Source organism: Gardnerella greenwoodii 00703Dmash (assembly GCF_000263635.1).
GTDB classification, from domain to species: domain Bacteria; phylum Actinomycetota; class Actinomycetes; order Actinomycetales; family Bifidobacteriaceae; genus Bifidobacterium; species Bifidobacterium greenwoodii.
The window spans coordinates 1-57671 of the sequence record NZ_ADEV01000011.1; the positions used below are offsets into that span (position 1 = coordinate 1).

At 45.5% G+C, this 57671-nt stretch carries 40 protein-coding genes, 3 tRNA genes and 1 pseudogene (1 of these 44 running past the window's edge); 37 read left to right on the forward strand and 7 right to left on the reverse strand.

Translation table 11 applies throughout. From position 1 onward, the window contains the following. Nucleotides 1-3237 (forward strand): annotated as a pseudogene (locus NG78_RS00460) (GA module-containing protein); the annotation flags it as partial. 418 nt (nt 3238-3655) lie between these two features. Further along, a complete protein-coding gene (locus NG78_RS00455) occupies nt 3656-5371 on the forward strand; it encodes a DEAD/DEAH box helicase (protein WP_004135415.1) in 1716 nt (571 codons plus the stop codon). A gap of 168 nt (nt 5372-5539) precedes the next feature. Here the strand turns inward: NG78_RS00455 and NG78_RS00450 are convergent, their stop codons facing one another. Further along, nucleotides 5540-5962: a DUF3052 domain-containing protein gene (locus tag NG78_RS00450; protein WP_004127651.1), complete on the reverse strand. Its 423-nt coding sequence runs from the start codon at nt 5960-5962 to the stop codon at nt 5540-5542. 1039 nt (nt 5963-7001) lie between these two features. Between NG78_RS00450 and nrdD the strand changes: the two genes are divergently transcribed. The 6 genes from nrdD (at nt 7002) to NG78_RS00420 (ending at nt 14469) form a co-directional block, all read left to right on the forward strand. Beyond that, the gene (gene nrdD / locus NG78_RS00440; RefSeq protein ID WP_230454158.1) at nt 7002-9377 is read left to right on the forward strand and encodes an anaerobic ribonucleoside-triphosphate reductase; all 2376 of its coding nucleotides are present in this window, start codon (nt 7002-7004) and stop codon (nt 9375-9377) included. Between the two features lie 75 nt (nt 9378-9452). After that, entirely contained in the window at nt 9453-10160 is a 708-nt protein-coding gene (nrdG, locus tag NG78_RS0105910) for an anaerobic ribonucleoside-triphosphate reductase activating protein (protein ID WP_004135422.1), read from the forward strand. Nucleotides 10161-10226: 66 nt separating this feature from the next. Then, nucleotides 10227-12149, forward strand: a complete 1923-nt coding sequence (locus NG78_RS00435) for an ABC transporter ATP-binding protein (protein ID WP_004135424.1) — start codon at nt 10227-10229, stop codon at nt 12147-12149. Further along, the gene (locus NG78_RS00430; protein WP_004135431.1) at nt 12149-14182 is read left to right on the forward strand and encodes an ABC transporter ATP-binding protein; all 2034 of its coding nucleotides are present in this window, start codon (nt 12149-12151) and stop codon (nt 14180-14182) included. The genes NG78_RS00435 and NG78_RS00430 overlap by 1 nt, the downstream gene beginning before the upstream one ends. 98 nt (nt 14183-14280) lie before the next feature. Next, nucleotides 14281-14354, forward strand: a tRNA-Asp gene (locus tag NG78_RS00425). A gap of 42 nt (nt 14355-14396) precedes the next feature. Beyond that, a tRNA-Phe gene (locus NG78_RS00420) sits at nt 14397-14469 on the forward strand. Nucleotides 14470-14525: 56 nt separating this feature from the next. On the opposite strand, the gene galE is transcribed toward NG78_RS00420, so the two are convergent. Next, entirely contained in the window at nt 14526-15536 is a 1011-nt protein-coding gene (galE, locus tag NG78_RS00415; RefSeq protein WP_004135434.1) for a UDP-glucose 4-epimerase GalE, read from the reverse strand. Nucleotides 15537-15757: 221 nt separating this feature from the next. Between galE and NG78_RS00410 the strand changes: the two genes are divergently transcribed. The 22 genes from NG78_RS00410 to tuf all read left to right on the forward strand — a co-directional run bounded on the left by NG78_RS00410 (nt 15758) and on the right by tuf (nt 44899). After that, nucleotides 15758-17086, forward strand: a complete 1329-nt coding sequence (locus NG78_RS00410; protein ID WP_004135439.1) for a DivIVA domain-containing protein — start codon at nt 15758-15760, stop codon at nt 17084-17086. Between the two features lie 101 nt (nt 17087-17187). Beyond that, entirely contained in the window at nt 17188-17799 is a 612-nt protein-coding gene (locus NG78_RS00405) for a signal peptidase II (RefSeq protein ID WP_004135440.1), read from the forward strand. 2 nt (nt 17800-17801) lie between these two features. Further along, nucleotides 17802-18797, forward strand: coding sequence for an RluA family pseudouridine synthase (locus NG78_RS00400; RefSeq protein WP_004135442.1), 996 nt, complete (start codon nt 17802-17804; stop codon nt 18795-18797). A 45-nt stretch (nt 18798-18842) separates the two neighbouring features. Next, nucleotides 18843-22409 carry a DNA polymerase III subunit alpha gene (dnaE, locus tag NG78_RS00395; RefSeq protein ID WP_004135444.1) on the forward strand — a complete coding sequence of 1189 codons (3567 nt, stop codon included), beginning with the start codon at nt 18843-18845 and terminating at the stop codon, nt 22407-22409. 81 nt (nt 22410-22490) lie between these two features. Beyond that, on the forward strand, nt 22491-23195 hold the full coding sequence (locus NG78_RS00390) for a hypothetical protein (protein WP_004135446.1): 705 nt from the start codon (nt 22491-22493) through the stop codon (nt 23193-23195). 204 nt (nt 23196-23399) lie between these two features. Continuing rightward, nucleotides 23400-24737 (forward strand): type I glutamate--ammonia ligase, encoded by a 1338-nt coding sequence (glnA, locus tag NG78_RS00385; RefSeq protein ID WP_004127624.1) that lies wholly within the window; start codon nt 23400-23402, stop codon nt 24735-24737. Nucleotides 24738-25256: 519 nt separating this feature from the next. Next, nucleotides 25257-26108 carry a division/cell wall cluster transcriptional repressor MraZ gene (gene mraZ / locus NG78_RS06140; RefSeq protein ID WP_004135450.1) on the forward strand — a complete coding sequence of 284 codons (852 nt, stop codon included), beginning with the start codon at nt 25257-25259 and terminating at the stop codon, nt 26106-26108. Further along, the gene (gene rsmH / locus NG78_RS00375; protein WP_004135452.1) at nt 26108-27133 is read left to right on the forward strand and encodes a 16S rRNA (cytosine(1402)-N(4))-methyltransferase RsmH; all 1026 of its coding nucleotides are present in this window, start codon (nt 26108-26110) and stop codon (nt 27131-27133) included. The genes mraZ and rsmH overlap by 1 nt, the downstream gene beginning before the upstream one ends. A gap of 2 nt (nt 27134-27135) precedes the next feature. Continuing rightward, complete coding sequence (locus NG78_RS00370; RefSeq protein ID WP_004135454.1) at nt 27136-27786, forward strand: hypothetical protein; 651 nt, start codon at nt 27136-27138, stop codon at nt 27784-27786. Beyond that, nucleotides 27786-29627: a peptidoglycan D,D-transpeptidase FtsI family protein gene (locus NG78_RS00365; RefSeq protein WP_004135456.1), complete on the forward strand. Its 1842-nt coding sequence runs from the start codon at nt 27786-27788 to the stop codon at nt 29625-29627. The genes NG78_RS00370 and NG78_RS00365 overlap by 1 nt, the downstream gene beginning before the upstream one ends. A gap of 42 nt (nt 29628-29669) precedes the next feature. After that, nucleotides 29670-30605 (forward strand): hypothetical protein, encoded by a 936-nt coding sequence (locus tag NG78_RS00360; RefSeq protein WP_004135457.1) that lies wholly within the window; start codon nt 29670-29672, stop codon nt 30603-30605. A 126-nt stretch (nt 30606-30731) separates the two neighbouring features. Next, on the forward strand, nt 30732-32366 hold the full coding sequence (locus tag NG78_RS00355) for a UDP-N-acetylmuramoyl-tripeptide--D-alanyl-D-alanine ligase (protein ID WP_004135458.1): 1635 nt from the start codon (nt 30732-30734) through the stop codon (nt 32364-32366). A gap of 31 nt (nt 32367-32397) precedes the next feature. Beyond that, a complete protein-coding gene (mraY, locus tag NG78_RS00350) occupies nt 32398-33501 on the forward strand; it encodes a phospho-N-acetylmuramoyl-pentapeptide-transferase (RefSeq protein ID WP_004135460.1) in 1104 nt (367 codons plus the stop codon). A gap of 23 nt (nt 33502-33524) precedes the next feature. Further along, the gene (gene murD / locus NG78_RS00345) at nt 33525-35117 is read left to right on the forward strand and encodes a UDP-N-acetylmuramoyl-L-alanine--D-glutamate ligase (protein WP_004135462.1); all 1593 of its coding nucleotides are present in this window, start codon (nt 33525-33527) and stop codon (nt 35115-35117) included. Further along, nucleotides 35098-36333, forward strand: a complete 1236-nt coding sequence (locus NG78_RS00340) for a peptidoglycan glycosyltransferase FtsW (RefSeq protein WP_004135463.1) — start codon at nt 35098-35100, stop codon at nt 36331-36333. Before murD ends, NG78_RS00340 begins: the two co-directional genes overlap by 20 nt. A 27-nt stretch (nt 36334-36360) precedes the next feature. Beyond that, nucleotides 36361-37560, forward strand: coding sequence for a UDP-N-acetylglucosamine--N-acetylmuramyl-(pentapeptide) pyrophosphoryl-undecaprenol N-acetylglucosamine transferase (locus NG78_RS00335; RefSeq protein WP_004135464.1), 1200 nt, complete (start codon nt 36361-36363; stop codon nt 37558-37560). After that, nucleotides 37560-39164, forward strand: a complete 1605-nt coding sequence (murC, locus tag NG78_RS00330; protein WP_004135465.1) for a UDP-N-acetylmuramate--L-alanine ligase — start codon at nt 37560-37562, stop codon at nt 39162-39164. Before NG78_RS00335 ends, murC begins: the two co-directional genes overlap by 1 nt. Before the next feature lie 72 nt (nt 39165-39236). After that, nucleotides 39237-40208 carry a cell division protein FtsQ/DivIB gene (locus NG78_RS00325; RefSeq protein ID WP_004135466.1) on the forward strand — a complete coding sequence of 324 codons (972 nt, stop codon included), beginning with the start codon at nt 39237-39239 and terminating at the stop codon, nt 40206-40208. A gap of 305 nt (nt 40209-40513) precedes the next feature. Then, on the forward strand, nt 40514-40885 hold the full coding sequence (rpsL, locus tag NG78_RS00320; protein ID WP_003813881.1) for a 30S ribosomal protein S12: 372 nt from the start codon (nt 40514-40516) through the stop codon (nt 40883-40885). Nucleotides 40886-40888: 3 nt separating this feature from the next. Next, nucleotides 40889-41359, forward strand: a complete 471-nt coding sequence (gene rpsG / locus NG78_RS00315; RefSeq protein ID WP_004127577.1) for a 30S ribosomal protein S7 — start codon at nt 40889-40891, stop codon at nt 41357-41359. Between the two features lie 42 nt (nt 41360-41401). Continuing rightward, nucleotides 41402-43531, forward strand: coding sequence for an elongation factor G (gene fusA, locus NG78_RS00310; protein ID WP_004135467.1), 2130 nt, complete (start codon nt 41402-41404; stop codon nt 43529-43531). Nucleotides 43532-43699: 168 nt separating this feature from the next. Continuing rightward, nucleotides 43700-44899: an elongation factor Tu gene (tuf, locus tag NG78_RS00305; RefSeq protein ID WP_004135469.1), complete on the forward strand. Its 1200-nt coding sequence runs from the start codon at nt 43700-43702 to the stop codon at nt 44897-44899. A 642-nt stretch (nt 44900-45541) separates the two neighbouring features. Here tuf and NG78_RS00300 read toward each other — a convergent pair. Beyond that, nucleotides 45542-46288: a Bax inhibitor-1/YccA family protein gene (locus NG78_RS00300; protein WP_004135471.1), complete on the reverse strand. Its 747-nt coding sequence runs from the start codon at nt 46286-46288 to the stop codon at nt 45542-45544. Between the two features lie 171 nt (nt 46289-46459). On the opposite strand from NG78_RS00300, the gene NG78_RS00295 reads away from it, so the two are divergent. Next, nucleotides 46460-47290, forward strand: a complete 831-nt coding sequence (locus NG78_RS00295; RefSeq protein ID WP_004135473.1) for a GTP pyrophosphokinase — start codon at nt 46460-46462, stop codon at nt 47288-47290. A 77-nt stretch (nt 47291-47367) separates the two neighbouring features. Continuing rightward, the gene (miaA, locus tag NG78_RS00290) at nt 47368-48363 is read left to right on the forward strand and encodes a tRNA (adenosine(37)-N6)-dimethylallyltransferase MiaA (RefSeq protein ID WP_004135474.1); all 996 of its coding nucleotides are present in this window, start codon (nt 47368-47370) and stop codon (nt 48361-48363) included. Nucleotides 48364-48448: 85 nt separating this feature from the next. Here miaA and NG78_RS00285 read toward each other — a convergent pair whose 3' ends face one another. The 3 genes from NG78_RS00285 to trxA form a co-directional block, all read right to left on the reverse strand. Next, a complete protein-coding gene (locus NG78_RS00285) occupies nt 48449-50053 on the reverse strand; it encodes an MDR family MFS transporter (protein ID WP_004135475.1) in 1605 nt (534 codons plus the stop codon). Nucleotides 50054-50260: 207 nt separating this feature from the next. After that, nucleotides 50261-51250 (reverse strand): aggregation-promoting factor C-terminal-like domain-containing protein, encoded by a 990-nt coding sequence (locus NG78_RS00280; protein WP_004135478.1) that lies wholly within the window; start codon nt 51248-51250, stop codon nt 50261-50263. Nucleotides 51251-51395: 145 nt separating this feature from the next. Continuing rightward, a complete protein-coding gene (gene trxA / locus NG78_RS00275) occupies nt 51396-51740 on the reverse strand; it encodes a thioredoxin (protein WP_004135480.1) in 345 nt (114 codons plus the stop codon). A 140-nt stretch (nt 51741-51880) separates the two neighbouring features. Between trxA and serS the strand changes: the two genes are divergently transcribed. The 5 genes from serS to rsmD all read left to right on the forward strand — a co-directional run bounded on the left by serS (nt 51881) and on the right by rsmD (nt 57305). Then, a complete protein-coding gene (gene serS, locus NG78_RS00270) occupies nt 51881-53167 on the forward strand; it encodes a serine--tRNA ligase (protein WP_004135481.1) in 1287 nt (428 codons plus the stop codon). A gap of 76 nt (nt 53168-53243) precedes the next feature. After that, a tRNA-Ser gene (locus NG78_RS00265) sits at nt 53244-53328 on the forward strand. 219 nt (nt 53329-53547) lie between these two features. Continuing rightward, nucleotides 53548-54486 carry a uridine-preferring nucleoside hydrolase UriH gene (uriH, locus tag NG78_RS00260; RefSeq protein ID WP_004135482.1) on the forward strand — a complete coding sequence of 313 codons (939 nt, stop codon included), beginning with the start codon at nt 53548-53550 and terminating at the stop codon, nt 54484-54486. Nucleotides 54487-54546: 60 nt separating this feature from the next. Next, nucleotides 54547-55971, forward strand: a complete 1425-nt coding sequence (gene uriT / locus NG78_RS00255; RefSeq protein WP_004135483.1) for a uridine transporter UriT — start codon at nt 54547-54549, stop codon at nt 55969-55971. A 749-nt stretch (nt 55972-56720) separates the two neighbouring features. After that, nucleotides 56721-57305 (forward strand): 16S rRNA (guanine(966)-N(2))-methyltransferase RsmD, encoded by a 585-nt coding sequence (gene rsmD, locus NG78_RS00250; RefSeq protein WP_004135484.1) that lies wholly within the window; start codon nt 56721-56723, stop codon nt 57303-57305. A 9-nt stretch (nt 57306-57314) separates the two neighbouring features. On the opposite strand, the gene trmD is transcribed toward rsmD, so the two are convergent. Then, nucleotides 57315-57671, reverse strand: partial view of a tRNA (guanosine(37)-N1)-methyltransferase TrmD gene (gene trmD, locus NG78_RS00245; protein ID WP_004135485.1) — the 3' portion only. It continues 465 nt past the right edge of the window; the window shows 357 of its 822 coding nt (coding positions 466-822); the start codon falls outside the window, past its right edge; its stop codon occupies nt 57315-57317.

Here is a 57671-nt window from a genome sequence, read left to right on the forward strand (position 1 = left end):
AAGTCCGATTCTACAACGTATGGCATTACTACTGTGAGCGTAAATAATAATGACTACGTGAGTGCCGAGTTTAAGAATGGTGATACTGTTCTGTTCACTGTGCCTGCAGATAAGCTTTACAAGAAGAAGGCTACGCCAGAGCCTGCTCCAAAGCCAGGTGAGAAGAGCAAGCTGGATAAGATGAAGGAAAAGGCGAAGGAGATGATTGAGCGCAATCCAAACCTTACGCCTGAACAGAAGAAGGAATTTGAGAGTAAGATTGATCAAGCTCAAACTCCCGATGTGATTAAGACAATTCTCAAGAATGCTGCTGATAAGGGCAAAGAGAATCAAAACGATCCGTCAAAGAAGCAAACTATAACCGACAACAAGAATGGTGGTAACGCCAAGAAAGAGAAGGAAAAGGAGCAGAAAAAAGAGGAAGATAAAAAGCAGAAGGAACAGAAGAATAAAGAGCTAGAGGATAAGAAGAAGAAAGCTTCTTATGAGATTGACAATCTCAATAACCTTACCACTGATGAAAAGAAGAAACTTAAAGAGCAGATAAACGGTAAGGGTACGACCGAAGATCCAAATGGAGCAACAACTCCTGAAGAAGTGCAGAAGATTCTGGACGATGCCAAGAATCTTAACGAAGCGCACGAGATGGTTAAGGTTGGGGAGCTTCCGTTCCTTGATCACGGCACTGGTAAGGATGAAGATAAAGCTCTCAATGACATTCTTGGTTCTAAATCTGCTAAAGATTCCGTTCTTACAACTTTGGAAGAAAAGATAAAGGATGGCTCAACTGCTACTGCAGAAGAGATTAAGAATGCTCTTGATGCAGCCAAGCGCCAGAACAAAATCAACAAGACTAATGCAAAGGCTGCGGCTAACGCCAAGCTGAATGCACTTGAGCAGGAGATTACAAGCGCTGAGTCTGCATTAACGGACGCTCAAAAAACGGACGACGTCAAAGCAAAGATTTCAGCTGCTAAGGAAGCTATTACTAAGGCGAAAAACACTGTTAATTCGGCTACAAAGCCATCTCAGATTAAAGACGCCCTTAATATTGACGCAACCATCAAGGATGCAAAAGATGCAATCAACACTCAAGTGAGCAACGCGCAGAAGAATAATGTTAAGGATCCAAGTCAAACACAAAATGGACAACTTGACGATGAAAAGAAAAAGCAGATTGAACGCATCAACAATAGCAATCTTTCAAAAGATGAAAAAGAGAAGGCTATTGAGGACATCAAGGCTGCAACTAAGTCTGGTGACCCAACTGCTATTGCGGATCGCGCGCTGAAGGCCCAGAAGATTAAGGATGCGCTTGAAGCGATTGGCAAGCTTGAGCATTTGAACGATGCGCAAAAGAAAGCGTATGAAGACATCATCAACACCACTGATGCGCACAACATCAAGGATGACGATGGCAAGGATACTGGCAAGGACGACATCGACAATGCGCTTGCCAATGCTACTGCAACCGATACCGCAATGGCTCGCCTTGAAGAGTTGAAGAAGAAAGCCAATGAGTTTAAAGATAAGGCAGATGGCAAGTATTCTAAGCTCACTAATTCTGACGATGATCAAAATAAGAAGAAAGCTTTCGATGGTTATCTTAAGGATGCAACAAAGCTAACTACAGCTGATCAAGGCGATGCTAAGAATGCGGATCAGGTTAATGATCTGTACAAGGATCTTCTTAATGCAATGCAGGCGATTGATGACAAAGTTAAGGGTGCGGGCGTTAGTACTGATGCACTTCAGGCTGAAGTAGATAAGGATTCTAAGCTTAAGCCAACGCCAGCTGATCCTAACGATTCCACTAAGCTGGCTACACCTGGTGACCCTCTGTACACGACCGCTTCTAAGGAGAAGAAAGAAGCATTTGACAAGGCACTCTCTGACGCGGAAGCGGCATTGAAGACGGCTAACGACGATAATGCAAATGATAAGAAGCCTGGTACTACTCCACGAACTCCAGAGCAAGAGGCTAAGGCGCAAAAAGCAGTAGACGACGCACTTCAGAAGCTTGAAGAAGCACGTAAAGCCCTCGATGGTGTTAACACCAAGCTGCTTGAGCAGCAAATCGCTAAAGATGCAGATATTAAGGCTAATGTAAAGTACACCAATGCTGATACTGATAAGAAGCAGACGTACGACGATGCTCTTGCAGCTGCTAAGAAGCTCATAACTGATTTGACTACTCCTAGCGCTGCTGGTGCCTCTACACCTCAGTATGGTGATATCACATTGAACACCAAGGAGAATAAGCAGAAGGCTTTGGATGCGGCTTTGAAGAAGTTGCAAGACGCTGCTGAGGCTCTCAACGGCCGTGCTCCAGAACCAACGCCAACCCCAACTCCTGCTGATGTTGATAAGACGGATTTGGCAGCTGAGATTGCTTTGGATAGTAATATCGGCCGTCGCATGTCTTACACTGTTTCGCCTTCGGATAAGCAGCTCGCTTATGATAGGGCTCTTTCTAAGGCTCGCGCAGTGTATGCTGACCCATCTGCCACGCAGGATGATGTTAATGCTGCTGTTGAGGCTTTGCGTGCTGCGGCTCGAGCTTTGAGTGGTTATGGTTCTGTTGATAATGATGTGAACCCACTTCCAAGCCCGCTTCCAACTCCTGTTCCTGGTGGTCATGAGGGTGATTCTTCGCACGGCTTTGGTGTGAATGATAATGCGCCTACTACTGTGGATAAGGGCGAGTTGAACGTTCAGATTGATAGTGCTGAATCTGATTCTCAGCCTGGAAACGCTGGAAACGGTAACGCTGGTAATGCTGGTAACGCAAACGCTGGTAATACAAACTCTGGTAACACCAACGATGCTAACGCTAATAATGCTAATGGTGCAAATTCTGCTGCTGTGAATGCTGCGGTTGAAAATTCGCCGGCTGTGAAGCAGGCTGATGCTCAAGTTTCTAAGGCTCAGGCGGCTTTGGATGCTGCTTTGGCTGAGGCTAAGAAGGTTGCGGCTGATCCTAACGCAACTCAGGCTCAGGTTGATGCTGCGGCTCAGAAGCTTTCTGCTGCTCGTAAGGCTTTGGCGTCTGCTAAGGCTCATGCGGCTGAGGTTCGTGCTTCTGTGCGTGCTCAGGTGTTGAAGAGTGGTGTTTCTAAGCTGAGTAAGACTGGTAGCAACGTGTCTGTGTTTGGTTTGCTTGCTGCGGTTGCTGCGGCTGGTGCTGCGTTCTTCGTGGCCAAGCGTCGCGGTACTTCTCGCCATAGCAACAACTAAGCGAGCGGCTTAAAAGCCAGTAAAGCTTTAGAAAGCTACGAAAATCGCGCGAATTTCGTAAGCTGTCGTGCGTTTAGCCGGCTTACTTAATCGCATAAGTAAATATAAAGCCTCACCTGTGATTCTTCACGGTGGGGCTTTTGCTTTCCTTCATTGCTGGAAACATTTTCCGTGTTTTCACTCGGCGTTTGTTTTCGCTTCTGCCGAATTTGACCACATTTGCCGTGTTTTTTCTCTGGCGTTTGTTTTCGCTTTGGCTGCATTTGACCACATTTGCCGTGTTTTTTCTCTGGCGTTTGTTGTCGTTTTTGCCGAATTTGACCACATTTGCCGTGATTGTGCGGCGCGTGTGCTAGGCTCAGTTAGTTCACGGTTTGAAATTTAAGTTTTGAATACACATTTTTTACGAAAGGCTATTGTGCCGCATACTCATAATGCTGCGTATCGTCAAAAGCGAGGCGCGAAGAATAATCATCACGAATTTAATGCGCGTAGAGAGCGCAATCGTAAGGCAGAAAAGGCTCGTGAAAAGGCGCGTCAGAAAGCTTTGCGCTACGAGGAGACTGCAATTCGCGAGGCTGAGCAGGATTTCACTAAGAAAGATTTTGCTAAAAAAGGTTTTGCTAAGAAAGATTTCGCTAAAAAAGAAAATAATAAGAAAGATTTCGCTAAAAACAATAAATCTTCTCAAAATTCAGTAATTATTCCGGATTCCGCAATCGAATCGCGCGAAAATTATAGCGACGACGTAACTTTTACGCAGCTTGGCGTGCCAGATCCTCTTGTAGAAGTCTTGCGCGCAGATGGCAAAACCACAGCCTTCCCAATCCAGCAGGCCACGCTTCCGGATTCTTTGCAAGGCGCGAATATTCTAGGCCGCGGTCGCACAGGAAGCGGCAAAACCTTAGCATTTTCGATTCCGTTGGTTTCGCGATTGGCAGAAAATTTCGTTGATTTAATCAACCACGGAAAAAATAGTCGTAAAAACGAAGGTGGCGATATTCCAGCTCCTCGCGCAATGATTTTGGCGCCAACTCGCGAACTTGTGCATCAAATTGACGATGTAATCGCTCCTCTTGCAGCGGCTTACGGCATGCGCACAGTGACGGTGTACGGCGGAGTTAGATACCAGCGTCAGGTATCGCAGCTTAAGAAGGGCGCGCAAATCGTGCTCGCTTGCCCGGGTCGTTTGGAAGATTTGATTAGGCAAGGTGCGTTAACTCTTGAAAAAGTGATGGTTAGCGTGCTTGACGAGGCTGATGAAATGGCTGATATGGGCTTTTTGCCGGCTGTTACGCGACTTCTTGAGCAGGTGGATCCTAACGGTCAGCGCATGCTGTTTTCTGCCACGCTAGACAAGCAAGTCTCTACTCTTGTGAATCGATTCCTTCCTAACGCTGTGATTCATGCGGTTGACGATGCTGATTCGCAGGTTGACACTATGACGCATCATATTTTTGCTGTGTCTTCGGGAGATAAGTACGAGGTTTTGCGCAAGCTTGCTTCCGGATGCAAGCGTTCCATATTCTTTACGCGCACGAAGTATCAGGCGAAGAATATGGCGAAAAAGTTCGTGCAGCAGGGTATTCCTGCTGTTGATTTGCAGGGTAATTTGTCGCAAAATCAGCGAGATCGTCATTTAGCTGTGTTTTCGGAAGGCTTGGTGCGTGTGCTGGTTGCGACGGACGTTGCGGCGCGAGGCATTGATATTAGTGACGTTGCGTTGGTTGTGCAAACTGAACCGCCGGAAGACCCGAAGTCGTTCTTGCATCGTTCGGGCCGTACCGCTCGTGCAGGCGAGGAAGGCGATGTTGTTACTCTTGTGCTGCCTAATCAGAAGCGCGCGGCGCACACTATGCTTCGTCGAGCCGGAATTAACGCTAAGGCTGAAGACGTAAATCCTGCATCGCCTGTTTTAGATGAGATTGTGGGAGATGTGGCTGAGCTTCAGGAAGGCTGGAGCATGCCGGAGCCTGAGCAGCAGAAGCGCAAAGGTCGCGGGCGAGGGCGCGGACATGGTGGAAGAGGTCGAGATCGTGGCAATCGCGGCGAGCGCGGCAATCGTGAAGGAAGAGATCGCGGGCGCGGCAATCGTGGCGAGCGCGGCGGAAGAGAACGGGCGGCGAGGAAGTAGCTACATTTGCCGGGAATTTTCCGTCATTTGTTTCATAAAAGCGCAAAAGTGACAATTACTTTACGTGCTTGTATAAAAAATAACGCAATCTCGCCAAATATCGACAATTGCCCTACGTGAGTGTAAAGAAACTGTCGTCGCTTTACTTGCTGACTGCTTACTGCTTGCTTACTTGCTTTGACCTTTGCCGAAGGCGCGCAACTGAATTCCGTTCCAATCTGCGCTTACAGTTAAAGGCGTTGCGGCGTTCATTCCGGCCGTCTTTGCTGCAGATTGCACGGTGCTAGAACTTGGGGAACCTTCGCGACCAGGCTTAGGTGTTAGAACCCACATAGGGGCGTCGTCGTCAAGCATATTTGTGGCATCCATAATGGTGTCTGCAAGCTCGTCCTCATCGTCGCCGTCGCGCCACCAAATAATTACGCCATCAACAGCAGCATCGTAATCTTCGTCTACCAATTCTTCGCCGGTAAGCTGTTCGATACTTTCGCAAATTGTTTCGTCAACATCGTCGTCCCAAAGCCATTGTTGCACAATGTCTCCTGGTTGGAATCCGAATTCCTGTGCATGCTGAAAAGCTATCTGTTCCACGTGACTCAATATATCAAAGCGTCACGAAGTGCGCGCCCATAACGGCGTGTATTGCACCTACATCATTGCTGCTGCACACTCCACGCCAGGCACTCATACCTACACACTCACCCGCAGCTTAATTGCGATACTTTAGTTGTAGGAATATTCGTGTGGTGAGATTTGAGATTTTTCGCACTGAGCGAGGTGAACGTCAGAGCCGAAGGCTGCTGATTCGCCGAGCGAAGAAGAAAAATCGAAAAATCTCTGCGATTGGCACGGTTATTAACGAATTAGCATGCAGAGTTTGGGGGATTTCTTTACGAGCACTAAAAGAGGACTGGGCGCATTGACTTGCCGGAGCGCTTAAAGCGTAGCGCGCGGAGGCACTTCAATGCGGAAACTCGCTTAAGTTGGAAGTCCAGTGGACTTCCAACGCGAGTTTCGCAAGCGAGCGTAGTAAAACGCGAGCGTATCGTTAAGAAACGTTTAAGAATAAAGCGCCCGAAGGAACGCTCGCGCGGTCTAGGCGCGCTCGCTACTGAGCTTGCGTTGAAAGCACACCGTGCTTTCAACTTGAGCAAGCTCACGCTCCGAGTTGCTTTCGCGCGCACAATGCTGCGCTCAAGCAGGTCGTCGCGCATGCGAGGAGAGAAATCCTCCAAAACTCGCGCAACGTCAAGCAGGGACGCACACAAACGCAAATTTTCTAGCCTCGTCAAAACCAAAAAACTAGATCAGTTACAAAACTCATAGACGATACTCAAGAACGTCTAAAACAAAAAATCAACACTAAATAAACTTAACACGCCAGCAATCAAGCCTACCTCCTCCTCGACACGCCTCAAAAATCGCGAATGTGAAATAAATCACTATATATAGTTTGTTATCTTTGCGTTTCTCCCTAGATATTGGGCATGAGTTGAGTTATAGTAGAGCAAGTCGTTGCGAAAATAATGCTTTTCGCAACGAGAGAACAGTTAGAAGAACAGTGTTATGAGAAAGGTCTGTACCGATGCAGGTTTTGGAAGAAACTGACGCCAAGAGCGCAGCAATTCGCATGGATGATGACTTAGCTGCAGCTCCAGTTTCCCGCGTGCAGGTCGAAAAGCGCGATGGTCGCGTAGTTGATTTCGATTCGATGAATATCATTATGGCTATTAAGGCTGCTTTTAAGGATTTAGGCAAGGAAGTCGGTCCTCAGGAAGAGCAGATGATTCGCGGTATTTCGGATCGTATTGAGGCTGAAATTCAAGATCGTTACAATGGTCCTGCAAAAATCGAGGATATTCAGACCTTGGTTGAGCACAGTCTTATTGAAAATCATCTTTACGAGGTTGCTCGCTGCTACACGAGCTACCGTTTGAACCGAGATATCGATCGCGCAAAGGCTACCGATATTAACGAAGCTGTTAATCGTCTTGTGAATCGTGACGAAACTCTTGTGCGCGAAAACGCAAATAAGGATTCCAACGTTTACGCCACTCAGCGCGATCTTCTTGCGGGCGCTGTTTCTAAGGCTTCCGCGTTCTCTATGCTTCCTCACGCTGTTTCTAACGCGCATATGAAAGGCGATATTCACTTCCACGATGCTGATTATTCTCCATTTACTTGCATGAGCAACTGCTCTCTTCCTGATTTTGGCGATATGCTTGCTAAGGGTTTTGCGCTTGGTAACGCAATGATGGATAGCCCAAAATCTATTGGCACTGCCGCAACTCAGGTTACGCAGATTATTAAGGATATTGCGGGCGCGCAGTATGGCGGACAGACGGTGAATCGTGCCGACGAAATGCTTGAGCCTTACGCTAAGTGCGATTATGAGAAGAACTTGGCAATGGCTCACGCTATGATCCCGGATTCTACGCCGATTGAAGTTGCGAAGGATATGATTGACGGTTTGAAGGCGCAGGAGCCTAAGAATCTTCACTGCTCCGACAGGGATCCGCTTCCTGCTGACACTCCTTTTGATGAGAGCTTGAGCGAGCTTGACCAGCTTCGTGAAGTTTACGCAAAGATTATGACGCGTAAAGCTATTTACGATGCTATGCAAACAATGGAATATCAGATTAATTCCAACCGTGTTTCTAACGGCCAGACTCCGTTCGTAACTGTTGGTTTTGGCTTGGGTACTTCTTGGTTTGCTCGCGAAATTCAGCGCGCTATTTTGCTTAACCGTATTCGCGGCCTCGGCAAGGATCGTCACACTGCTATCTTCCCTAAGCTTGTGTTTACTATTAAGCACGGTGTAAATGCGGATGCAGGCGACCCGAACTACGATTTGAAGCAGCTTGCTCTCGAGTGCTCTACTAAGCGCATGTATCCGGATGTTGTGTTCTACGAGAACATTGTTAAGATTACCGGCTCGTTCAAAGCTCCTATGGGCTGCCGTTCCTTCCTTCAGGGTTGGATTGATCCAAAGACTGGCAAGGATGTTGAAGACGGCCGTATGAATCTTGGCGTTGTAACTGTTAACATGCCACGTATTGCTCTCGAATCTCACGGCGATGTAACTCGCTTCTGGAAGCTTTTCGACGAGCGTATGGAAGTTGCTCACCAGGCTTTGCGATTCCGCATTATGCGTTGCAAGCAGGCAACTCCTGTGAACGCTCCAACGCTGTTCCGCTACGGTGCTTTTGGCCGTTTGGAAGCTAATGAGAGCGTTGATCAGCTGTTCCGTAACGAGCGTGCTACAGTTTCGCTTGGTTACATTGGTTTGTACGAAACTACTGCAGTGTTCTTCGGTAAGGATTGGATGAAGGATCACAGCTGGAATGAGGATGGCAAGCAGTTTGCGCTTTCTTTGGTTCGCCGCATGAATAAGCTTTGCCAGCAGTGGTCGAAGGCGGAAGGCTACCACTATTCCGTTTACTCAACTCCTGCAGAGTCTTTGACTGACCGCTTTAACCGCATGGATCGTCAGAAGTTCGGCCGCATTGAAGGCGTTACCGATCACGACTTCTACACTAATTCCTTCCATTACCCAGTTTGGTTGCAGCCAACTCCTATGGAGAAGCTTAGTTACGAGGTTGACTTCCCGTATCTTGCTTCCGGCGGCTTTATTAACTACTGCGAGTTCCCATGCTTGCAGGCAAATCCTAAGGCTTTGGAGGCTGTTTGGGATTACGCTTATAAGATTGGCATTGGTTACTTGGGTACGAATACGCCTATTGATCACTGCTTCGTTTGCGGATTCCAGGGCGATTTTGAGCCAACTAAAGAAGGCTTCCGTTGCCCTGAGTGCGGCAACAGCGACCCAGATAAGTGCAATGTCACGAAGCGTACTTGCGGCTACTTGGGCAATCCTGTTCAGCGCCCAATGGTTCACGGCCGCCACGAGGAAATCGCTCACCGCGTAAAGCACATGTCTGGCGAAACTGGTCATGTGACGCTGGATAATGGCGAATCTCGCGAATGGTACGAGGAGACTAAGTAACGCGTCAAGTCGCGTAAAATATAATAAAATATTATAAAATAAAGTAAAAGCTAGGCTAAATTAAAGGTTGGAACCATGGCTCGCATAAGTTTGCACGATTTTTCACCTGCAGACGTTAACCGCGGGCCTTGGATTCCAACCTCTCTTTCTAATAATCCTCGCGCTGGCCAATGGTCTAGCGAACGCATGAGTCAGGGCATGGTTGCCGATTACAAGCGTTTTTTGATGACCGACGGCGAGGGTATTCGCTGCTCGCTTTACGTTTCCGGCTGCCCGTTCCATTGCGTTGAATGCTATAACGAGTCGATTTGGGATTTTCGCGCAGGCCACCCTTATACTCAAAAGCTTGAAGATCAAATTATGGAAGATTTGGCGCAGCCTTATGTGCAAGGATTGACTTTGCTTGGTGGTGAGCCGCTGCTTAATACTGGTATTTTGCTGCCTCTTTGCAAGCGTATTAGAAAAGAGTTTGGCAATACAAAAGATATTTGGAGTTGGACCGGCTACACTTGGGAAGAGCTTATGCGCCCGGGGGAGACTCCGGATAAGCTTGAGTTGCTACGTTACATTGATATTCTTGTTGACGGCCGTTATATGAAGAATTTGCACGATTCGCTTCTGCAATTTCGCGGCTCTAGCAATCAGCGAATTATTGACGTTCCAAAGTCTTTGGAAAATCCGCACGATCCTCCTGTAATTTGGGAAAAGCTTCACGATCAGGAGCGTTTTATTCCGTCAATTTACGGCAAAGATCGCGTACAAGGCGAAGGCGATGCTTCATAAATCCTTACTGCCTTATATTCAAAGGTGATACTATTGAACTTAAGAATCACTTAGGGAAGGGGCGCAATGGCGGAGGAAGTAACGCGAAAATCGTCGAAACAATCAAAAAACCGCGCTAATCGTGCTCCTCACGCCTTACGCACCGTTCTTCATTCTTTAAAAAAGTATCGTCTGCTTGGAATTCTTACTTCCGTAACAATCATTTTTGAAGCGGCAATGCAAATTATGATTCCGTCTGTAATGTCAAGTCTTATTGATTTTGGCATTGTAACTAGCTCCAATTCCGCAGCATGGTATTACGGTTTTCAGTTGCTTATTTTTGCTGCGTTTTCTGTGATTGCAGGCGCTATTTCAGGCGTTTGTTGCGCGCATTCTAGTGCCGGTTTTGGTAAGAATTTGCGGCACAATATTTTTTCGCAACTGCAACTTTTAAGTTTTTCTGATTTAGATAAGTTTTCTACCGGCACGATTGTAACCCGCATGACTAGTGACGTGTCGAATGTGCAGTTTGCTTACCAGCTGATTATTCGTTCAGGCGTTCGTAGTGTTGTGATTATTGTGGCCGCCTGGTGGTTTACTTTTTCAATTAGTCCTGCTATTTCTTGGGTTTTTCTTAGCTTTGTGCCAATTGTTGGTTTGATTGGGGCGGTTGGTGCTGCAATTGTTGCGCCTAAATTTATGCGAATTTACCGCATTGTTGACGAGCTGAACAATCAGGTTGGTGAGAATTTACACAATATTCGTGTTGTGAAGTCTTATGTGCGCGAAGATTATGAAAATAGCCGTTTTATGCGGATTTCTCTTAAACTTTACGAGCATTTTCTTAAGGCAGAGTATGTGCTTAATTACAGTATTCCGCTGTTTAATCTGTGTTTTTATACAGGAATGTTGCTTGTTGCGTGGATGGCTTCGCGCGAAATTGTGGCTTCTGGAAATAATCCTGCTTTTGGCTTAACTACAGGAAATCTTGCGGCATTAGTGGTGTATGCGCTGCAAATTTTATTTGCGCTCGCGAATTTGGTTGCAGTTTTTGTTATGACTGTAACAGCGCGCGCTTCTATGCATCGAATTGCAACGGTTCTGCAATCTAAAAACACTGAGACTGTTTCTTCTAAGCCACTTACCGAGCTTTCCGACGCTTCTGTGCGTTTTGAGCATGTTTCGTTGAAGTATACGAAATCAAATAATTCAGATGAATCAGATAATTCAGATAAATCGGACAGTACAGATAATTCAAATAATACAGATGTAAATACTCCTGCAGAACAGGAAATTTTACATGACATAAACTTGAGTATTCCTTCCGGCTCAACTGTTGGAATTGTTGGCGCAACCGGTTCTGGAAAATCAAGTCTTGTGCAGCTTATTGCAAGGCTTTACGACGTAACTAAAGGCGCGATTTTTGTTGGCGGCGCAAATATTTTAGATTACAATCCGCAAAGTTTGCGCGAAGAAGTTGGCGTTGTTTTGCAAAAAAATATTCTGTTTAGTGGCACTATTGCAGAAAATCTTCGTTGGGGAAGTAAGGATGCCAGCGACGAAGATTTGCGCGAGGCTTGCAAAATTGCTTGCGCCGACGAGTTTATTGACGATTTGCCAGATTCTTATAACACTTATATTGAGCAGGGCGGCAAGAATATTTCAGGCGGTCAGCGTCAGCGTTTGTGCATTGCTCGAGCGCTTTTAAGAAAGCCTAAAATTTTAATTCTCGACGACTCAATGAGCGCTGTCGATATGAAAACAGATCGTAAAATCCGCGAAGGTTTAAAGAAGTTTATGCCGGATTCTACGCAGATTATTGTGGCTCAGCGCATCTCTTCAATCGAACACGCAGATATTATTGTTGTTTTGCAAAACGGCCGCATACTTGCCAAAGGTTCTCATGAGGAATTGATTAAGTCTTGCGAGCTTTATAAAAATATGGCTGCATCTCAAGCAAAAAGTCGCGTGCAAAGTGAAGAAAATATTGCGGAAGAAGGTGTTGAATAATGACTAAAAATAAAAACACTCGCGCAATAAATTGGCCAGCTCTAAAACGTCTTGCTTCTTGCGTAATGGTTTATCGCGCAAAAATTTTCGTAATTTTAGTCGCGATTATTGTAAGTTCTATTGTTCAAGCGGCTTGCTCAATGTTCCTGCAATCGCTTGTGGATGTGTATATTCTTCCGCTTATTGGCAAGCATAATCCGGATTGGATGCCGCTTTTGCGCATGATAATTCTTATGGCAAGCGTGTATGCAGTTGGTGTGTTCAGCTGCTGGCTGTGGAGCAGACTTGTTGCGCAAATTGCTGAAAGCGTTATGCGCGATTTGCGTAACACAATGTTTAAGCACCAGCAAAAGCTTTCGCTTAAGTACCTTGATTCTCAAGGCTACGGCGATGTTATGAGCCGCTACACTAACGATACTGAAGTTCTTCGTGAAGCGATTTCGTGGGCTTTTCCGGACTCTTTTTCTGCGCTTATTTCTATTACAGCAGCCTTTGTGTCTATTATGTGGCTTTCGCTTCCTGTTGCCGCTTTCGTGGCAGTGTTTACGGCTTTGCTGCTGTATTTAGTCAGATTTATGCTTAAGCGCTCAGGCAAACTTTTTGAACAATTCCAAAACGCTTTGGGAGAGTTGAATAAGTTCGTTGAAGAATCAGCAACTGGCAAAAAAGTCATTAAAATTTTTAATCACGAAGCCGCTACAACAAAAAAATTAGATATTTACGCTGAAAAAGTGCAAAAACTTTCGGCAAATGCTAATTCTTACGCAAATAATGTAATGCCGGTAATTAGTAACGCAAGCTACCTTCTTTATGTGCTTATTGCTTTGCTAGGTGCGTGGGCAGTTTCTGCAGGAATTCCAACTTTTGGTCTTGCCTCTTCTGGCCCTCTGACTCTTGGAACACTAATATCGCTTCTTACTCTTTCGCGCGCGTTTATTAACCCTATTGGCGAAATTACAATGCAAATTAATTCGCTTATGATGGCTTTGGCTGGAGCGTCACGCATTTTTGAGTTTCTTGACGAAGATCCTGAGCCGGATGCTGGCACTGTTCGCCTTGTAAAAGTAAAGATTTGCCAATCTTCTAAGCAGCTTTCTAGCGAATCAACATTTAAAGTTTTGCAAGAAGTTGACGAAAAAGAAGAAGGCGCGAATATTTATTGGGCTTGGAAGCGTGATGCTAAAGATAACGGAACTAAAGCAACTAAGCGCGCTCAGGAATTAAGTCAAATGGCTCAAGAGGTGGTTTGCAACGCAAAACGAGACGCTCTAACTTCTGAAGATGGCAGATACACTTTGCTTCGAGGAGACGTGCGCTTTACAGACGTTGTGTTTGGCTACGATTCCAAAAAGCCTGTTTTGCACGATATTACTTGGTTTGCAAAGCCGGGGCAAAAAGTTGCTTTAGTTGGCGCTACGGGTGCTGGAAAAACTACTATTGCGAATTTACTTACGCGTTTTTACGATATTGACGACGGTCAGATTTTGTACGACGGAATTGACGTGCGAGATATTCTAAAAACGGATTTGCGTTACGCTATTGGCACAGTTCTTCAGGACGTGAACTTATTTACAGGCACAATAATGGATAATATTCGCTACGGAAACCTAGATGCTAGCGATGAAGATTGTGTTAATGCTGCAAAATTAGCTCATGCTGATGCTTTTATTTCTAAACTTAAAGATGGTTATAATACAAAGCTTACTGGCGGAGGAGAAGATCTTTCGCAAGGTCAAAAGCAGCTTATTGCGATTGCTCGTGCGGCTGTTGCAAATCCGCCGGTGCTTATTTTGGATGAGGCAACTTCTTCAATCGATACTCATACTGAGGCCTTAGTGCAGCACGGCATGGATTCGCTTATGGAAGGGCGCACTGTGTTTGTAATTGCGCACAGGCTTTCTACGGTTCGCAATGCGGATGTGATTATGGTTTTGAATCACGGCCAAATTATTGAGCGTGGTTCTCACGAGGAGTTGTTAGCTAAGCGCGGGGAGTATTATCAGCTTTGCACTGGCGCGATTGAGCTTGAGTAGCGTTTTATTTGTGGGCAACACGCCGAAAGAGCTGAGCACTTGCTTTTTGGTGAGGATTCTGTAAGATAGTGACTCGGCTGTTCGAGAGAATAAGCCACGGCCCCGTAGCTCAGTTGGTTAGAGCGCCGCCCTGTCACGGCGGAGGTCACCGGTTCAAGTCCGGCCGGGGTCGCGATTAGTAAAGGCCCGGTTCGCCGGGTTTTTTATTCATCATGGCTCTGTAGCTCAGTTGGTAGAGCGAGCGACTGAAAATCGCTAGGTCAGCGGATCGATCCCGCTCGGAGCCACAAACAAAAAACGCGCGGCAATTTTGTCGCGCGTTTTGCTTTATCTAGTCAGTCTACTAGTCAATCTGCTTCCACGATTCAACGTCAATATGATGTTCAGGATTTGCTTGCCAAGCTGCCCAAGCAGATTCCACAATATCTTTTACATCGTAGCGAGCATACCAGCCCATTTCCTCATTAATGCGCTTCGGGCTGCCAATAAGCTGAGGAGGGTCTCCTGCTCGGCGATCCATCACAGTTTCCTTAAATGGAAGGCCTGTAACTTTTCGTACTTCTTCAACAATTTCTCGAACGGAAGTGCCTTTACCAGTTCCAACATTAAAAGCGTCGTACTTGCGTTCGTCACGATCCAAATACTTAAGCGCTTCAAGATGAGCGTCTGCCAAATCCGAAACGTGAATGTAGTCACGAATGCAAGTGCCATCTGCAGTAGGGTAGTCGTCGCCAAAAATAGCAGGAGCTTTACCGCGCTGCAAACGTTCAAAAAGCATAGGAATCAGGTTCAAAATAGCAGGATCTTCTAATTCCACCGGACCGCAGCCTGCAACATTGAAATAACGCAGTGCGCAGAAGCGAATGCCGTAAGTGTGCTCGCAAGCGCGCGCCATCCACTCGCCAAAAAGCTTAGTTTGTCCGTAAGGGTTGATTGGAATCATAGGAACAACGTCTTCTGGCACAACATCAACAGGTGGAACGCCGTAAGTTGCTGCGGAAGACGAGAATACGAGCTTCTTCACTCCGCTATCTTTCATGCCCTCAAGAACATTCAGCATACCGTTAATATTCTGCTGATAATACCAAAGCGGCTTTTCAACGGACTCGCCAACCTGCTTTCTGGCAGCAAAATGAATTACGGAATCAACATTCTCGTCCTTCATGATTTGCGCAAGGCGCGCTCCGGCATTTGGAGAGGCAATATCCATGCCATAAAGTCGAGCGCCTTCGATTCGAGTAGGCTTTCCGTAGCTTAAATCGTCTACTACAACAACATTCTGATTTATTTTATGTAAGGCGTGAACTACGTGTGCTCCAATGTAACCGCATCCGCCTGTAACAAGAACAGTCATTATTGACCTTTCTTCTTAATTTTGTATCTTTGTGTAATCGTTGCAATTATATCTCGCCAAACTGAACTATAAATTTGAGTGCTGCTTAATTGCAGTTTTTTATAAAATCGGCGTTTTGCGCACAAATTTTTCTCATTATTTGCCCTAATTTTCTGCGTACGTGATAGCATCGAATAGATATATATCAATGAGATGCGTCCCAAAAGCGAGGTGTAAAGCATATGACTCTGTTGACGCCTAAGGACATTCGAGAGCATACCTTCCAGATTGTACGTTTCAAGGGAGGATATGACGTTGACGAGGTTGACGAATTTCTCGATCAAGTTACAGAAACAATAGAAGCGCTTGGTCAGCAGGCAGTGCAGGGACTTGGTGCTTCCACACAATCCCTTGGCCGCGATGTTGCGGGTTTGAATACCAAGATTGCTGAGTTGACTTCTAAAGTTGAGTCCTTAACTCAAGAAAATGAAACGTTGCGCAATGCTGCTAAGCAGCAGGGCGAATCTAATGAATCTGCTGAAAAGCTTGAGGCGACTGAAACTAAGTTGCGTGAAGCTGAAGAAAGCAACCGTGCTCTTACCGCTCAAAACCAGCAGCTTAAGGAGCAGTTGGATGGCTTGGGTGCTCAGGTTGATCAGCTTACTGCTCAAACCGCTAAGGCAGATAACGTAGATCAGGTTCAGAAGGAACTTGAAACCGTTACTCGCGAGCGCGATGACTTCCGTGCAAATAGCGAAAACTTGGGTCGCGAGCTCGAAACTGTTCGTCAGCAGCTTGTTGTTACCCAGCAGGAAAACGCTAGGGTTCAGGAGCTTTCTAAGCAGCTTGAAGAATCCCGTCAGCGTGAAGAGCAGCTTCGTCAGCAGGTTTCTAAGATGGAGCCAAATACTGAAACTGGTAGCTTGCAGAAGATTGCTGGTGCTGGTGCTGAAGCCCAGGGTTCTGAGCCAGAGCGCGCAACTGCTATGTTGACTCTTGCAATGCAATTGCACGATCAGTACGTTGATAAGGGCAAGGCTAAGGCTCAGCAGATTGTTGAAGAGAGCCAGGCTCGTTATAACGAAACAATTGCTAAGGCTGATGAGTATTCTGAGCGCACTCGTTCTGAGGCAGATGAATACAATAAGCAGACTCATGCTGATGCTGACGATTACTCTACTCGTACTCGCGGTGATGCTGATTCTTATGCTGCACGCGCTCACAATGAGGCTGATGCTTACTCTGGTAAGGTTCGCCAGGCTGCAGACGATTATGCTAAGCAGACTCACGATCAGGCTGATCAGTACGAGTCCGAAGTACAGCACCGCGCTGCAGACTATGATTCTACAACACGTACCGCTGCCGACGCTTATGCTCGTCAGGTGCGCGAGAATCTTGAGAAGCAGACTCAGGTTATTGAAGGCAATATTCAGAGCCTCAAGCAGTTTGAGACTGAGTATCGCACTCGCTTGACTGACTTCCTTGGCCAGTTGGTTGCCCAGGTTTCTGACGAAAACGCGTATGCTGCTCTTGGTCAGAAGCAAGCTTCCAATGAGGATAAGCAAGAGTAGTTTTCTTCTTAAAGCGCGTAACTTTTAAATGTTTGCGCGCTTTAAGCCGATGCTATTTTTATTTACAGATCGGATAAAAATTGACGCATAGAGATGTGCGTGTGAAACGGCTACGTACTCGCGTAGCCGTTTTTGCACTTATTGTTATTGTTGGGCTTGTTGTAGATCGCCTTAGCAAACTGTGGGCTCTTAGCGCTTTACAGTATGGAAAGCAGATTGTTTGTATTCCTAATTCCTTAATGCTTTCGCTTGTGCGAAATGGCGGTGCTTCGTTTGGACTAGGTTCTGGCTTAACTAGTTTTATTAGCATAGTGGCGATTTTGGCTTGTGTAGCTATGCTTGCTGCAGTTCGTCGCACAAAATCGTTGCAGTGGACAATTGTGCTGTCTTTAGCATTTTCCGGCGCTTTTGGCAATTTGATTGATCGCGCAATTTATGCCGAGCATTTTTTTGACGGCAAAGTTGTTGACTTTATTAACTACGGTTGGTCAGTTGGTAACGTTGCGGATATTATTCTTGCTATTGCAGGCATTTGGTTTGTTGGCTTGATTTTGTTTGAAACTCCGTTTAAGCCTGGCGAAAGTGATGACGAAAGTTCTGGCGAAAGCGCTGGTGAAAGCGCTTCCGAAAATACTTCCGAAAACGCTGACGAAAACGCTGCCGAAAATACTTCCGAAGTCACTGTCGAAAATACTGACGAAAGCAACAATTAATTATGCAAAGCAGTATGCCAGTTCCTGAAGATTTAGTTGGTTGCCGTTTTGACGTTGCAGTTTCAAAATTGCGCAATATTTCGCGTTCAAAAGCAAGCGATCTTGTTTCTAACGGAACCGTGCGTATTGCTAATCGTAAAGCAAATAAATCTGCACTTTTGCTTAGTAGTGACGAAATAATATTCGATGATTTAGTTGGCGAAGATTTTGCTGAAAATAGTTGCGAAAATGATGTGCTTCAAGACGTAAGTCAGCAAAATAATCAAATAGAACTACAGCTCCAAAATCAAGCAATCGAAGAAAGCATGACAATCGCTTATAAAGACGAAGATATTGTAGTTGTAGATAAGCCGGTTGGAATGGCCGCTCACCAAGCTCAAGGCTGGTGTGGCCCAACAGTGGGAGAGACTTTAGAAAAGCGCGGAATTAGTATTTCTGCTACTGCTGGAGACGAAAATCGCCGTGGTATTGTAAGTCGTCTTGATGCTGGCACAAGCGGCCTAATGCTTGTTTGTAGAACAGATTTAGCGTATGAAGAAATGAAAAAGCAGTTTGCAAATCACACTGTTAAAAAAACGTATCATGCGCTTGTTCAAGGCGACTTAACGCAAAATAAAGCAACAATCGAAGCTCCAATTGGTCGCGCAAAAGTTTCGGATTTTCGTTTCACAATCACGCCAAGTGGAAAACCTGCTGTTACGCATTGGGATGTTCTTGAACGCTTCGGTCAAGCAACTTTAGCAAGTGTTAATTTGGAAACGGGCCGCACTCACCAAATACGCGTGCATTTTACTTCTATTGGCCATCCGCTAGTCGGAGATTCTATGTACGGTGCAAACCCGGTTTTGGCTAAAAAGCTTGGTTTAACAAGGCAGTGGCTTCATTCTATTGAGCTTATTTTTACGCATCCTAGAACGGGAAAATTGATTAAAGTAAAGTCGAATTATCCTTCTGATTTGCAACACGCTTTAGAAGCTATGCGAGAATTATCAAAGTAGCGTTTTTGCATTTTTCGGTCAGCTTTCGCTTATAGAATATCATTTATGACTCAGCCGGAAACCAACTTCGTACATTTGCACAATCATACGCACTATTCGCTTCTTGACGGTGCGTCGAAAATCCCTGATTTAGTTAATCGTGCTAAAGAGTTGGGCATGCCGGCTGTTGCTATTACTGATCACGGAAACATGCACGGTGCGTACGAAATGTGGAGTACGGCCGTAAAAGCTGGAATTAAGCCGATTATTGGTATTGAAGCGTATGTTACTCCTGAAACCGCAAGGCAAGATAAAAGCCGCGTGCATTGGGGCACGGAAGATCAGCGTGCAGACGATGTTTCCGGCGGCGGCTTAATTACTCACATGACTTTGTGGGCGCAAAACGATGAAGGCTTAACAAATCTTCTTAAAGCTTCGTCTGTGGCGAATCTTGAAGGCCGTGTTATGCGCTACCCGCGTATGGATAAAGACGTGCTTTCAACCTACTCAAAAGGCGTAATCGCCTCTTCTGGATGCCCTTCTGGAATTATTCAAACGCGTCTTCGACTAGGTCAGTTTAAAGAAGCTTTGCGTGCGGCCGGAGAGTTTCAAGATATTTTTGGGCGTGACAATTTCTTTATTGAGCTTATGAATCATGGGCTTTCAATCGAAACTCGCGTAACAAAAGACTTGCTTGAGATTGCTAAAAAGCTTAATGCTCCTCTTCTTGCAACGAACGATTTGCATTACGTTCACGAAGAAGATCGCGAAGCTCAAGATGCTATGCTTTGCATTAATTCAGGCTCTAGGCTTGATGATCCTGACCGTTTTAAGTTTGACGGTTCCGGATACTATTTGAAGTCCGCTGAGCAAATGCGCGATCTTTTTAAAGAGTTTCCTGAAGCTTGTGACAATACGCTTGAGATTGCTAGACGCTGCAATGTTATGTTTGACGACGGCGAAGATGGCGCTTTTATGCCGCAATTTGACTGCCCGGAAGGTTGGGATGAGACTTCGCTATTCCTTAAAAAAGTTGAGGAAGGCTTGGAGCGTCGCTACAACAACAACATTCCAATGGAAGTGTTAAAGCAGGCTGATTACGAGTGCGGTGTGATTTGCCAAATGCAGTTCTGCGGCTACTTTTTGGTTGTTGCAGACTATATTAACTGGGCTAAAGCGCATGGAGTGATGGTTGGCCCTGGTCGTGGTTCTGCTGCAGGCGCTATGGTTGCGTACGCAATGGGCATTACTGAGCTTGATCCTATGAAGCACGGCCTTATTTTTGAACGCTTCTTAAACCCGGAGCGCGTATCTTTGCCAGATATTGACGTCGATTTTGACCCGGATGGCAGGGCCAAAGTTCTTGAATATGTGGGCGAAAAATACGGAAGAGATAAGGTCGCTCAGTGCGTTATTTACGGAACTATTAAAACGAAGCAGGCTCTTAAAGATTCCGCGCGCATTATGGGATACGAGTTTTCAGTAGGCGAAAAAATTACGAAAGTTCTTCCGCCTGCTAAAAACGGCAAAGATATGAGCTTGCATGATATTTTCGATGAAAAAAACAAGCGTTACGCTGAAGCGCGCGAGTTTCGCGAAATGTATGATACGGATCCAGATACGCATCGTATTACGGAAGAAGCAAAAGGTATTGAAGGTTTGATTCGTCAAACCGGTGTTCATGCTTGCGCAACAATCATGGGCTCGGAGCCAATCACAAACACTTCTCCGCTTCTTGAGCGCACTGACGGTACGATTACAACAACTTTCGAGTATCACACTTGTGAAACGCTCGGTCTTGTAAAAATGGACTTTTTGGGCCTTTCCAACTTGACTGTTATTCGCGACACGTTGCGAAATATTAAAAATAATGGAAAAGAGCCGATTGACTATACGAAAATTCCATTGGACGATAAGCCAACGTATCAGCTTCTTTCTAGGGGAGATACTTTAGGCGTTTTCCAGCTTGATTCCGACGGCATGCGCGCTCTTCTGCGTACTTTAAAACCAGATAATTTCAACGATATTTCGGCTTTGATTGCGCTTTACAGGCCTGGTCCTATGGATATGGATTCGCATACGAATTACGCTAAGCGCAAGAACGGTTTGCAAGATATTATTCCAATTCATCCGGAAGTTGAAAAGCCTCTTAAGGAAGTTTTGGACGAAACTTACGGTTTGATTGTTTACCAGGAGCAGGTGCAGTCTGCTGCGCGTATTTTGGCAGGATACAGTCTTGGTAAGGCAGATGTTTTGCGTCGAGCAATGGGTAAGAAGAAGCCGGAAGTGCTGGCAAAAGAGCAAGTTCCGTTCTTTGAAGGTATGAAAGCGCACGGATATTCTGAAGAAGCTGCGCAAGCAGTGTGGGATGTTTTGGTTCCATTCTCCGGCTACGCGTTTAACAAAGCTCACTCTGCAGCTTACGGATTAATTTCTTACTGGACGGCATACTTAAAAACGCATTATCCTGTGGAATTTATGGCAGCTTTGCTACAAAACGAGCGCACGAATAAAGACAAAACTGCACTGTATTTGGGCGAGGCAAGGCGCATGGGTATTCAAGTTTTGCAGCCGGATGTTAACGAGTCCGTTCTTGAATATTCTGCAGTTGGAGATGTTGTGCGCTTTGGCTTGGGTGCTATTCGTAACGTTGGAGACAAGGCTGTAAACGACATTATTTCCGAGCGTGAAGCTGGACGCGGAAGATTCGTAAACTTTATGGACTTTGTAAAGCGCGTGCCAATTAGCGCGCTGAATCGTCGCTTAGTGGAATCTCTTATTAAAGCTGGAGCTTTTGATTCGATTGATTCAAATCGTCGTGCTCTATTGCAAATTTGCGACCCTGCAATAGACTCTGTGATTGCGCTTAAACGCAAGCAGGCAGAAGGCCAGTTTGATTTATTTGCAGACGTAGACTCGTCTTCTGACTCATCTGACGACGCTGGTTTGGGAGATATGCAAATCACTGTGCCGGATGTTGAAGAGTGGGATAAAAAAACGAAGCTTAATTTTGAGCGCGAAATGTTAGGATTGTACGTTTCTGATCATCCACTAAGCGGATTGTCTGCAGTTTTGGCAGATTTGCGAGAAATGTCAATCGCTCAACTAATTGACCGCGCAAGAACTATGAGCGACGGTCAGCAAGTAACTATCGCGGGTCTGGTTACAAGCGTAGATAGGCGAGTGTCTCGAAAAGGTAACGCTTGGGCAATAGTCACAGTTGAAGACATGGAAAGCTCAATACAGTGCATGTTCTTTGGCAAAGTTTACGAAGCTTCGGCTCAGGAGCTTGCAATTGACCAGGTTGTGCGTATTCGCGGTCAAGTTGAGGTGCGTGATGAAACTGTGTCTATGCGCGCAACCGAGTTTGAAGTGCCAACATTGGAGTCGGTTGATGAGCGTCCGTTAACAATTGTGCTTCCGCGCAAAGCTTTAGATAAAGGTCATGTGGCTGAATTGAGCAATATTTTAAGTCGTCACCCTGGGTGCTGCCAAGTGCGTTTGGCTTTACTTGACGATTCTGGACGTGCGCAAGTTCTTACTTTTGGCGACCGTTTCCGCGTTAAGCGTGACACTTCGCTGTTTGCGGAAATGAAAATCGTATTTGGCTCAAATTGCTTGCCTAGCGCGTAAAAATATGCAGTATTAACTTGGTAAAATATAAAACTAGATATGCTTTAAGAAGTTACATTGAAAGGGGAGGAAACAACGAATATGTCAAACAATGGTGACGAGCGCAAAAATGACGATGAGTGTAACAATGATGATTCAGTACGCGCTTCTTTTACTGATGCTGAATTAGATAACGCGCTTGCAGGCTTTGAAAAAGAATTTCAAGAAAACGAAAATCAAAGTAATTCAAATACTGAAGATTTATTAGACGATTCCAATAGAAATAATCAAGAAAATAATTCTATTGAAGAAGCAATGCGCGGAATTGAAGAAGCTAATTTTGAGGAAGATTTACAAGGTTTACTTGGAAACAAAGCAAAAGTTGCAATGATAATCGCATACGTTGAGCCTGCGAAATTGCTTGCTGCTTTTTGCAAAATGGCAAATATTAGCGCCAGATGCTTTTCGGAAGAACAGGGTTCTGTTGCAGTGCTGAAAAATCTGGAAGGAAACGGCCCAGAAGACGACGTGAAAAAATTTGTGGAGTTCTTCTTCGGCATGGATGTAATGCTTATTACAAATCGCGCAGATAAAATAACTGCAAAAATCTACCAGGCTGCAAAAGATCCTCAAGAAATCGTGGCACCAATGGCACTAGCTGTTTGGTCAAGAGATGTTGAAGATCTTGCTATTTGCATGGAAAACGCCGATAGTCTTGAAAAACGTGGATTAGAAATGTTCAACAGTGACGACTTAAGTGACTTAGAAGCATACAAAATATTCCAAAAATACGGCAAAATAAACTAGCTAATAAATATAAGCATATAGTTTGCAATTCATTACGATTAAGTAAATTCATTGCTCATAGCTAAGATTCATGCAGAATATTTTGCAAGAATACACTACAATATACATAACGAGCTTATTGATTTTATTGAGCTTATAAATATTACTGCGCAAATTGGCTTAAGCCAACATTAGCGCGGTAAATGCTACCCAAGGGGCTGATTTATGGATAGACAACAAGAGTTTGCTCTACGTACTGTTGAAGAGCGAGACGTGCGTTTTATTCGACTCTGGTTTACGGACGTGCTTGGCACGCTTAAATCCGTTGCTATTGCCCCTGCTGAATTAGAGGCAGCTTTTGAAGAGGGTATTGGCTTCGACGGCTCGGCAATAGAAGGCATGACGCGCGTTTTGGAAGACGACATGATTGTTAAGCCGGATCCATCAACCTTCCAGATTCTTCCATGGCATGGAGGTCCGGAAGGAACAGCGCGCATGTTCTGCGATGTTTTAACTCCTGATGGCGAGCCTTCGCTGGGAGACCCTCGTCACGTTTTAAAGACTGCGCTCGCAAAAGCGAAGGAAAAGGGCTTTACTTTCTACGTGCATCCTGAAATTGAGTTTTACTTGTTCGAAGCTCAAGATGATTGGTCTAAAGCTCCTGTGCCGATTGACGAAGGCGGCTACTTTGATCACGTTCCTAGAAGCTCGGCAATGGACTTTCGTAGGAATGCTGTAAGTATGCTTGAGCAGATGGGTATTTCTGTTGAATACTCGCATCACGAAGGCGGACCTGGTCAAAACGAAATCGATTTGCGTTACGCGGATGCGCTTACTACAGCGGACAATATTATGACCTTCCGCACTGTAGTCAAGGAAATTTCGCTTGAGCGCGGAATATACGCAAGCTTTATGCCAAAGCCGCTAACGGATCAGCCTGGATCTGGCATGCACACGCATTTGAGCTTGTTTGAGGGAGATACGAACGCTTTCTATGAGGCTGGTCAAGAGTTTAATATGTCGCTTATTGCGCGTCAGTTTGCGGCTGGTATTTTGCATCACGCTTCGGAAATTTGCGCTGTAACCGATCAGTATGTGAACTCTTATAAGCGCTTGTGGGGTGGTGCGGAAGCTCCTAGCTACGTGTGCTGGGGTCATAGCAACCGTTCCGCGCTTCTTCGTGTGCCGCAGTACAAGCCTGGAAAGGGCAATTCTTGCAGGATGGAATTCCGCGCGCTAGATCCTGTGGCGAATCCGTATCTTGCTTACTCTGTGCTTTTGGCTGCAGGCTTGGATGGTATTGAAAAGCAGATGACTTTGTGCGATCCAACTAGTGACGACGTGTGGGAGCTTACTGATGCTGAGCGTCAGGCTATGGGAATTCAGCCGTTGCCAGAATCTTTGGACGAGGCTTTGAAGATTATGGAGCGCTCGGACTTTGTGGCAAGCGTATTAGGCGAGCATGCTTTTGAGTATTTCTTGCGTAATAAGCACCAGGAGTGGGAAGAATACCGCCGCCAGGTTACGCCTTTTGAGCTGGAGAAGTATTTGCCGCGCTTGTAGCGCGAGCGACTTTGACGCTTTTATGAAACATTTGCCGGAGTTTTTCTCCGGCATTTGTAGTTGTTAAGACCCTCATGCAGAAATGTACTGCGTGAGGGTCTTTTATTTGCGATTTTAAGACCATAGTGCAGTACGGCTTATGCGCGAGTGTCTCATTTCGCTTGTTTTGGTAAACATTTGCCGTGTATTTTTCCGGAGTTTGTTGTCGTTTTGTTTGTTTTTGACCACATTTGCCGGGAATCTACCTGGCGTTTGTAGTCGTTTTGGCAGCGTCTGACCACAAATGCCGTGTATTTTTCCGGCGTTTGTTGTCACTTTGGCGTTGCTTTGAAACATTTGCCGGAGATATTTAGGTGTTTGTAGCTGCTTCTATGCAAGTAACGTTTTTTATTTCCGGTGGTGCTTTTTTGAAAAAAAATCAAAAATTTTGCAAAAAAGTGGGGATTTTTGGGGAGGAATGGGGTAAAATGGTGACTAACGTGCAAATGGCATAGTGTGCGTTGAGTTAGGAGGTGGAGTATGGCACGTCGTGCTGCTAATAAGCAACCGCGGAATAAAGCCAATTCTGCCTCTGGGCATTCCGTAAATCAGGCTGGTTTCTCCACTGAATCTGATATGTCTCAGCAAACGCAGATGCCACTGCAAGCTGAAGCTCCGCAGATTCTTACGTCATATGTTCAGCCTGTTCAACCTCAGCATTCGCAGCACGCTCAGGACTCTTACGGAGTGCCTTCAACTTCTATGCCAGCTGTTCAGCAAGCAATTCAGGCGCCGACATTCACCTCCACTCCATCCGGCGCTTATAATTCAGCTACTCAAGCTGCAGCTATGCCAATTGCACCGTTCTATAATGTTCAGCAGCCAATTCAGCCAATGCAGCAGCCAATGCAGCAGCCTGTTCAGTATGCGCAAAATCCTGCGGCCTCGCCATTAGCTCCTATTTTGCTTGGAACTTACACGCCGAAAATCGACGATAAAGGTCGCGTGGCTCTTCCTGCAAAATTCCGCGCTCAACTTGGAAGCGGTTTTGTTATGGCTCGTGGCCAAGAGCGTTGCGTTTACGTGCTTCCAATGACTGAGTTTCAGCGCATGACCACGCAAATTCAGCGCACTTCTATGAGCAATAAGTCTGCTCGTGATTATTTGCGCGTCTTTCTTTCTGGCGCTGTTGACGAAGAGCCAGATAAGCAAGGTCGTATTGTTGTGCCGCAAATGCTTAGGGATTACGCCAGTTTAGGCAACGAAATCGTTGTTATTGGTGTTGGTACGCGTGCTGAAATTTGGAATAAGTCGGCTTGGGAAGCTTATCTTGCTGATCGTGAGCAAGGTTATGCCGATATTGCTGACGACGTACTTCCGGCGGTGATGTGATGCAAGATATTACAGCTATACACGCACCGGTTTTATTGCAAGATTGCGTCGATTTAGTAACTCCTGCTTTGCAGCATAAAGACGCGATTGTAGTAGATTGCACACTAGGCCTTGCCGGACACGCCACCGCATTTCTTAAAGCAGCTCCTTTTGCAACTCTTATTGGAATTGATCGAGATTCTGAGGCGCTGTCTTTAGCTACAGAGCGCATGCGTAACGAAGGTTTGGAAAATCGTTTTATTCCAGCTCACGCAGCTTTTGACGAAATTGACTCAGTCTTAAGTGCGCATAATATTGACGCAATTGACGCAGCTTTTATGGATTTGGGTCTTTCTAGCCTGCAAATTGATGAAGCGGATCGCGGCTTCTCCTATTCTCACGACACCGCTCTTGATATGCGCATGGATACTACGCAATCAACTACTGCGGCAACGATTTTAGCAACATATGATGCTCGCGAATTAACTAAAATTTTCCGCGAGTATGGCGAAGAACGTTTTGCGTCTCTTATTGCGCGTCGAATTGTTGAAACTCGCGAAGATAAGCCTCTTTTAACTTCTGGACAGCTTGTTCGTTTAGTTGACGATGTGATTCCTAAGGCTCACCGTGCCACAGGAAATCCAGCTAAGCGCGTGTTCCAGGCTTTGCGTATTGAAGTAAATGGTGAGCTAGATAAGCTTCAGCGTACGCTTCCAAAGATTGCTTTGCATCTTCGTGAACATGGTCGTCTTGTGGTTGAGTCTTACCATTCTTTGGAAGACACAACTGTTAAGCGCTTTATGAATAAGGGCTTAACAGTTGACGTTCCAGCGAATATGCCTGTTATTCCTGAAGATGCTCAGCCTTTCTTTAAGTCTCTTACAAGAGGCGCAATGAAAGCATCTAAAGAGGAGATTGAGCATAATACTCGCTCTTCTTCAGTTCGTTTGCGCGCTGTTGAATTGTGCCGTCCTATTCCTGAGCGTTGGCTCAACAGGCTTGAAGATGAAGCTTATGGCTTAGAGCCTCGTAAAGGAGGCCGATAAAAATGGTATTGAATACTAAAAATCGCGTATTGCGTTCGGCTTCTTCTACTTCCGCTCCTGCAGGTCGTGTTAAGGATGCGTCAACTCGTAAAGATTATTCGCGAAATTCTTCCACAGCAGTATTTGGTGCTGCTAAGCGTCAAACTTCCGTGGTTCTTAATCGTTTGCAGAAAGTTATGAACTGGAGTAATACGCGCAAAGTTCCAATCATAAATTTCATGATTATTGTGATTTTCATGGTTGTGACTTTGTCTACTTCGCTTATGCTTCGTACGCAAATGGCTGAGCTTTCTTTTGAGCAGACTGCTACGCAATCTCGTATTTCACGCTTGCGTCAAGATGTTGAAGCTAAGCAAGCAAAGCTCGATACTTTGGATGCTGAGCTTCCTTCTAAAGCGCAACGCATGGGTATGATTCCGCAGCAAGGTTCTATTGCGATTGATTTAAGTGATTACGCGGCTAAACGAAAGCATAATCACAAGAACAAAAAAGAAGTTCCAAAAAATAATAAGCCGCAAGATAAGCCGCAAGATAAGCCGCAAGATAAAGCTAAAAACAATCCGCAAGACAAGCTTAAAAATAAACCTAAAAACAAAACTAAAGAACAGCAACAAAAACAACAGTCACAACAAACAAAACAGGAGAAACATTGATGCGCCACATTTTTAAACAACGTTTCGCCAAAGAACAAAACTTTGTTCGTAAATGCACTGTTATTGCTATAGTTTTCGCTTTCATAGGCATTTGTGCCGTTGCAAAACTTAGCTATATTCAGCTAATTAACGCACGTTCTACTGCGCAGGCAGCTCAAGCAGAACGCAGCAGAGTGCGCCCAATTCTTGCTCGTCGTGGCAAAATTTTGGATGCCAATGGTGCTGTTCTTGCACAAAGCGTTGAGCGATTCAATATTATTGGAGACCCTCTTAACGCTCAGGCTTTTAAGCCTACGCCATGCACTAAGCAGACTGAAGATAATTGCCATATGCTAAATGGTAAGCCGGTAGAGGGTACGGGCGCTGTGGCGGTTGCTCGTTTGCTTGCTCCGATTCTTCACATGAGTTCTGTAGAGCTTGGAGGAAAATTAGCTGGCGTTGGTCGTTACGTTTTGTTGAAGCGTAACGTAACTCCTGCAGTTAAGCGCGCTATTGACAATCTTAATCTTTCCGGATGCATTTACGCAGAAAATAGCAGCGAGCGCGTGTATTCTAGTGGCCCAATTCTTGGTTCTGTAATTGGTGCAGTTTCGAATGCGGATGAAGTTAATCGTAAAGACTTAAAGGATCGCAAGGGTGAAGTTGGTGTTTCTGGACTTGAGCTAACTCATGACTCCACCTTAAACGGTGTAGACGGTTACCAGCGTTACCAAGGAAATAACGTTGGAAATGAGAAGATTCCAGGAACTGTAACAGAATCTAAGCCTGCTGTAAACGGCAGTGATATTAAGCTTACGATTGATAGCGATGTTGATTGGTATGTTAAGAAGGTTCTTCTTGACGGAAAGAAACAATATCGTGCAGCATGGGGTGTTGCAGTAGTTCAGGATGTTCGAACTGGCGAAATTCTAGCTTTGGAAGATACTGACGATATTAAAGCCGGTAGCACGCAATCCAAAGTAAACGTGTCTCGCGCAGTAAGCCAAACATTTGAACCTGGTTCTATTGGTAAAGCTTTTGCAATGTCTGGTATGTTGCAAACCGGCGCTCACAAGCTTAGCGATCAGTTTGCTGTTCCTAACAGCATTAATAAGAATGGCCAAACATATCACGATGCTGTTGATCATGGTGTTGAACATTGGACTTTGGCTGGTATTCTTGCTGAATCTTCAAACGTTGGTATGGTTATGGCCGGCGAAAAGTATCCATTAGATAAGCGCTACGAATACCTTTATAAGTTTGGTCTCGGTCAGTATACCGGATTGAATTTGCAGGGTGAATCTCGCGGTTTGCTTCCTAGCATGCAATCTTGGGATGGTCGTAAGAAAGATACTGTTCTATTCGGCCAAGGTTATGCTGTGAACGCTTTGCAGCTTACTAACGCTATGGCAACTATTGCGAATAAAGGCGTGAAGTTGCGTCAAACTTTGATTAAGTCTGTTATTGATTCTAACGGTCATGTAACTAAAGCTGGGCGTGCTCAAGGAACGCGAGTTATTGATGAGAATGTTGCAGCTCAAATGATGAACGCTCTTGAAAACTCAGGCGAGCATTATCACCGTTTTGCAGGTGTTGATGGCTACCGTGTTGCTGCAAAGAGTGGTACTGCAGAAGTTGCTGGACCTGATGGCCGTCTTAGCTCCACAATTAGCGACTGGTCTGGCGCTATTCCGGCGGATAATCCTCGCTTCATCGTAACCGTTGTGCTAAAAGATCCACAAGGCGTTTACGGTGGTATGACTGCAGGCCCATTGTTCAAAACAATTGGTGAATTCCTTATGCAAAAGTATGATGTTCCAACTTCTGCTGCACGCACGAACCCTGTTGCGGTAAATTGGTAATGAGCGCATTACAATGTTGTTTAATACTAAGTAGGGTGTGCAATGAATGTGGTTGATGAATATTCAAGAGTAAGAGTTACTTTAGGTTTCGCTGCAAAAAACTACGGTTTTGAAGTTGTGCCAGCGTTTGCATCTGAAGTAACTGTTACTTCTATTGCTCATGACGTGCGACAAGTGCATCCTGGCTGCCTGTTTGTGCCGCTCGGCCACGTTGATCGCCGTCAACTTGAAGCTGCTAGAGATGCTGGAGCGTACGCTGCACTAGTTCCACCAGAGTTTCGTAATGAAGCTGTAGATTTAGGAATACCGCTACTTGTATCTTCTGCTAATCCTGTTGCTCTTGGAAAACTTGCTTGCGATATTAATTGTGATCCTTCTTCTTGCGTTGCAACTTTTGCTGTTGCAGGCGACGACGATGACGAAATTCATGCTAATGTTTTGCGATTGGCAGACTTTTTACACATGCTTGGTAATCCTGTTGGTGTGATTAGTGACGCTGGATCGTCTTCTTTGCAGCGCGAACTTTCGCTGGAATATCCGTTAAATATAGCTGATGTTCAGCATACGCTGTCAGTTTGTGCAGAAGATGGTGCTGCTGCAGTAGTTATTGCACTTAATAGCGCGACTTTGTCGAAAAATGCGTTGCAGTCGGTAAATATTGACGTTTTGGGCGCGGAGAAATCTAAAGTAGACGACGACTCTAAATCAACTACTGATGCAACTACCAATGCAACTACAACTGCAACTACCAATATAAGTTTTTATTCTTTGCGACAACGCTACGGTTTTAGTAGCAGAGATCACTCGTATTGCGTTACAAGATCTACTGAATCGGACGAATTAGCGCAATTAGCAGACGAAATTGGCGGACAAAATATTAAGCGTCATCTTTCACTAGCAATTGCAATGGTGTTGGCTGCTGGAGTGCGTCGTGGAACTATTAAAAGCGCATTGCGTGTTTCTCACGAATTGCGTTAAATAGGTAATTTGCGCGTGTGTTTTAGCTGTGCAAACTACTTTAAGCAAATGTTTTAGACTTGGATTTTGGACTTTGGATTTGGGCTTTGAGTGTTTTTAAGCATGCGGAGCATTTAGGAGGATTTTATGAGTTGTAATCAAAACCATGAGGCAATTAGTGAAGCGAAGACGCAAAATAACATGATGCCTATGAGTGTTTTTGAAATTGCTTCTGTAGTAAATGGCACTGTGCACGTTAGCAATCAAAATAATTCTTCTAATACAAAGCTCGAAAACACTACTGCTACATCCGTTTTTACTGATTCTCGTGAAGTTCGTGAAGGATCCGTTTTTGTTGCAATTGCTGGTGAACATGTTGACGGTCACGACTATGTAGAAAGCGCTGAAAAATCTGGGGCTGTATTAGCAATTGTTGAGCATTTTGTAAAAGATGTTTATATTACTCAGATTGTTGTTAAAAATTCCGTTGAAGCTTTAGGATTGCTTGCTAAACATAATTTGCAGCGTAGACGCGAATTACAGCAGCCGTTTACAATTGTTGGGATTACTGGTTCTGTTGGAAAAACAACAACTAAAGATATGCTTAAGGCATTGCTTAGCACTTTGGGCGAAACTGTTGCTCCTGTTGGGTCTTTTAATAACGAAATCGGCTTGCCTTTAACCTCTTTAAAAGTTGGTCCATCTACTAGATTCTTAGTAGCAGAAATGGGTGCTAACCATGTTGGAGAAATTGCGAATTTAACAAAAATTGCTCCGCCAGATATTGCGGTTGTGCTTAAAGTTGGTGTTGCTCACTTAGGAGAGTTTGGTTCAGTTGAGCGCATTGCTCAGGCAAAAAGTGAGATTGTGCAAGGGCTTGTGCCGCATGGTATTGCAGTGTTAAACGCGGACGATTCTAGGGTTTTTGCAATGAGCAATCTTGCGGATAAAAATCATGTTCGCTACTTTGGCAGAAATCTTAAAAATGGTTTGCTTGAATCAGCTCCTAAAAGCGAGTATCAACTTTGCGCTAGTTGCGTAGAACTTGATTCTTTTGGAAAGCCAACTTTTACGCTTAGCGAATACGAAGAATCTCCTGAAAAATCTTCTGAAGATTCTTCTGAAATAACAAATAAAACGCAAGTTCATCTTGCTATACAAGGCGAGCATAATGTTATGAATGCTCTTGCTGCAGCAAATGTTGCTAGCTATTTTGGTATGCCTTTAGACAATATTGCGGATGTGCTTGGCAAAGTTTCGCATATTAGCCCGCATCGCATGCAGCTTAGTACCGTTTCTTATGAGGGCAAAGAGTTTACGCTTATTGACGATTCTTTTAACGCTAACCCTGATTCTATGAAAGCTGGACTTGACGGCTTATGCGCTTACGAAAGTAAAGACAATGCAAATAAGTCTAATGTTTTTAGAATTGCTGTTTTAGGTTCAATGCTTGAGCTTGGCAAAAATGAGTGCGAATTGCACGAAAATATTGGCTCGTATGCTGCTAAGTCAAATGTTGATGCTGTTATAGCTGTTGGCTCAAAAACGGATTCTGATTTAGACAATTTAGCCCAGTGTATTGCGCATGGCGCTCGCAATTCTTGGGAAAATAAAAAGCTTTCAGCCAATGACGCAGTGCATTTAGCGCATAGCTCTTATGAGGCTAATGAACTTGTTTGGAAGATTGTGGCCGACCATCCGAGTAGTGTTGTGTTATTGAAAGGTTCGCATGCGTCAGGTTTAAGTGTGTTGGCTGAACGTTGGGCCAGTATTAATAAGTAGTGCAAATGGAATATAAAACGGAGGTTAAGCGGTGATTGCGCTTATTATCGGAATTGTTGTGTCGCTAGTTGTGACGATTATAGGCACGCCTCTGCTTATTCGTTTGGTGCACCGCTTGCATTATGGGCAGTACATTCGTCAGGATGGTCCGCAATCTCATTTAGTAAAGCGCGGAACTCCAACTATGGGCGGTGTTGTTATTAATCTTGCCGTTGTTGCAGGTTGGGCTGCTTCTGCACTTTACCGCTACATGGCTGTTGGAAGAGCACCTTCCTGGTCTGCTGTTTTAGTGCTTTTTGCCATGCTTTCTATGGGTTTGCTTGGCTTTATTGACGATTTTGCTAAAGTGAGAAAAAAGCAGAATCTTGGTCTTTCTGTGCACGCTAAATTCATTGGGCAGATTGTTTTTGCAAGCATTTACGCTCTTCTTGCTCTGCTTCTTCCAACGCAATCTGGTATTGCTAGTGCTCAGCCTGGAATGAGTTTTATTGAGCGACCATTCTTTGATTTTTCAATACTCGGTAAGGGTGTTGGAATTGTTGTGTTTATTATTTGGGTGAATTTCCTAGTTGCTGCATGGTCTAATGCTGTAAATTTGACCGATGGTCTTGACGGCTTAGCTTCTGGCTCTTCTATGATTGCTTTTGCAGGTTACGCTTTGATTGCTTTTTGGGAAAGCTACCATGTGCGTGGCGGCGGTCATTTTGGCTTCTCTTACGCTGTTTCTGATCCTCTTGATTTAACTATTATTTCCGTTTGCGCGGCTGTTGCCTGCTTCGGTTTCTTGTGGTTTAATTCCAATCCTGCTCAAGTATTTATGGGAGACACTGGTTCTCTTGCGTTGGGCGGCTTGTTTGCTGCTATTTCTATTGCTACGCACACAGAGTTTTTGGCAGTAATTTTGGGCGGACTCTTTGTAATGGAAGCTGCAAGTGACGTTATTCAGGTTGGCTTCTTTAAAGCAACGCATAAACGCGTTTTCAAAATGGCTCCTATTCATCATCATTTTGAATTGCTTGGCTGGACGGAAACAAAGGTTGTTGTGCGTTTTTGGATGATTGAGCTTATGTTTGTTCTTTCTGCGCTTATGATGTTCTACGCGGATTGGGCAGGCCGTTCTGGATTGCTTATTTAATATAAAAGTTGGAAGGCTTCAATATGAGTACTCTTAAGAGTTCTGATTCGTCTGTTTCGCTACCATCATGCGAGTGCAGTAGCACATTCCCGTTCAAAAATGTTCTTGTTGCAGGACTTGGTGTTTCTGGACGTGGAGCTGCTGAAGTTTTGCGCGCTGTTGGATCTAATCCTATAACTGCAGACGAAAAAAAGCCTGAAGCAGATATTCATAATTTTGAAGAAATTAACTGGTCTAAAATCGACGCTGTAGTTACTTCTCCTGTTTTTAATCCTCGCACACCATTTTTGCAAGAAGCTCAATCGCATAATATTCCAGTAATGAGCGAAGTTGAATTAGCGTGGCGTTTGCGAGTTCCTTCTAAGCGCACAAATAAACCTGCTTATTGGATTGGTATTACCGGAACTAACGGCAAAACTTCCACTACAGAAATGACTTCAGCAATGCTAACCGCTTGTGGATTAGATGCTCCAGCTGTGGGAAATATTGGAAAATCTGTTTCTCATGCGGCTTTGGAAGCAGATCACGACGCTTTATGCGTTGAATTAAGCTCCTTCCAGCTGCATTTTACTGATTCTTTAGCTCTTGATTGTGCTGCTATTACAAATATTGCTGCAGACCATTTAGATTGGCATGGTGGCATGGAAGCTTATGCTCACGACAAGTCAAAAGTTTTTAATAATGTTCGCAAAGCTTTAGTTTACAATGCTCAAGATGAAAGAGTTAAAGCATTAGCTCAAACTGCAAAAGTGGCTTCGGGTTGCAAGCGTATTGGATTTACTTTAGCTGAGCCTTCTTTGGGCGAAATTGGTGTTAAAGACGGTTGGATTGTTGATAACAGCGGTGTTGCTGGGGGAGATCCTGGAGTATTGAAGCGTATTGTCTCTTTGCGTGATTTGCGTCATTTATGCGAGCCAGATGGCACAGTTTACCCACATTTGTTGGCTGACGCTCTTACAGCATTGGCTTTGGCTCTTGGCTTAACTGGAAACGTTGATGCTGCAGTTCGTGCTTTATGCGAGTTTGCTCCAGGCGGGCATCGAATTCAAACTGTTGCAACTTTTCCGGCTCAAGATTGCAATCCTTCGCATTCTATTCGATTCGTTGATGATTCTAAAGCAACTAATGCTCACGCTGCAGCCGCGTCTTTAGCAAGTTTTGCTAATAATTCTGTAGTTTGGATTGCTGGCGGCTTGGCAAAAGGCGGTTGTTTTGAAGATTTAGTAGCAAATCAGCTTCATGTGATTAAAGCTGTTGTTGTTATTGGCGTAGACCAGCGTCCTATTGTTGAAGCTCTTCATAATTCTGCTCCAAATATTCCTGTAACTATTGTTGCTCCAGACGGTTCTAGTGCTGAATCGTATAATGGTATTGACGATGCGGTTTGCGCGCGGATTGAGCATAATTCGCTTATAAATGCTGATTCTTCATTCGGCGAAGCTGTTATGCAACAAACTGTAGAAGCTGCCGGGCGTTACGCTAAGCCTGGTGATGTTGTGCTTCTTGCTCCAGCATGTGCTTCTATGGATCAATTCGTTTCGTATGCTGATCGTGGAAATCGCTTTGCTGAAGAATCTCAACGATGGGTACACAATCATGGTATTAAACAACAATAAGCCGATTAAGTGGTTGCGCTCATTAGTGCACAAAAAAAGTGGTGAAGAGCAGGGTCAAGATTTAGCGCTTAAGCATTATCTTGGGTGGAAAAGTTTAACAAATCCTCTGTGGTGCTTATACGGAATGAGAATATCGGTAATTATTTTATCGATATTTGGCTTATTTATGGTGTTTTCTAGCTCCTCAGTAACAATGATTACTTACGGAGTTGCACCTTGGGGTCAGGGCGTAAACCAAACTCTTTACTGCATTTTGGGCATGATTGGCTACATTTTTGCTTCTCGCGTGCCTGTTTCGTACTACAGAAAATATGTTGCGATTATTTATGCTGTTGCGGCCGTAGCACAGTTTTTAACTTTTGTGCCAGGTTTGCGCCGAGAGGTTAATGGTAACGCGGGCTGGATTGCTTTTGGTCCTATTACTTTGCAGCCTGCAGAAATCACGAAACTATCTTTGTGTATTTGGCTTCCAATCGCACTTCTTGCAGCAAAAGAAGCGTATAAGCGCGTTCAAATGCGAGCCTATATTCCCGCTGCATCCGGATTAGGCGTATCTTTGCTGCTAGTTATTGCCGGTAAGGATCTTGGTACTGCTTTAATTATTATTCTTATTGCTCTTATAGCTTTCTATTTAGGTGGATTTCCAACCAAATGGCTTGTTGGAAGCATATTTATTGCTTGCATAATGGTTGCTCTTTTGGTTTTAACAAGTCAAAATCGTATGCGAAGAATTCTCGCAACATTGCACGGATGTGACGCTAAAGCAGCTAAAGGCGTGTGCTTCCAAGCAATTCACGCACAATACGCAATGGCTTCCGGAGGACTCTTAGGCGTTGGTATTGGTAACTCGCGCGAAAAATGGAATTATTTACCTTACGCTCATAACGATTTTATTTTCGCAATTATTGGCGAAGAAATGGGATTTTTGGTTGCGGCTGCAGTAGTTATTTTGTACATAATAATCGGCTGGTGCATGCTTTCTTCTGCGCTTCAAGCAAAATCTAAGTTTATTTCAATAACTTTAATGTGCATTGCAACGTGGATTGTAGGCCAGGGCTTAGTTAATATTCTTGTAGTAGTGCAACTATTGCCGGTTATGGGAGTTCCTATGCCGTTTGTGTCTGCAGGCGGATCTTCGCTTGTTATGTGTTTGGTTGCAGTAGGAGTCGCTGACGGTCTTATGCGAGCAAACCCACAGCTTAAAATGGAAAAATAGTAGCGTAATTGAAGAATCGGGGAAATAATGAATCAGACTAATGCTAATCAGAAAGAAGTGCATATTGTGCTTGCAGGCGGGGGCACTGCAGGTCATGTTAATCCACTACTTTCTGTTGCAGACGCATTAAAACGTATTGAGCCAAACGCTCATATTAGCGTAATTGGTACGGCTGTTGGATTAGAAAAAGATCTTGTTCCAGAAGCAGGCTACGAACTTGACACTATAGAAAAAGTGCCTTTTCCTAGAAAACCAAATCTTGACGCACTAAAATTCCCTTTGCGTTGGATTAAAGAAACGCGCAAAGTTCAAAATATTTTATTAAAACGAAAGGCAGATATTGTAGTTGGCTTCGGCGGCTACGCTTCTGCTCCAGTTTATTTTAAAGCTCATTCGAAGCATATTCCGATTGTTATTCATGAGCAGAATGCTAAAGCCGGAATGGCAAATAAATTAGGCGCTAAATGGGCTGAAGAAATAGGAACTGTGTACAATACCACTGGTTTGCGCGCAAAAAACGGTTCTGAAGCAAAAAGAGTAGGATTGCCGCTTCGCCCTGCTATTTCTACATTGTGCAAAAAACTGGAAGAAGATAGGGGCTCGGCTGCAGTTGAAGGAGCTTGCAAGCTTGGATTAGATCCAAAGCGACCAATTATTTTGGTAACTGGAGGCTCTTTAGGAGCAAAAAGCATTAATCTGGCTGTGGCTCAAGCTTCTAAAGAAATTTTGCAGCATGCGCAAGTCATACATTTAACTGGTCGCGCAAAAGCGGAAGAAGTGCGAAGCATAGTTGCAAAGCAAGTAGGTGAATCGCAAATAAACGATATTAATCCAAATCATGCTGGATTAGGTGATTATCATATTGCGGAATATTTAGAGCGTATTGACTGGGCTTTTGCTTGTGCAGACTTGGTTATTTGCAGGGCTGGAGCTGGAACTGTTGCCGAAATTTCCGCTTTAGGATTGCCTGCAGTTTATGTGCCGCTTCCTATTGGTAACGGCGAGCAGCGTTTTAATGCTGAGCCGGTTGTAAAAGCTGGCGGTGCAGTTATGGTAAACGACTCAGATTTTAGCGCTCAATGGTTAAATCTTGAAGGAATAGCTTTATTAGAGGATAGTAAGCGTTTGCAAAATATGCGAAAAGAATCATGGAATTATGGTATTCGTAACGCGGCAGACGTTATGGCAAAGCGTATTCTTGAAATCGCAAAAGGAAGCAGAAAATAATGTCGAATGTTAATAATAATGCGGATTTAGCTCACGAAAATGCGGATTTGCTATGCTCTAAAATCACCCTAAATCCAATAAAAGCTGCATTTGAAGATTCTAAAAACGCATCCACTCTTGGAAGAGTGCATTTTATTGGCATTGGTGGAGCAGGAATGAGTGTTCTTGCGGAAATGCTTCACGAAGAAGGCGTAAGTGTTAGCGGATGCGACCGCGAAGAAAACGATCACACAAAGCGTTTGGAAGAATTAGGTATTTCGGTAGAAATTGGTCAAAACGCTTCTCATGTTGAGAGTGCAGATGTGCTTGTGTATTCAAGCGCAATTAAGCCGAATAATCCAGAAATTGTGGCAGCTTACGCCAATGGTGTAAAACTCGTGCATAGAAGCGATATTCTTGCGCTACTTCTTGCCTCAAAAACTGGGGTTACTGTTGCAGGAGCTCACGGTAAAACAACTACAAGCTCGCTTCTTTCTCACATACTAAGCGTTGCTGGAACTGGAGAACTTTCAGATCCAAGCTACGCGATTGGCGGATCAATACAGTCTGCAGATGGCACTGTTATTGATGGCGGTCATGCAGGTAAGGGAAGCGTTATGGTTGCTGAAGCTGACGAATCAGACGGAAGCTTTGAAAAATATCGCCCGAGTATTGCAATCGTAACAAATGCTGAAGCGGATCACTTAGATCATTACGGTTCTAGCGAACGTTACCGTGAAGCTTTTGTTGAGCACGTAAGTCACGCTATTGATCACGTAATAATTTGCGCTGATGACGAAGGTGCTAGAAAAGTTCTTGAAAAAATGTCGGATGAAACTTTGCGCGCAACAATTGCTTACGGTGCTTACGATTCGTGGGCTTCAACTAGCGCTCGCGTGCAAAATTTGGCGCAGTTTGCTGGTATTAAGCATGAAAGCGAGCAGGCTGTAAGTGGGCGAGAAGTATTTACGCTTGTTTTGCCTGGGAGTATTGCTGGCAATGCTGGTAATGCTGGTAATGCTGGCAAAATAGAAGATTCACTAAGCTTAGAAGTTAGTTTGCTAATTCCAGGATTGCACAATGCGCGTAACGCTTCGGCTGCTATTATTGCTGCAGTATTGCTTGGAATGAAGCCGGAAGATGCGGCTCGTGGTGCTCAAAGTTTTAGGGGAGCATCTAGAAGATTTGATATTCGAGGATGCGTTAACGGTGTTACTGTTGTTGACGATTATGCGCATCATCCAACGGAAATTGAAGCTTTACTTCGTGCTGCTAGAAGGCGCTATACTTCAGCGAAATTGCGTGTGCTGTTCCAGCCGCATTTGTTCTCTAGAACGCGCGCTTTTGCTAGTGAGTTTGCTAAGGCTTTGGCTTTGGCTGACGACGTGATTGTTACTGGCATTTTTCCAGCTCGCGAAAAGCAGGAAGATTTTCCTAATATTCACGCAGAAACTATTGTTGAGGCTGCAAAAACGCAGAATCTCAATGTGCAAATTGAGGCTGTGGAAGATATGCGTGAGGCTGCGTTGAAACTTACTGCGCGCGCAAAATCCGGAGATGTTCTTCTTACTGTTGGTGCTGGAAGTATTACTGATATGACGTCTGTTATGCTAGAAGCGTTGTAAAAATATTCACAAAGTAGTAAGAAATATCTGCTATTCTTTAGGAAACTTAAGCTTCACGAGGAAAGGAGCGGTATGGGTCGCGTGATTGTTAGTAAATCAAATGATTCTTCTGAAAATAAGCCGCATCCTCGCACTGTTAAAAGCCTTAATTTAGCAGATGCGAATCCTAATCGCGAAGAAAAGCATCAGGGTAAATTTGTTGATGCAAGGCGCTTGCCAGGTCTTGATTTCATAAAGAAAACGCTAAGTCAAACTTCTGGATCTTTTGGAATGATGACTCGTCCTAGAATCGTCAATTTCAAAGAGCGTTTAAAAGAACGTAAATCCGCTTATTTGAAGTTTACGCTTAAACGTGTTTTAGCTGCGATAGCTGTTATTGCAGTTCTTGCAGCGCTTTTATGGCTTCTGTTCTTCTCACCGGCATTTCGTCTTCAGCTAGACGATATTACTATTTCTGGTTCTAACGAATGGGTGAGTGAGCAGAAAATCGAATCGATAGCGTCTACTCAAGTAGACAAATCGCTGTTTTTGGTATCTTCGCAAGAAGTAATTGGTCAGCTTAAAGATATTCCTGGCGTGACTGAAGCAAAAGTTACTAAAAATTTCCCGCATAGTTTACAAATTACGGTTAGAGCTCAGCGTCCTGCAGCAATGCTTAAAACTCGCGAAAGCAGTAAGCTCACAGCTGTGGATGCAAAGGGTAGAGTTTTAAATGCTGTAGCGCAGGCGTCTATTAAAGGTATTCCGGTAATCGAAGTAGGGGATATTCAACGAAGCCTAAACAATAGAGCCGTTCTTGAAGCTGTGAAAATCGTAAGCTCACTGCCGGAATCAATGCGCGCTAGAGTTACGAAAGTTAGTGCAAAAACGCAGGATTCTGTTGAAACGGAACTTGGTGACGTAAAGCGAACTATTGTTTGGGGCGATTCTTCGCAAATCGAATTAAAAAAGGCTATTGTTGCTAAAATTATTGACGATCCAAGCAAAATAGGAGATAAGCATAGGCTCGATGTTTCCGCTCCTGTGCGACCAATTCTTAAGTAGATTTTGATTTTAATTGAGTTTGAGTTGGGTTTGATTTTGCTTTTGTGATTTAGTTAGAAGCATTGTCAAACTTTGGTGTATAATAGTAATTCGTGTGTGCCAACGGCGTGCCTTATGTGATAGGCGTGCAGGTTGGGATATCCCAAGTGCCAAAGATAGCGCGCAGTAATGCGTGACTGGAGGCGCAAGGGCCATCGGGCCGGTGGACTGTGGCTTTTACTCTTTTAACCGATTCAGGTTTAAGGTGTGCTGCAGTGTGGCGGTTTTCACCAAACAGAACATATCAATGAATCGGAGAACTTAAGTTGCCTACGATTGAACAACTCGTCCGTAAGGGACGTCAGGCCAAGCCTAAGAAGTCAAAGACTTTGGCCTTGAAAGGTAGCCCGTTGCGTCGTGGCGTGTGCACCCGTGTGTACACCACCACTCCTAAGAAGCCAAATTCCGCGCTTCGTAAGGTTGCTCGTGTGCGCCTCAGCTCGGGTATTGAAGTAACCGCCTATATTCCAGGCGAAGGTCATAACTTGCAGGAGCACTCCATTGTGCTTGTGCGCGGTGGCCGTGTGAAGGATCTCCCAGGTGTGCGTTACCACATCGTGCGTGGCGCGCTCGATACCCAGGGTGTCAAGGACCGCAAGCAGGGTCGTTCCCTGTATGGAGCAAAGAAGGCGAAGTAAAACATGTCACGTAAAGGACCTGCAAAAAAGCATCAGTTGCTTCCTGATCCAATCTACGGCTCGACCGTCGTGGCTCAGTTGATTAACAAAATCCTTCTCGATGGTAAGAAGTCCATCGCAGAAAACATCGTCTACACCGCTCTTGAGCAGGTGAAGGCAAAGACCGAGCAGGAGCCAGTTTCTGTTTTGAAGCGCGCTCTCGATAACATTCGTCCAAGCCTCGAGGTTCGTTCCCGCCGCGTCGGTGGCGCAACCTACCAGGTTCCAGTCGAAGTTAAGCCTGCTCGTGCAAACACATTGTCCCTTCGCTGGCTTACTGACTTCTCCCGCGTTCGTCGTGAGAAGACAATGGCTGAGCGTTTGGCCAACGAAATTCTCGATGCCTCCAATGGCTTGGGTGCTTCCGTGAAGCGCCGCGAGGATACCCACAAGATGGCAGAAGCAAACAAGGCTTTTGCTCACTATCGCTGGTAATCCACAAGATAATCGGTATCTTAAAGAGCTAAGGATAAGAATATGGCACAAGATGTGCTTAACGACCTGAATATGGTTCGTAACATCGGCATCATGGCGCACATCGATGCTGGTAAGACTACTACAACCGAACGTATTCTTTACTACACTGGTAAGAATTACAAGATCGGTGAAACTCATGATGGTGCTTCTACCATGGACTTCATGGCTCAGGAGCAGGAACGCGGTATTACTATTCAGTCTGCTGCAACCACCTGCTTCTGGAAGCGTCAGACTCACGACGTTGATGACCGCTATCAGATCAACATCATCGATACCCCAGGCCACGTGGACTTCACCGCTGAGGTGGAACGTTCCCTTCGTGTTCTCGACGGTGCTGTTGCAGTCTTCGATGGTAAGGAAGGCGTGGAGCCTCAGTCTGAAACCGTGTGGCGTCAGGCAGATAAGTACAGCGTTCCACGTATTTGCTTCATCAACAAGATGGATAAGCTTGGCGCAGACTTCTACTACTCCGTCAAGACCATCAAGGAGAAGCTCGGCGCAACTCCACTCGTTATTCAGCTTCCAATCGGCGCTGAAAACGACTTCACTGGCGTTGTTGACTTGATTCGTATGAAGGCTTACGTCTGGAATGACGTTAAGGACGATATGGGTGCTCACTACGACACCGTTGACATTCCTGCAGATTTGCAGGATCGTGCAGAAGAGTATCGTGCTGAACTCATGGATCAGGTTGCTGAAGCTGACGACGAATTGGTTGAGAAGTATCTCGAAACTGGCGAACTTACTGAAGAAGAAATGCGCGCTGGTATTCGTAAGCTTACAATCGAACGTAAGGCCTTCCCTGTAACCTGCGGTTCTGCATTCAAGGATAAGGGTGTTCAGCCAATGCTGGATGCTGTTGTTGACTTCCTTCCAAGCCCAGAGGATGTTCCATCCATTAAGGGCTTCAAGCCAGGCGACGAATCCGTTGAAATTGACCGCAAGCCAGTGAACACCGATCCATTCGCAGCTTTGGTCTTCAAGATTTCCACCCATCCGTTCTACGGCAAGCTCGTGTTCGTGCGCGTTTACTCTGGCGAAGTTAAGCCAGGTGATTCCGTGTACGATTCCACGAAGTCCAAGAAGGAACGCGTTGGCAAGATCTTCCAGATGCACGCTGATAAGGAAAATCCTGTAGATTCCGCAGAAGCTGGTAACATCTACACCTTCGTTGGTTTGAAGAACGTCAGCACTGGTGATACCTTGTGCGACGAAAAGAACCCAATCTCCTTGGAATCCATGACCTTCCCAGATCCTGTTATCGAGGTGGCTGTGGAGCCAAAGACGAAGGCTGATCAGGAAAAGATGAGCTTGGCTTTGGCTAAGCTTTCTGACGAGGATCCTACCTTCCAGGTTAAGACCGATGAGGAATCCGGCCAGACTTTGATTTCCGGTATGGGCGAGCTTCAGCTTGACATTATCGTTGATCGTATGCGCCGCGAGTTCAAGGTCGAAGCGAATGTTGGTAAGCCACAGGTTGCTTACCGTGAAACCATTCGTAAGGCTGTTATGAACCAGGAATACACTCACAAGAAGCAGACCGGTGGTTCTGGTCAGTTCGCTAAGGTTTTGATGAACTTCGAGCCTCTCGACACAGAATCTGGCGAAACTTACCAGTTCGTCAACGAAGTTACCGGCGGCCACATTACCAAGGAATTCATTCCTTCCATCGACGCAGGTGTGCAGGAAGCTATGGAGTCCGGTGTGTTGGCTGGCTTCCCAGTTGTGGGCGTAAAGGCAACCGTCACCGACGGTCAGACTCACGATGTCGATTCTTCGGAAATGGCCTTCAAGATTGCAGGTTCCATGTGCTTCAAGGAAGCTGCACCAAAGGCTAATCCGGTAATTCTCGAACCAATTATGGCAGTCGAAGTCCGTACTCCAGAAGAGTACATGGGCGATGTCATGGGCGATTTGAACTCTCGCCGCGGTAACATCCAGTCTATGACTGATGCAACCGGCGTTAAGGTTATTGACGCAAAGGTGCCGCTGAGCGAAATGTTCGGCTACATCGGCGATCTTCGTTCCAAGACTCAGGGCCGCGCAATGTTCACCATGCAGATGGACTCTTACGCAGAGGTCCCGAAGGCTGTTTCGGACGAGATTATTAAGGCTCAGCGCGGCGAATAAAGCGCACGCTACTTCGGTGTTTTCTGTCCCCGGTCAACGCTAGAATTTCTACGTTGACTGGGTTCTGGCACCGAAGTGGCACCTAACCCAGAAACCCAGTAAATATGTAGCGAAAGACTTTACACATTCGTGTAAAGCAAACTACGAGACGTCCAGGAGGACAAACACATGGCAAAGGAAAAGTACGAGCGTACTAAGCCGCATGTCAACATTGGTACCATTGGTCACGTTGATCACGGCAAGACTACTCTGACCGCGGCTATCTCCAAGGTGCTGCACAGCGAATATCCTGATTTGAACCCTCAGTATGACTTCGATCAGATTGATGCCGCTCCAGAAGAGAAGGAACGCGGTATTACCATCAACATCGCACACATCGAGTATCAGACTGAAGCACGTCACTACGCTCACGTGGACGCTCCAGGCCACGCTGATTACGTTAAGAACATGATCACCGGTGCTGCTCAGATGGATGGCGCAATCCTCGTGGTTGCTGCTACCGATGGTCCTATGGCTCAGACCCGTGAGCACGTTTTGCTCGCTAAGCAGGTCGGTGTCCCGAAGATCCTCGTTGCTTTGAACAAGTGCGATATGGTTGATGACCCAGAGCTTATTGACCTCGTTGAAGAAGAGGTCCGTGACCTCCTCGAAGAAAACGGCTTCGATCGCGACTGCCCAGTCATCCGCACCTCTGCTTACGGTGCTTTGCATGATGACGCTCCAGATCACGACAAGTGGGTAGAGACCGTCAAGGAACTCATGAAGGCTGTTGACGAGTACATCCCAACCCCAACTCACGATCTTGATAAGCCATTCTTGATGCCAATCGAGGATGTGTTCACCATCTCCGGTCGTGGTACCGTTGTTACCGGTCGTGTTGAGCGTGGTAAGCTCCCAATCAACACCCCAGTTGAGATTGTTGGTTTGCGTGACACCCAGACCACCACCGTTACCTCCATCGAGACCTTCCACAAGCAGATGGATGAGGCCGAAGCTGGCGATAACACTGGTCTTCTTCTCCGTGGTATCACCCGTACCGACGTTGAGCGTGGCCAGGTTGTGGCTGCTCCAGGTTCTGTGACCCCACACACCAAGTTCGAAGGCGAAGTTTACGTCTTGACCAAGGACGAAGGTGGCCGTCACTCGCCGTTCTTCTCCAACTACCGTCCACAGTTCTACTTCCGCACCACCGACGTCACCGGCGTTATCACCTTGCCAGACGGCGTTGAGATGGTTCAGCCAGGCGATCACGCAACATTCACTGTTGAGTTGATCCAGGCCATCGCAATGGAAGAGGGCTTGACCTTCGCAGTTCGTGAAGGTGGCCGTACCGTTGGTTCCGGTCGTGTGACCAAGATTCTTGCCTAGTATTTTCTAACTGAAAATATTAGCTAAGGCTTAACAAAGACCCCGCGAGGAAACTCGTGGGGTCTTTTGTTGTATTCACGCGACGACCTGCTTGAGCTATGCATTGCGAGCGATGACATGTTTTCTGCGCGAGTGTCTCATTTTGCCCATTTTTGGACACTGGTGCAGATGGGTTACTGCGTTAGGGTCTCTGATTGTAGATTATTGGACATTAGTGCAGATTGCGTACTGCGTTAGGGTCTCTGGTTGTCTGTTTGGGAAACATTCGACGTGTAGTTCTCTGGTATTTGTTGTCGTTTTTGCCTTGGCTGACCACATTTGCCGTGTATTTTTCCGGCTTTTGGAGGGTTTGGTGGGTATGGCGCTCCAAACGTGGGTAATTCATCGCGCTTTTGGAGGGTTTGGGGTTGTTTGGCGCTCCAAATGTGGGGAAACGCTCGCGCTATAAGCGCTCGCTTACGAAACTCGCGTTGGAAGTCCACTGGACTTCCAATCTGAGCGAGTTTCCGCTACGAGTTGCCTTCGCGCGCTACGCTTTAAGCGCTTCGGCAGGTCGTCGCGCCCATGTTTGGAGAGTAGAACACATAAATAAAAACCCTGCCGACGAATCAGCAGGGTTTTGTGTTTAGAAAATCAGAACTACTAATCTCTGTTGTTTCCAAGCAGCTGCAGCAAGTAAATGAACATGTTAATAAAGTCCAAATAAAGCTGGAAAGCGCAGAAAATCGACAGCTTCTTAACCATTTCTGGCTGATTTGCGTACTGCTCAAGAAGCGAGCGCGTGGCTTGCGCATCGTAAGCGGTTAGGCCAGCAAAAATCAGTATTCCAATAGCTGCAACAATTCGCAATACGCCTGCACCAGGAGCGACGAACATCAAAATAACTTGCGTAATAATTAACGCAATAAGCGCAACCATAAGAATTGGCCCAGCTTTAAGTAGATTCATCTTCGTAGTGAGCGCAAGCATAGTCAAGCAAAGGAAGAATCCTGCAGTTAACGCAAAGACTAGTGCAATTGAGCCTATACTAAATACCATAAAAATAGTGCTGAGCGTAAAACCGGTTAGAGCCGAATACGCATAAAACAGAACGCGCGCTGTAGTAGTGCTCATTTTCATGATGCGAGTGCCCATAAAAACGGATATAATAATTTGCGCGCCAATTAGAAGAATCCAACCCCAGCCGCGAGTTGCAAGCATAAATTGCAAGAATAAATTACTGGTTTGTGTAAACATTGCAACTAGTGCAGTTACAGCAAGACCAATCGTCATTTCGCCGTAAGTGCGACCTACAGAAATTCTTTTTGCTTTTTCAAAAGCGTAAGTAGCATTAGTGTCGATTACTTCAGGAGCGCTCGCTCCGTAATAATCTTGCGTAAAGTTTGTCATAATTTCTCCTTAACAGCTGTGAAATAAAACGCTGTCAAGACAACGTTCTCATAATATTTTAGCTGATGCATCTTAAAAAATGCTAAAAATGTAACGTAATTTAGTACTTTTGCACAAATAGACTATAGATTAACCTACAGTTTAGCAGTTTCTCGAGTATTATAGAAAGACGTGATACTTGATCGTCATAATCGCGTAAACGCAGCAGAATTGTACGCCCGCCTTCATAGCAACGAAGCAATTAGTGAGCAGGGCGTTGAAAATAACACTAATACAAATACGCACGAGCAGCACGAACACGAGCACGCTTCGCATAATTGCCCAAACTGCGGCAAATCAAACTCCCCAATGCTGCCGGAAGATCAAATCGACGAATTCGTAAACATGATGCAAGTTTACGAAGGCGCGATGTACGAAATCAGCACAAAGCTTGAGATTCTCGACAGCGAATTCCAGGTGCGCTTCTCACACGACCCAATTCACCACATGGAGCGCCGCCTTAAGTCAGTTCACTCTATTTTTGAAAAGCTGCAGCGCCGCAATCTGGAAATTTCCACGCGCTCTATACGCGACAATCTTTTCGACGTTGCCGGCATTCGCGTCATCTGCAATTATTGCGACGACGTGTACTCCGTAGCTCAGTACCTTTCTAAACAAACAGACATTCAGGTGCTGCGAGTCAAGGATTATATTAAAAATCCTAAGCCGAACGGATACCGCAGTTTGCACGTGATTTACGCAGTGCCTGTGTTCTTGTCGTCGGGCGCGCATTATACGCCGGTTGAAGTGCAGTTCCGCACAATTGCAATGGATTATTGGGCTAGTTTGGAACACGCTTTGCGCTATAAAGCCGGTTTGCCGGATGCAAAGTTGGCTGAGCATTCGCAGACTTTGCTTGATTGCGCGCGCAACTTGCAGAATATTGAGGCGCAGATGCAGGGCATTCACCGCGATATTAACGGCGCTCCTCGAGCTGAAGAAGCCCCAAATAGCAGGGCGTGAGAATCGTTTCAGCAGCCTCGGGATTATAATATTTAAGATAAATCTGATTTGTATGCGCGTAAGTTGAGGAGCGTGACGTGGCGGAAAATAAGCAAAATCACGTGCCGAAAGTGATTTCAATCGTAGGACCTACAGCTTCCGGCAAAACGGGTCTTGGTATTGCGCTGGCAAAAAAACTAGCTGAACGCGGCGTGCGCGCGGAAATCATCAATGCAGATGCGTATCAAATGTACCGTTACATGGATATTGGTACGGCGAAGGCGAGCACTCAAGAGCAGGCGGAAGTGCCGCATCATTTGCTGGATATTATCGATCCAGAGGAAACTATGACAGTCGCGCGCTTTCAAGATCTTGCGCAAAAGTGCATTCGTGAGCTGCAGTCGCGCGGTGTGAGACCGATTTTAGTTGGCGGTTCGGGATTGTATGCGCGTGCTGCAGTGGATGATATTACATTCCCTGGTACGGATGCGTCTATTCGTGCAGCTTTAGAAGAGCGCGAGCGCAAAGAGGGTGCGGGTGCGCTGTTTGATGAGTTGCAAAAGAAGGATCCTGTTGCCGCGGCTCATATGGATGCGCGCAATCCGCGACGTACTATTCGTGCGCTTGAAGTGATTGAGCTTACCGGAAAGCCTTATTCTGCAACGCTTCCGCGCTATAAATACGTGATTGATTGCCTGCAAATTGGTTTAGATTTAAAGCGCGAGGATTTAGACAAGCGCGTGGATTTGCGTACACAGCTGATGCGAGAACAGGGGTTTGTGAACGAAGTGCGCGCAATTCGCGGTAGATTAGGTGTGACTGCAGCTCGTGCTCTCGGCTACCAGCAGATTATGGATTATTTGGATGGCGTGTGGAGCGAGGATGAGGCTTTTGAGGATATTGCACAGAAGACTCGTAGGCTTGCGCGAAAGCAGATGGGCTGGTTTGGGCGAGATGCGCGCATTCATTGGTTGGATGCTCTGCGTCCGGATCTTGCGGATGCTGCGCTCGCGTTAGTTGATGCTGCAGATGCGGGGGAGTTTGATAACGAAGACGCTGGTGCGACTCAGCATCATCTTGGATTTGTGCAGTAAATGCTGTGCTTAAAACGAAAGTCGACATAAACAGCGCAACGCTGAGTAGTTTTTGTCGCCTGCGCGCTATTTAGTTGCGCGCTATTTAGTATTGATGATGCGTGTGATCGTGCATAACATCGTGGTGCTCTGTTGCGTGAGGAATATGCATTACGCGCATTCGATTGATCGCCCTGCGCGCAAGATTATGAGCCGATCCTGCTCCTTCACCTTTAACGCCAAAAATGACCAGTAGTGCCATAACAGCGGTAATAATCGCGCTAATACGTAGCGTCCACTGCACTCCAAAAATGCTTGCAGCAACATCTGCTGCGTGACCGCTTCCAGTAACAGTACGATGCCACGTTGTTAGAACCGTCATTGTAACTACCAGCACAGGAGCGCCAATCGCACCCCAAAGCTGACGCATAGTATTAGTTACAGCCGATCCATCGCCAAGTTCTTCGGGTTTCAAGCAATTAAGCGACCAGGTTGTTATTGGCATAAGCAAGAATCCCATACCAATTTGGCGCGTGAATTGCCAAATAGAAATCCACCAAATCCAAGTATTCATGTCAATAAGACTCATCATTACAGTGCCAAAAAGCAGAATAATAGAGCCTGCCATTGCAACTGGTCTAACTCCAAAACGATCCAGCATACGTCCGCCAAAATACTGCGAAATCGCCATTCCGAAAGCGCCCGGAAGTAGAATCAGACCGCTCATAGTAGCAGAAAAACCGCGGTCGGACTGAATATAAAGCGGAATAAGCACCATAATCGAGCTAAAAGCGAAGAAAGTTAAGCATGCGCAAATTGTGCCGATCATAAAGTAGCGGTTTTTAAGTACGCTAAGTCCAAGAAGGGGAGTGTGACCGCGCTTTTGCGCTCGCAACTGTCTTATAACAAACCACGCAATTCCCAAAGCTCCAACAACCATAGGAACCCAAGAAAGTGGGTGTGTAATTCCACATCCTTCAATATTAGTGAAGCCGAACATAAGTCCGCCAAAACCAATAATCGAAAGACCAACCGAGAAGAAGTCGGCGTGAGCGTTAGGGTCGTGTTCGCCAAAATTATGCAGGAAAAGAACCGATAAAATCACGGAAATTACGCCGATAATTGTAAGAGAGCAAAAGATTGATCGCCATCCGTTAATATCAGTTTGCAATCCGCCAATAGTAGGGCCGATTGCTGGAGCAATGCTCATTGCCATACCGACACTACCCATAGCCATGCCGCGTCTAGTAACAGGGAATACGGAGAAAACTGTTATTTGCAAAACAGGCCACATTACGCCCGTGCCAATCGCTTCTAGGGTTCGGCCAATAAGTGCCATCATAAAATCGTTACTTAGCCACGCAAGAACTGAGCCGATTGTAAAAAGAAGCATGGAAGTAATAACAATTTGACGCGTTGAAAATCGGCGAGTTAAGAACGCTGTAAGAGGCACCATAATTGCCATAATCAGCTGGAAAATAGAGGTTAGCCACTGACCTGTTGTAACGCTTATGCCAAATTCTTGCACAATTGTTGGAAGAGCTGCCGTAAGTTGCAGTTGCGCAAAATTGCCTATGAAGGTAATAAACGTAAGAATTGCAAGGGAAATTAGTGCAGGTTTAGTAAGACGATTATTGCGGTATGCTTCTTCTCCTGCCAAAGCATGGCTGAGATTACGGCTTTCAAAAGATAGCCAATTTGCTATTGCCACAATAAAATCCTTTTCTTTTCTAAAAGCTAAAAGCGTGTAAAACCAATGTGTAAAATCAGCGCGCTAAACAAGCGTGCGCAGTCAGCGTGCGTAGTCAGCGTGCGTAGTCAGCGTAATGAACCGACTTGCTGCACCGACTTGCGGCACCTACTTGCGAAACTTACGCGTTTTGGCACAAATTATATTTAAAAATTAAAATTGCCTAAATCAGTAGCTGCGGTAGGAAAGCCAGTGCTGATAAGCTCCCTGAATAGAACCGTAGCGGCCGTTGCAGTAATTCCAGAACCATCGGAGCTGAGTCTGATAATTCGTGGCCCAGTCAGCGCCCGCAGAAGCCATCTTTCCACCTGGCAAAGCTTGAGGCAAGCCGTAAGCGCCAGAAGGATTCATAGCATTTACTCTCCAGCCTGATTCATGAGAAATAATGAACACTGTAGCTGTAAAGTCTGCTTCGCTATAACCGTTGGAAATAAGCCAGTCGTGAGCCCATTGCTGCATTTCGCCAGCTGGAACTGTAGTTCCAATAGAAGCAGCTAATCCAAGATTTGCCGAAGCGCCGCCAGTTCCAACAAGAATAACCTTGTCTTTTGGAGCTTTCTTTACGTAAGAGGAGAAAATGTTGGAAGAAACAACTTTACCTTTTGCGCGCGTAACTATTTTTGCTGTTTCCATAACGCCGTCAGCGCCCTGGCTTTGCACTTTTTCAGTACCTTTTGGAAGAGCTGCTGTTTCTTTTTTCACAACGTTAAAAGAAATCGGATCGTCGGAAGTTTCGAGCTTTGCTCCGGCGCGATTAATTGTAATAACGGTTGATTCGTCAACTTTTGTGTTAAGTGAAGGCGTTACAACATCGTGCGGTTCAAGAGTAATATCGCCAGCGTCTAAAACTGATTTTACGTCGGTAAAATTAGTGCCTAAAATCGTGCGATGATGTCCGTTTATAACAACGTTTATATATGAAGTTGAGCCTTTAGTGAAAACATCTCGAGCAGCGCCACGAGAAACTTGCGTGGAATCAGTTGCAGAATACGAAGTTACAGGTGCTGCATGCTCTTTGGATGAAGTGTAAAAGCCGCGGGAAGTAAAGCCGAGTGCCACCAAAGCTATGGAGCTCACAATAATCGCACCAAACTTAGCCCACTGACGTAAACTGAGCGAACTAAGCGTAACAGTATGATTTCGGTGACTGGTGGCCATAAATCTCCCTTTGTTGAGTAAACGCAATCAAAGCAAATAACACAATCGAGTGCCTGAATGCGAATAACCAAGTTGGCAAATAACCAAAGTTATTAATATTCTAGTAGCACGTAAAGAGAAGGGCGTTATTTCAACGTTTATGAATTTAGTCTTCTGAATCGTCGTCCGTTACAAGTTCTTTTGCTTTTGAAACTACCAACTCTAATTCGTTAGCAGTTATAGCACCTTGGTGATTCCAAACCAATCCACCATTTTTTATGACCTGAATAGTTGGAATAGAATGGATTTCTGCTTCTTCTGCTATTTGCTGATTTTCGTCAATGTCGATTTTAACAAAAGCAATATCTGGATGATTATTGCTTACAGATTCAAAAATTGGACCAAATGAACGGCACGGACCGCACCATGTTGCCCAAAAGTCAACGAAAACAATTTCGTTAGACTCAACAATAGACATGAAATCTTCCTGGCTTGCGTGAATAACTGCCATTTTTTCTCCTATCTTTAGTCCGTTTGTATAAGTATACCCCATATATTTATCTGTATATTTGTTTGCATATTTATGTGTATATTTATGTGCATACTTATCTATATATTTATCTGTCGCCTTGCGGCACTAGGCTAGGTTGCATGCTTGATATTCAATTTATTCGTGAACATGCCGACGTAGTTAAGGAATCGCAGCGCAAGCGTGGCGAGTCTGTTGAACTAGTCGATGAAGTGTTGCGCAATGACGATTTGCGCCGTGATGCTCTTAAGGCTTTTGAAGCTGCTCGCGCTGAGCAGAAGGCGATTGGTAAGAAGGTTGCGTCTGCTCCTGCGGAAGAAAAAGCCGCGCTTATTGCCGAAACTAAGGAATTGGCTCAAAAGGTTGCTGAATACAAGGCTGAATCCGAAAAAGCTACTGCCGACTACACAACCGCAATGTGGAAGCTTTCCAACATCGTTGAAGATGAGGCTCCAGAAGGCGGCGAAGACGACTACGTGGTCGTTAAGAAGGTTGGAACACCTCGCGATTTTGCAGCTGAAGGCTTTGAGCCAAAGGATCATTTAACTCTTGGTACAGGCGTTGCTGGCATTGATATGCGTCGTGGCGTAAAGGTTGCAGGTTCTCGCTTCTACTTCTTGCGCGGTGCTGTGGCTCGTTTGCAAATCGCAATGCTTACTATGGCTGTAGATCAAGCAGAGGAGCACGGCTTTACGCTTGCGATTACGCCAACTTTGGTGCGTCCAGAAGTTATGCGCGGAACTGGCTTCTTGAATTCTCACGCGGATGAGATTTACCGCCTTCGCGAGCCAGATGATCAGTATTTGGTTGGTACTTCCGAAGTTGCTTTGGCTGGTATGCATGAGGATGAGATTCTTGACTTAAGCAATGGTGCTTTGCGTTATTGCGGATGGTCGAGCTGCTACCGTCGTGAGGCTGGCGCTGCTGGAAAGGATACTTCCGGTATTATTCGCGTGCATCAGTTCGACAAGGTTGAAATGTTTGTTTACTGCAAGCAGGAAGATTCTCGCGCTGAGCATCAAAAGTTGCTTGGCATGGAGCAGGAAATGCTTGCTAAGGTGGAAGTGCCTTACCGCATTATTGATACTGCTGCAGGCGATCTTGGTTCTTCTGCCGCTCGCAAGTTTGATTGCGAAGCTTGGGTTCCAACGCAGGGTCGCTACCGTGAGCTTACTTCTACTTCTAACTGCACCGAGTATCAGGCTCGTCGCTTGAATGTGCGCGAACGTATGGAAGATGGCGGAACTCGTCCAGTAAGCACTTTGAACGGCACTTTGGCTACTACGCGCTGGCTTGTGGCTATTTTGGAAAATCATCAGCATGAAGATGGTTCGATTGATATTCCAAAGGCAATGCAGGCTTATATGGGCGGCAAGGAAGTTATTGAACCTACGAAGTGGGAAGCGTGAGAGTCGCGTTCCACGCGTAATGATATGCTTAACCCCTGTGCGTTAAGAGCGTATTAGTTGCGTTTGCGCACAGATTGGATGGGTGTCCGAGCGGTCTAAGGAGACGGTCTTGAAAACCGTTGTAGGGAAACCTACCGCGAGTTCGAATCTCGCCTCATCCGCGAATAGGGTTTCTAGCAAATCGCTAGAAACCCTTTTTTCGTGCCGTTTTTGTACTGTTCAGAAATCTTATTGCAATAAAGCGTCGGCCTGCTATACTTGTTTATGGTCATTTGTTTACTTGTATAAACAAATGTTATGCGATTTTAGTGTCGCACTTAAAAATGTATGTGACTTATAGCATCGCACTTAAAAATGAATCAGCTTACAAAGGAGTAATAATGACTTCAATAATCCTGGATTGCGATCCTGGTCATGATGATGCAATGGCTATTTTGTTAGCACTTGGCAATCCGAATATCGACTTGATTGGCGTAACAACTGTTGGCGGCAACCAAAGCCTCGAAAAAGTCACGTATAATGCGCGCGCAACGCTGGAAATGGCACATGCTACGAATATTCCTGTGCACGCAGGCTGCGATCGTCCTATGATTCGTCCGCTGGAAGTTGCGGCTGCAGTCCACGGCGAAACTGGCTTGGACGGCGTAACTCTTCCGGAACCGACGCGCCCATTGGACGAAGGCCACGCTGTAAATTGGATCGTTGACACGATTATGAGCCACGAGCCAGGCACAATTACTCTCGTTCCAACCGGCCCGCTTACGAATATTGCTATGGCTGTGCGCATGGAGCCTAGAATTGTTAGCCGCGTTAAGGAAGTCGTGCTTATGGGCGGCGGCTACCACGTTGGAAATTGGAGCGCGGTTGCAGAGTTTAATATTAAGACGGATCCGGAAGCTGCACACGTTGTGTTTAATGAGGCATGGCCTATTACAATGGTTGGCCTTGATTTAACTCATCAGGCTCTTTGCACGCCGGAAGCTCAAGCAAAGATTGACGCAGTCGGCACGCCTCTTGCCGCGTTTGCCAGCGGTTTGATGGACTTCTTCCGCAAGGCATACCAGAATAATCAGGACTTTATTGATCCGCCTGTGCACGATCCTTGCACTATTGCGTATTTGATTGACCACAGTGTTGTTCAAACTCGTCGCTGCCCGCTTGACGTTGAAATTAAGGGTGATTTGACGCTTGGTATGACAGTTGCGGATTTGCGCGGACCTGAGCCTTCGGCTGACGAGTGCCATACTCAGGTTGCTACGAAGCTTGATTTCAATAAATTCTGGGATTTGATTGTCGACGCGCTTAAGCGTATTGGCTAATTGTACTAAAATTATTGCGGATATTTTTCAAGTATTATCAAATACTGATACGAGGTTATTATGACTGAGGTTTCATCTCCAGCGCCTTCCATGTTAGATAAAGGCGGCCGCTCAATCGTAGCGCTAATGACTGCGCTTCTTGTGGCAATTTTTGCATTCCAGCTCAACGCTTCAATGCTGTCTCCAGCATTGGCAACGATGACAAAAGAGCTTCACACAACCGATACGCAAATCGGCTTAACTCAAACGGTATTCTTCACTGCAGCAGCTTTGTTCTCGCTGTTTTTGCCGCGATTAGCTGATCTAGTTGGTCGTAAGAAGGTGCTTATTGGCATTTTAATTTCTACGATTTTAGGCTGCGTTGTTTCAGCTCTTGCTCCAGACGTTAACATTTTGATGATTGGCCGTATTTTGCAAGGTGCGTCTGGCCCTGTGGTTCCAATGTGCTTGATTATGCTGCGCGTTCGCGTTGCTGAAGAAAAGCGTTACGCAAGATTGATGGCAATCTTAACTTCTGTAAACGGCGGTATTGCAGGCGTTGACGCCCTTCTTGGCGGATGGCTTGCTGGCAATTATGGATTCCGTTCCGTATTCTGGACCATGGCCGGTATTGCTGTTGTTGCAGTTGTTATGGTTGTGCTTGCTGCGGATGAATCTCACGCTGAAGAAACGCCGCGAATGGACTGGCTGGGCGTTATAACTCTTGGTATTGCGTTCTTGGCAGCATATCTTGCAATTAATGAGATTGATAAGCTTGCTTCCGCAAACTTGACTATGATTGCAGGACTTGTGGTTGTGGCTGTTGTGTTCTTCGTTGTGTTCTGGAAGATTGAGGGCAATAGTGCAGCTCCGCTTGTTTCTACGCATTACATGAAGCAGCGTCGTACGTGGGGTCTTCTTTCTTGCACGCTTTTGACGATGACTGGCGTATTCGCTTTGATGAACGGCGTTGTGCCGCAGCTTGCGCAGGATGCGAAGGCTGGTGCGCATTTGGGTGCTGATGTTGTGAGCTTTGCAACGCTTACACCTTACGCAATTATTGGATTCCTGTTCGGACCTATTGCCGGTATTTTGGCCGCAAAGTTTGGATACCGTTTGGTGCTTCGCGTGGGAATTTTGTTGAGCATGGTTGGTGTGCTTTTTGGCATTTATGTTGCTGGAGTTCCTTCTGTGTGGGCTCTTGTAGTGCTTTCGCTCGCTATGGGCGTAAGCTACGCTGGTATTTCCAACATTATGCTTAACGGACTTGGTATTGTGCTTTCTCCAAAAGATAATCCAGGCTACTTGCCAGGCATGAATGCTGGAGCGTTTAACTTGGGTGCTGGCTTGAGCTTTGCAATTCTTTACGCTGTGATGACAAATGTTGCAGGAACTAATGGTGCAACAGGCGGATACATGGCTTCTATGGTTGCGGGCATTGTGTTGCTTGCACTTGCGTTTGCTTGCTCCTTCTTAATCCCGAATCCTGAAGAAGTAAATAAGTAAGTTAAGTAGTGTTGTTTTTGACTGCAAACGCCGGGGAATTTTCTCCGGCGTTTGTTGTTGCGTGACGACTTTCTGAGCTATTAGACTGTGGCGCGAGTTTATTTTCGTTATTCTTGGCTTTCGTCTATGAGTTTTGTAACTGATTTTGTTCTCTGGTTTTGACGAGGCTAGAAAATTTGTGTTTGCGTGCGTGTTTACTGTGGTTATGAGATGTGGCTGTGAGAGATAGGAATTACTTGTCTCGCAGCGCTACGCTCTTATACCTTATTTAGACTTAAAGGTTGCATAGTTAAGTTTAGTTTTTTACTTACTTTCTTTCAAAAATAGTTATTTATCAAAAAGATATTACTATCGCTCCGCTTTTATATTGCTCGATCAAGCAATTCCTATCTCTCACTCGTAAATTCACACACCGTTGTTTTTGGTGTGGTAGGAAGAGTGCTTGGCGTAGTGTGCGCTGCAGCAATAATGCTAATGTTCGCTAATCAACAGGAATCAACGTTGCCTCGCTCAGTGCGAAAAATCTCAAATCTCACCGCGCTGGTATTCGTACACTAAAGTCGCAAAACAAACTGTGGGTTGGTGTGTGGTATATGTGCCTGGTGTGATGTGTGCAGTAGCAATGATGCTAGTGTTCTTTAAGCAATAAATACTTAACGTAAGCAGAGCAATACTGCAAAGCTACAGGAACATTTGCAGGAAAATGCGCGGCATTTGTTTCCTTTTGAGGTTACAGCTAAGCTAGAAGTATGCATATTATTGCGGGACGTTTCAAATCTTTGCCACTTACTTCGGCGCAATCTTGCACACGGCCGACCACAGATCGCACGAAAGAAGCCATATTTTCTAGGCTTGATTCGTGGGATGTTATGCACAATGCTCGCGTTCTTGATTTATTCGCCGGCACAGGTGCGTTAGGAGTTGAGGCATTATCTAGAGGCGCGCGCGAGCTGGTTTCGGTTGAAGCGAACGCTCAGGCTGCGTCTCTTATACTTCGTACGGCGAAGACCTTGCAGAGTTCAAAATCTTGGGATTCTGCGCTTTCTATGAGGGTGATTCGAAAGCGCGCGGAGCAGTTCGTTGCAGATTATAGTGGGGAAGCGTTCGAGCTGATTTTTATTGATCCGCCTTATGCTTACGAAACTTCGGATTGTGAAAGTTTATTGGCTTCGATGATTACTAGTGGCGTTGCTAGTGTTGCGGCAGACACGCTGATTGTGCTTGAACGCAGCGCGCGTAGCGTCGCTCCGGCGGTTCCTGAGGGTTGGGAGCTGTTTGACACGCGCAATTACGGCGAAACTGCTGTGCTGTTTATTCAGCCTTCTCGCGACTAATCTTATTTTTCATAAGGTTTTGCGAGGGTGCTCGCCGGAAACTTCCCAGCCGAGAGCCATCAGCGTTTTTCGATCCGCTTTATCTAGCGCGCGGCAGTCAAGTCGCTCAATTAAATCCGGTCGAATCTCGCTAGTACGCGAAATCGCTTCGTCTCGGCGGAATCTGTCTACCTTCGCATGATTTCCAGAAGTCAGCACTTCCGGAACGCTTATACCGCGCCAAGTAGTCGGCCGCGTGTACTGATGATGCTCCAACAGTGCATCCGCACCAGTATAAGACTCTTCAACAATCGACTCAGGATTTCCCATAAACCCAGGAATTAGGCGCGTAATCGCCTCAAGCATAACGCTTACTGCCACTTCGCC

What these genes read in the sequence shown, in the direction of transcription:
- NG78_RS00435 (WP_004135424.1), top strand. Translation starts at nt 10,227, where the DNA reads ATGGCGGAGGAAGTAACGCGAAAATCGTCGAAACAATCAAAAAACCGC.
- fusA (WP_004135467.1), top strand. Translation starts at nt 41,402, where the DNA reads ATGGCACAAGATGTGCTTAACGACCTGAATATGGTTCGTAACATCGGC.
- serS (WP_004135481.1), top strand. Translation starts at nt 51,881, where the DNA reads ATGCTTGATATTCAATTTATTCGTGAACATGCCGACGTAGTTAAGGAA.
- NG78_RS00300 (WP_004135471.1), bottom strand. Translation starts at nt 46,288, where the DNA reads ATGACAAACTTTACGCAAGATTATTACGGAGCGAGCGCTCCTGAAGTA.
- galE (WP_004135434.1), bottom strand. Translation starts at nt 15,536, where the DNA reads ATGACTGTTCTTGTTACAGGCGGATGCGGTTACATTGGAGCACACGTA.
- dnaE (WP_004135444.1), top strand. Translation starts at nt 18,843, where the DNA reads ATGACTCAGCCGGAAACCAACTTCGTACATTTGCACAATCATACGCAC.
- rpsG (WP_004127577.1), top strand. Translation starts at nt 40,889, where the DNA reads ATGTCACGTAAAGGACCTGCAAAAAAGCATCAGTTGCTTCCTGATCCA.
- glnA (WP_004127624.1), top strand. Translation starts at nt 23,400, where the DNA reads ATGGATAGACAACAAGAGTTTGCTCTACGTACTGTTGAAGAGCGAGAC.
- NG78_RS00360 (WP_004135457.1), top strand. Translation starts at nt 29,670, where the DNA reads ATGAATGTGGTTGATGAATATTCAAGAGTAAGAGTTACTTTAGGTTTC.
- mraZ (WP_004135450.1), top strand. Translation starts at nt 25,257, where the DNA reads ATGGCACGTCGTGCTGCTAATAAGCAACCGCGGAATAAAGCCAATTCT.
- NG78_RS00340 (WP_004135463.1), top strand. Translation starts at nt 35,098, where the DNA reads ATGGTATTAAACAACAATAAGCCGATTAAGTGGTTGCGCTCATTAGTG.
- murC (WP_004135465.1), top strand. Translation starts at nt 37,560, where the DNA reads ATGTCGAATGTTAATAATAATGCGGATTTAGCTCACGAAAATGCGGAT.
- murD (WP_004135462.1), top strand. Translation starts at nt 33,525, where the DNA reads ATGAGTACTCTTAAGAGTTCTGATTCGTCTGTTTCGCTACCATCATGC.
- rsmD (WP_004135484.1), top strand. Translation starts at nt 56,721, where the DNA reads ATGCATATTATTGCGGGACGTTTCAAATCTTTGCCACTTACTTCGGCG.
- nrdD (WP_230454158.1), top strand. Translation starts at nt 7,002, where the DNA reads ATGGATGATGACTTAGCTGCAGCTCCAGTTTCCCGCGTGCAGGTCGAA.
- NG78_RS00335 (WP_004135464.1), top strand. Translation starts at nt 36,361, where the DNA reads ATGAATCAGACTAATGCTAATCAGAAAGAAGTGCATATTGTGCTTGCA.
- rsmH (WP_004135452.1), top strand. Translation starts at nt 26,108, where the DNA reads ATGCAAGATATTACAGCTATACACGCACCGGTTTTATTGCAAGATTGC.
- NG78_RS00370 (WP_004135454.1), top strand. Translation starts at nt 27,136, where the DNA reads ATGGTATTGAATACTAAAAATCGCGTATTGCGTTCGGCTTCTTCTACT.
- uriH (WP_004135482.1), top strand. Translation starts at nt 53,548, where the DNA reads ATGACTTCAATAATCCTGGATTGCGATCCTGGTCATGATGATGCAATG.
- NG78_RS00430 (WP_004135431.1), top strand. Translation starts at nt 12,149, where the DNA reads ATGACTAAAAATAAAAACACTCGCGCAATAAATTGGCCAGCTCTAAAA.
- trxA (WP_004135480.1), bottom strand. Translation starts at nt 51,740, where the DNA reads ATGGCAGTTATTCACGCAAGCCAGGAAGATTTCATGTCTATTGTTGAG.
- NG78_RS00400 (WP_004135442.1), top strand. Translation starts at nt 17,802, where the DNA reads ATGCAAAGCAGTATGCCAGTTCCTGAAGATTTAGTTGGTTGCCGTTTT.
- NG78_RS00390 (WP_004135446.1), top strand. Translation starts at nt 22,491, where the DNA reads ATGTCAAACAATGGTGACGAGCGCAAAAATGACGATGAGTGTAACAAT.
- NG78_RS00355 (WP_004135458.1), top strand. Translation starts at nt 30,732, where the DNA reads ATGAGTTGTAATCAAAACCATGAGGCAATTAGTGAAGCGAAGACGCAA.
- NG78_RS00365 (WP_004135456.1), top strand. Translation starts at nt 27,786, where the DNA reads ATGCGCCACATTTTTAAACAACGTTTCGCCAAAGAACAAAACTTTGTT.
- uriT (WP_004135483.1), top strand. Translation starts at nt 54,547, where the DNA reads ATGACTGAGGTTTCATCTCCAGCGCCTTCCATGTTAGATAAAGGCGGC.
- nrdG (WP_004135422.1), top strand. Translation starts at nt 9,453, where the DNA reads ATGGCTCGCATAAGTTTGCACGATTTTTCACCTGCAGACGTTAACCGC.
- NG78_RS00280 (WP_004135478.1), bottom strand. Translation starts at nt 51,250, where the DNA reads ATGGCCACCAGTCACCGAAATCATACTGTTACGCTTAGTTCGCTCAGT.
- NG78_RS00410 (WP_004135439.1), top strand. Translation starts at nt 15,758, where the DNA reads ATGACTCTGTTGACGCCTAAGGACATTCGAGAGCATACCTTCCAGATT.
- NG78_RS00325 (WP_004135466.1), top strand. Translation starts at nt 39,237, where the DNA reads ATGGGTCGCGTGATTGTTAGTAAATCAAATGATTCTTCTGAAAATAAG.
- tuf (WP_004135469.1), top strand. Translation starts at nt 43,700, where the DNA reads ATGGCAAAGGAAAAGTACGAGCGTACTAAGCCGCATGTCAACATTGGT.